Raw genomic sequence first — 57,671 nt, 5'->3', positions numbered from 1 at the left:
TTTAATGTTTTCTTAGGTGAAATGATCAGTTTATCGCCAGATTTAAGTCCTTTCTCAACATATATTTCACCATTTTGTCGTTTAATATTGATATGTCGTTTATGAACTTTATGATTTTTATCGACAACAAATACATGATTACCTTTTGTTAATACAGACTTAGGTAATTTAATCGTATCTAAAGGAATTTCTCCTTCAGTTGAGAAACCACTACGAACAGAAATGTCTAATTTACCAATCGTTACTTGATATTTAGAGTTGCCTTTACCAACACTTGGATTATTAGAAACAGGATTAGATGTCTGCGTTGTCTCACTTTCTGGATCTGCAGTATTCATCGATTCACTTTGGTTACTATCATCGTAACTTGTAGGTAATTCAGAAATCTTTGTTATTTTCCCTTTACCTTCTTCGCCAGTACTATTCACTGTTACATTAACTGCATCGCCAACCTTAATTTTAGTAATATCAAATTCAGATACAGAAGTTTTGATTTGAGGTTCACTCGCGACTAATTTTAATATTGCTTCACCACTATTAGCGTCATTATCATTCTCCATTTCGACTTTACCATCAAATGTAGCATACATACTTTCGTTTACTTGACGGTCGTACTGAGATAACTGCTTGTTAGCATCATTTAATGTATTTAAATCTTTAGATAAAGTGTTTTGTAAATCATTATTGTTCGGTTGCTGATTAATATTTTGGTAGTCTTGATCAACTTTGTTTTGTGCAGCATTTACTTTATCTTGTAAATCTTGGCGCTTTTGATCATTCACATTATAGTTAATCAATTGATCACCTTGTTTAACAGATTGACCATCTTCAACAACTGTACTCACAAATTCACCTAACTGATCATTATTGTTATAAGTTTTAATTTTAGTAGGTGCAGCCTTACCAGAAATACTTAAAGGAGATTCCTTTTTAACTTTATATGTATCATAACCGTCTTTTTTATCGTCTGTATCATTTGTAGTTTGTTTTACAATAAGCGCAACAACAACTAACAAAACGATAACGATAATCCCGATTATCCAAAATAATTTACGCTTCAACTTATTCCACTCCTATATATTTTTATTCTCACATGGGAAATGTTACCACAGTTAGGAACAATAAAAAATAATACTTATGAGATTTAAGAATATTAAATTTGTAATTAATTATTCATGGTTTTTTATGTAATTCACAAACAATAGCGGAATCATACATGAGTGATAGAGCGTAATATTAAAAATATCCATAAAAAAGTACAAAAAAATAACCATCTCTAACTTTGGAGGTTTAGATGGTTATTTTTAACATAATCAAAAATCCACCGTCTTTTTAACGGGCTCATGGGCAACATGTGACAGCACGTTGCCTTTTTCATTTACATAATAGCATAATTTGGTATATTTTGTCTATTTCTGTTGAGTGATCATATGAATATTTAATTTACATAGTTCTTTAAGAAGTACATGCATATCATATTCTATGCAAAAATTAAATAACGATTATAAAATTTAAGAATATTAATTATATAATTAAGTATTTTATTAATGCTTTATGAATGTTAACCTTAAATTATACAAAAAGCAAAGGAGTATAGTGATGAAACATTCAAATTTATTATTTGCACCAACTTTAAACAACTATAGAGAACGACCTAAGTGGTTGATGAATTTGATTTTGGTCATTATTTTATCAGTTGCTTCAATATGGATTACATCAATAACAACTGATCTTACTGCTGATTTAAAAGAAGCTGGATTAAGTGAAACTGAAATTAATCAAATGTCTACATTTACTACAGTATTTGCATACATAGGTGGTATTTTAGCACCAATTATAGGCATTGCTTTTTCGTTTCTAATCTTTCTAATTATCTCAAAAATTATGAAATCTGATGTAAAAGCTTCAAGTTTATTCGCAGCTGCTACGCTTGTGAAATTAATTACAACAATCTTTAATCTCATCGTTATAGTTATTATGGCAATTGTAGGTTTAGATCCAGTTAAATACTCTATTACAAGCTTAGCAGTATTTAGTCAAAGTAATGATTATCTTGGTGTATTTGATTTATCAACATTATTAGCAGCATATTTATTTGGAGTTGTATTATATGCAACAAGTAGATTTAAAGGAAAGACAGTAGTAATATGGACTGTGATTTATCTTGTTGTCGTAGTTGGAATAGGTTTAATTCAAGCAAGTATATAATGAATTGATCAATAAAGCCCGTTTTCAAGGAAACGGGCTTTAAATATTATTTATAATTTTTTAAGTAATACGCGCCACCTAAAAGTCCGACAGGAATCCCAAATAAAGGTGTGATGAGGACACTTAAGACAACAACCGCAACTAGTACAACTGCGATATTATAACCCGTTAATTCTAACTCAAGTAAATCGTTGAAACTTTTCTGAAGTAATTCTTTTACTTTCATGCTTAACCCTCCATTGATATTCTTTCTTATAATTTATGTGAGATTATTCATTTCATATTATACCATCTCATATAATTACTGGTAAAACAGATATCATTTTCATCTCTTTAATATATATGATTACCATAATTGTGTATAAAATGTTACATTTATATTATAAAGAAATATATTATGAATATCATAAGTTTTTGAGTCTTTAAAATAATATTAACAACGAAAGAGGTATATCACATGGGTTTTTATATAATGTTACTTTCATTTATATTAGGTTTAGTTATAGTAGTAGTTGGTATAAAACGTAGAAAAGAGCATAATATTTATAAAGGATCTATAGTTGTTGGTGCAGTTCTTATTATCTTTGCTATTTATTTAGGATGGCCAAAATAAAGAATAATGTACTAAAGGGTGAATCTTTATGAAACAAATTATTTTATTAATATTAATAGCAGGTATACTTCCAATTATCGCAACAAATTTAGAAGGAAGTTTAACTAACTTATCTGCTGTATTATGGGGAGTTTCAATATTTCTCTTTATAATAGCTGCATATAAAGTAGTAAAAAAGGTCATGAATTAGGGTGGCTCTTTTAATAAAAACAGACGATACACTCTATGTCTTTATCTCTTATTTAAGTGAAATGTGACGGAGTGTATCGTTATTTTATATTTATACATTTTGATTTTGAGATTTTAACTTTTTAGAAGTGATGATATTGACGATTAACCAAACGAGTTGTGTTAAGAATGGAATGATAAAAAGTGTTGCCATGATACCGATAGAGAACCATTTTAATTCTGTTGTTTGCACAGCTCCAGTGGCATCGACTTCTCTAAACCATAAAAAGATTGAGAACGTTAAAAATGCACCAACTTCAATGATTGTTAAAATCCACCACAATACCCAAGATACTTTCATGAGAATGCCTCTTTTCAGTATATAATATATTAATTTAATATTATCATTTAAATATTAAATGAGCAATAAAGGGAAGAATGCTTGAATATATAATATGGTTTGAATAACATGTAAATAATAATATGAGTTTAAGGAGGGTTATAGTGGTTAAGAATTTAATGGAATGGGTTGCGTCTATCGTTGTTGCTATTGTAGTGGCGTGGCTTATTACGACTTTTTTATTTAGTAGATATGAGGTGCATGGACAGTCTATGTATCCTACGTTTAATGATAAAGACAATTTGATTGTTAGTAAAATTTCGAAAACGCTTGGTACGATTGATAGAGGTGATGTGATTATTTTTCATGCGAATGAAGAAAAGGATTATATTAAGAGATTAATAGGTGTACCTGGTGACACTGTCAGATATAAGAATGATCAATTATATATCAATCATGAAAAAGTTGCAGAACCTTATTTAGATTTTAATAAGAAGCATAAATTCACGGAATATTTAACGGAAAACTTTGATGTATCAGATACAAAAAATTCTGAAGGTGAAAAAGTAATTCCAGAAGGTAAATATTTAGTCCTCGGTGATAATCGTTTGAATAGTAATGATAGTCGCCAAGATGTTGGGCTCATTACCGACGAACAAATTGTAGGAAAAGCTAAAATAAGAATTTTACCAACGAATAATATGAAATATGACTTTTACGCTGATTCGTTTGATCATGTAAATGAGAATTGATTGGAACAATATGCTAAACTTTAATTAACTGCATGTAGACTTTATAGAATAGGATGAGGCTAATGTCATTTGAGATTGAGACTTTAGATAAAGAGAAGAATATAGATTTGATTACAATCTATGATGAGCGTTCAAAGGTTCAATTCACGAATTTTGGTATACGGATTGTCGATTGGAAAATTGATGGTAGATCCTTTATCCTTGGTCCGACTGAAAGCGATGATTTAATAGAATATTATGAGCAAAATCCTTATTTCTTTGGTGCGACTGTTGCAAGATATGGTGGCAGAATTGAAAATGGTCAGTTTGTATTAAATGGTGAATCCTATCAGATTGAACAAAATGATGGTGTGCATAATTTACATGGTGGTTCTAATGGGTTGCATACTCAAGTGTTTGATTATGACATTGTTAATGAAGATGATATTGTCCGTATTGTATATCATGTAGAATTGAAACATTCAGTTGATCATTTCCCAGGTGATATTAATATGACTGTAACACATCAATATGATTTAACGAATTTGAAATGGACAATTATATATGAAGCAACGAGTACTGAAGATACTTTATTGAATCCGATGAATCATGTGTATTTTAATTTGAATGAAACAAATGCATCTATTGAAAACCATCAACTTCATCATAACGTTCGATTATATCCGCTAAAGGATAATCAAATTGTGGAATCTCTCGATACAGAGAATATTAATGTAGAAATTGGGAAAGATAGTATAACTTTTAAAGATATATTCGAAAGTGGATTACAACAAATCAAGCAATTTAATGGTATTGATCATCCAGTGAAATTAGAAGATGGCACTTTCAAAGTGTCGAATGATAAATTGGAACTTGAAATGACGACTAATCAGAATGAAGTTGTCATATTTACATTGAACGATGTAAATTGGAATGATCTCAAAGACTCTATTCATGTACATAGTGGCTTTACATTAGAAACGCAATCACTACCTAATGATATTAATTTATTAAATGAATCAGCACCATCAATTTTAAGAAATGGCGACACATTTAATAGTGTCACAAGTTATCAAATCAATTATAAGAAATAGTTTATATAATAGAAGACAATCATACTTTCATAACCAACCTTGTATAGAAGCGTTGGTTATGAAAGTATTTTTTATGTCATAGTTATCAATGGCTATCATATATAATGTCTTTTAGTTTTAAAATAGCAGGTTCGATATCATCTCGATTTATTTTCGCAAATCCAATAATAAGTGTCTTAAATGGTGTGTTTTCAGGTTCATCAGCCATGAAACGTCTAATCGTATATAATTCTATACCGTGGTCATGCGCTTTTTGTTCAATCTCTTGGTAACTTAAGTCTGTCTTAATATTAATTAGAAAATGAAGACCTGCCTCCATGTCGTATATCGAGACGTCTTCTTTAAATGATCTTTTTAATACTTTTAGAAAAAGCTCTCTCTTTTCAGTATAAGTATGATGCATTTTACGAATATATTTCTCATAGTTTCCGGATTTAATAAATAAATGTAGGGCGTAAGCATTTATTAAGCTTAAATCTGTAATGGATGTATCTGTTATCGCATCAAATTTATATAAAAGTGGATAGGGTAAGACCATATAGCTTATTCTTAAACTTGGCATTAATGTTTTCGCGAATGTACCTAAATATATGACACGTTCATTCTTATCTAAACTATATAATGAAGGAATATTATCTGTACCATATTTATATTCACTATCATAATCGTCTTCTATAATATATTTATTATGTTCAGTTACCCAGTTGAGTAATTCAATTCTTCTTGAAATTGGCATAATGGTTCCTGTTGGAAATTGATGTGAAGGTGTTGTCACGACAAAATCAGGCTTTGCCTGTTTCACATGTTCAACAGATAACCCTTTGTTGTCTAGTGGGATATTAACGACATCCTGTCCCATGCCGATAAATAGCTTTCTCATTCGAGAATATCCAGGATTTTCAATAGCGATTTTTTGATTGTTTGAAAATGCTTTGAATAAGCTGCTTAATAAGTTCGCTGTACCTGAGCCGACAACGATTTGTTCAGGGTAACAAACGACACCTCTTTTGTATGAAATCAATTGAGCGATTGATTTTCTTAGCTCAAGCGGCCCTTTATATACAGGGATTTCTGACATTTCATGTTTGAAAAGATGAAAAGCTTCTTTCACGTATTTAGACCATAAGTCTATTGGAAACTGTGAGATGTCTGTTGTCATATGCGATAAAGAATAACGATATGAAGATTTAATTTGAGTTGGGTTATTGTTTAAAGGTTGCGTAATATGTTGATCTTGAATGATTAACTTATTTAATGCCTCAACAAAGTAACCTTGTCTTTCCTTTGTGTAAATATAACCCTCAGCAAAAAGTTGTTCATAAGCATTCTTGACAGTGTTAATACTGACATTTTGATCAATTGAAAGTTGTCTTTTGGATGGTAATTTTTCGTGACTATTATATTTTTGAGAGAGTATATCTTGTTTTAATTTGAGATAAATTTCTCTATATTTGTAAGTTTGAGTCATATCGTTCACCCCTCTGGTACTATTAAAAATTAAAAACTGGTACTTTTCATTATACCAATCTTTTTTTAATATGTACTAAATAAACAATAGGAGGGATTTTGATGGGTAAGACTCAAGAACAATTAGAATCTTTACGTAACGAATATGTAGCAAGAGGTGTCAGTAATGGTAATACACATATTGCTGATTTTGCAAAAGGGGCAACAGTTACAGATAAAGACGGTACAGAGTGGATTGACTTTGCAGGAGCAATTGGTACGTTAAACGTTGGTCATTCACATCCTAAAATAACTGAACATTTAAAAAACGAGCTTGAAAGATTTATTTTACCTGGTTTCAATGTGATTATGTATGAAAGTTATATTAAATTAGCAGAGAAATTAGCAGAAATTACACCAGGTGACCATAAAAAGAAAACAGTATTACTAAATTCTGGCGCAGAAGCAGTAGAAAACGCTGTAAAAATCGCTAGAAAATATACAGGTAGACAACAAGTTGTATCATTTGTTAGAGGCTTTCACGGAAGAACAAATTTAACGATGTCTATGACAAGTAAAGTAAGACCTTATAAATTTGGCTTTGGCCCATTTGCACCAGAAGTATATCAAGCGCCATATCCTTATTTAGCAGATAAACCTGAAGGATTAAGTGATGAGGCATACATAGATTCAGTCATTAAAGATTTGAAGAATTTCTTTATCGCAACAGTGGATCCTTCAGAAGTGGCATGTGTTGTGATTGAGCCAGTACAAGGTGAAGGTGGATTTATCATTCCAGATAAGAAATTTATTCATGCATTAAAAGACATATGTGAAGAACATGGTATCGTATTTATTGCAGATGAAATTCAAACAGGCTTTGCACGTACTGGTAAGACATTTGCAATTGAGCATTTTGATGTTATTCCAGATTTAATGACTATATCAAAATCTCTAGCAGCAGGATTCCCATTAAGTGGCGTTGTAGGGCGTAGTGAAATTATTGATAGCCCAAATCCAGGCGAAATTGGTGGTACATATGCAGGAAATCCACTTGCATGTGAAGCAGCATTAAAAGTAATTGAAATTATTGAAGAAGAAAACTTAAATGCTAAAGCTGAACAACTTGGTGCAACGATTCAATCAAGATTAGAAGCATTTAAATTAGAACATTCATTTATAGGAGATATTCGTAGATTAGGCGCAATGGTCGCAATGGAAATTGTTGATCCAGAAACGCAATCACCTGATAAAGTTAAAACATCACAAATTGTTAAAGCAGCAAATGAAAATGGTTTATTATTATTATCAGCTGGTATTAACGGAAATGTGATTCGATTTTTAGCACCGTTAGTCATTACAGATCAAGAATTAAACAAAGGATTATCAATCTTAGAATCTAGTCTTTAAGAAATTTGACTAATAAAAATGGGGTATAATTATGAATTCTCAATTTAATAAATCAATGAACATAGCAGACGTACTATTTCTCGCGATTGGCGCCATGCTTGGATGGGGCTGGGTTGTTCTTTCGGGAGAATGGATTTCACAAGCAGGATTTCTAGGTAGTATTATCGCATTTGTAATTGGTGGATTATTAGTAATTTTTATTGGATTAACATACGCAGAGCTTGCCTCTGCAATTCCTGAAACAGGTGGCGGATTTGTATTCGTTAAGAAAGCATTTAGTCCTGGCGTAGCATTTATATCTGGTTGGTCAGTATTATTTGGTTATGTATCTGTTATTACTTTTGAAGCAGTCGCATTGCCAACTGTTATTGACTATGTCATACCATTTGAACATTCTGGTTTATTATGGAATTTAGCTGGCTGGGATGTTTACTTAACTTGGGTACTCATCGGTTCTATAGGTAGTGTTATATTAACATCATTAAACTACTTTGGCGTTAAACCTGCTGCAGTTATGCAAACTGTGTTTACAATATTTATTGTTGGCGTAGGTTTATTATTATTCTTTGGTGCTGGTTTCAATGGTGACTTTACACATCTTAAACCATTGTTTAATGGTGGTGTAGGTGGAACAATGTCTGTTCTAATCATGATTCCATTCCTATTTGTAGGTTTCGATGTTATTCCACAAATAGCTGAAGAAGTAAAAGCACCTTCTAAAAAAATAGGTGGTATTTTAGTTATCTCTATTATAGCATCAGTTATCTTCTATTTATTAATTGTGTTTGGTGTTGCAACTGGTTTAACACCAAGTCAATTAAGTACAAGTGAATTAGCAACAGCAGATGCAATGGTGAATTTATTTGGATCAAGTGGATTTGGTATATTACTCGTATTAGGTGGGATTGCTGGTATTATCACAAGTTGGAATGCATTTATTATCGGTGGTAGTCGTATTTTATATGCGATGGCGAAAAATAATATGATTCCTAAGTGGTTTGCATACATTCACCCTAAATACAAAACACCAACACACGGTATTATATTCCTTGGTGTTTTAGCATTTGTTGCACCTTTATTAGGTCGTCCTGCATTAGTATGGATTGTTGATGCTGGTGGCATCGGTGTTGTATTAGGTTACTTATTAGTTGCATGTGCATTTTTGAAATTAAGAAAAAGTGAACCTAATTTAGAAAGACCATATCGTATTAAAAGTGGTAAAGTAGTTGGTTGGATTGCTGTAATTTTAAGTATTGCGTTTATCGCAATCTATTTACCAGGAATGCCGTCATCACTTATTTGGCCACATGAATGGATTATTGTATTCGTATGGTATGGCATAGCAGCAGTCTTATATTTAACAAAATCAAAAGGGGATGAAGTATTTGAAACAGCTAAAAGTATACAATCCAGCAACGAATGAAGTCGTTAAGACGATTCCTTATACTTCTGAAGAAGAAGCAATTCAACAAATTGATAAAGCACAAGTTGCATATGAATCATGGCGTGAAAAAGACGCTCATGAACGTTCATCACTTTTATTAAAATGGTATCAATTAATTGATAAATATAAAGAAGAATTAGCAGAATTAATTACTCTAGAGAACGGTAAACCTTATAAAGAAGCATTAGGCGAAGTTGCTTACGCAAATAGTTACATTCAATGGTATCAAGAAGAAGCAAAACGTATTTATGGTAAGACTATACCTGCTAATCAAAAAGGTAAAAAAGTTATCACTGATCCGTTCCCAGTAGGTGTTGTTGGTGCAATTACTCCTTGGAATTTCCCAGCAGCAATGATTGCGAGAAAAATGGCGCCAGCATTAGCAGCAGGTTGTACAATTGTTTGTAAACCGGCTTTAGAAACACCACTAACGACGATAAGAATGGTTGAATTGGCACATGAAGCGGGTATCCCTGAAGATGCCATTCAATATGTTGTATTAAGTGGTAAAGACGCAGGTAGAATATTTACTGAAAGTCCAATTATACAGAAGATAACATTCACAGGGTCTACACCAGTAGGTAAACATTTAATAAAAGATTCTGCAAATACAGTTAAAAATGTCACGATGGAATTAGGTGGATTAGCACCAGTTATTGTTCATAAAGATGCAGATATTGAACTAGCAGTTGATCAAACAATCGCGACTAAATTTAGAAATTCAGGACAAACTTGTATAAGTGCAAATAGAATTTATGTACATCAAGATATAGAACAAGCTTATACAGAACGTTTAACTGAAAAAGTAAATGCATTAAATGTAGGAAATGGCTTAGAAGAGGGTGTTGAAATGGGTCCACTCATTAATCAACAAGCTGTAGATAAAGTCATCGACCAAATTGAAGATGCCGTACATCATGGTGGAGAATTGTCATTACCATTTGAACAATTAAAATTAGGTGGAAATTTCTTAAAGCCAGTCGTTATCAGACAAGCAAATCTTGATATGAAAGTGATGCATGAAGAAACATTCGGACCAATCGCTGCAGTCATGGCATACGAAGACTTAGATGACATTATTAAAGTTGCCAATGATACAGAATATGGTTTAGCCGCTTATTTCTTCACGAATGACTATCGTACAGGCTTTGATATTTATAAGAAGCTTGATTTCGGTGTGATAGGTTGGAATGATGGTGCGCCATCAGCAGCGCATGCGCCATTTGGAGGATTTAAAGAAAGTGGATATGGCCGTGAAGGTGGTATCGAAGGTATTGAACCTTATTTAGAAACTAAATATTTATCAATCGGTAATATGTAATAAATGAACCCCCTAAAAGTGACCACTTTTAGGGGGTTCTCATATGTATCTATTTCTAGAATACACTTTAAATGCTATGATATTATCTAATGTCTTTGACAATTTTGCCATCTATTGAAACGACTTTAATTTTATTTGGGTCTCTTAATACTTTGATGTCTTCTAAAGGATTTTGATCTAGTATAATGAAGTCTGCTTTCTTGCCGACTTCAATTGTACCTAAGTCGTCGTCATAACCTAAACATTCAGCAGCTGTCTTAGTAGACGAAACAATAGCTTCCATTTCTGTCATGCCGTGTTCAACCATAAGCTCTAATTCTCTTAAATTAGTTCCATGTTTGAATACACCTGCATCTGTACCCATTGCTATTTTTACACCAGCTTGATGTGCTTTCTTAAAGCTATCAATATGGTCTTGCATGACTTGTTTAGATTTCTTAATAGAATTTTCACTCATACCTAATTCTTCAGCGAACTCTATAACGGAAAGTGGTGCGAGTAATGTAGGTACGAGGTACATTTCTTTTTCTTTCATTAATTGAACAGCTTCATCATCTAAATATATACCATGCTCAATTGAGTGAATGCCTGCTTCTATACATTGTTTAACACCTTGCAACCCTTGAGCATGTGCCATAACTTTTCGATTATTTCTAAATTGCGCTTCTTCTACAATGACTTTTAATTCTTCTAATGAGAATTGCGTATAATCTGGATGGTCAGTTGCACTTGTTACACCACCTGTTGCATGTACTTTTAATACATCAGCACCAGCTCTTAACATTTCGCGTGCTTTTTTACGGACTTCATTCACACCATCACACATACCACTCGGTAAACCAGGATAGCCATCTTGCAAAATAGGGAGTTGTAGACCGGATTTAGTATAACTGTCCCCATGACCACCTGTAATGGTTAATGCGTTGACACTTATTTGTAAACGCGGTCCGAGTATTAAACCATCATTCACAGCTTCTTTTAAACCTAAATCTGCTCCTAAAGCATCTCGAACGGTTGTAACACCTGCATCAACTGTTCGTTTTAAATGATTAATTGCTTTGTAGAAGTTATATGAAAAAGGTGTAGATAATCTTCTTTCTAAAGGTTCCATTTCCAACATAACATGTACATGACTATCGATTATACCTGGTAATAGATATTGACCATTTCCTTCTATTATATTGTCGCCATTTAAATTACTACCAATTTCAGAAATGACATGATTTTCAACTTTTATATCAATACCTCGTTGAATGTCTTTTCCAGTACCGTCTATTAAATTGATGTTTTTTATAATCATATCTATGTCCTCCTCAATTACTTAATAAAGTTCATTAATATAGATGTTAAAATAACAGATGCAACTGTAACTGTTGTAAACCCACCAATAATCATCGGGCTTAATAACTCATTAAATACATCTTCTCTGTCTTCCTCATTATCAGTAACAGATCGACTGACTTCTTCACATAAAATAAAATCACCCGGGAAACCATATAATGCGGTTAAAGCAACTGGCAATGCTTTAGTTGGTTTCCAACCAATTAATTTAGCACCGATAAATCCGCCAATTAAAATACCAATTGTACCTATAACAAGAATAGATAAAATAGCAGGTAAGAATTCCCATAAATCATGTGGTTTAATGCCGCCCATAGAACCGATAACGATTAAAATGATAATAACCATCATAATTGTGAATGATTGATTACGTTCCAGTTCTTTTTGTTCAAACAATCCAATTTTCAATCCGATAACACCAAATAATAAACTGACTAGTGTGAAATGAATGCCTGTTACTTCACCAATCATGAAGGCAATACTTGCTAAGAAGAACATAATAAAGAGTCTGATAACATTGTTTTGAAGTAACGGATTCTTATTAAATATCGTTTCTTTCTTAGGTTCATTTTTGTTAGAAATATTAGCGACATTTTTGTCTGTATGTCTATTTGCTAAGTAATATTTTGAATAGCGCTTCATAAGGATAGAACTTAATGGCATACCAATAACGCCTTGAAGTGCTTGCACGATAGCGGGTAAAACAATGAGATTGGCTAATCCTAAATCTTGAAGCTTTTCGACTGTGATGAGCAGCGCGACGATACCTCCAGCAATAGGTCCAACACCTGAAGCAGCAGTACGAAAATCAAATAGGAGTGTAACGAAGACTAATATTAAGGTTGTAGAACCCAATATACCTAATATTGATATAACAACTGCTTTCCATTGTGATTTAAGTATATGAAGCGGCATCATTGTACCCATATGCATGATAACAGGTGCAATAATAAGCGCGCCTAGCGAAGGTAAAATGGCATTATCTAATATCTTTTCAGGTAAGACGCCTGCCCAAGATAAAAGCAAGTAACTGACCATTGCTGTTAATAACATTGGTACACGAGCCTTTGTAAGATAAGAAATAATTTCCCCGAGAACGATTAATGCGAATAGTATTGTTGCTGAAATAAGTGGTTCACTAACCATTAGCATTCCCTCCTTTTTAAAGTTAATAGTCAAACTTTAGCATATCTAAATCAAGAAGTTAATAGTATTTTCTAAAAATTTAGAATATATAGATAAATATTACACTATTAATTGCATTCAATATATAACAAGAATTTAAATATTATTCTATGGTATATTACATTTATTCAATAAAAAACAGTAAACATGTCATATGACGATGTTTACTGTTTTTAAAATTTATTCATTTGAAGTAGAATGCTTGCGACGATTTATATAATAAACAACAAGCAATAGTACAATCCATAAAGGTGAGTACATTAATGCTGTACGTGTATCATTTGCAAAGAACAAAATAACTAATACAAATACAAAGAATATTAATGCAAGATATGATCCAATCACACCGAATGGATTTTTGAATTTAGATTTTTCGTGTAAAGATTTGTCTTCTTTTCTAAATTTGATATAACAAATTAAAATGATAGACCAAATAAAAATAAAGAATATCGTAGCTAATGTCGTAACGAGTGTAAATACGTCATCTGGTATAAAATAATTTAATATCGCAGCGAAGAATAATACAACACCTGAGAATATCAATGCTGGATAAGGTACACCACGTTTATTTGTCTTGCTTAACCCTTCAGGCGCATGACCCGTTTGACCTAAACCATAAACCATACGACTATTACTGAATAATCCACTGTTTGCAGCACTTGCAGCTGAAGTTAACACGACAAAGTTAACAATACCTGCAGCAGCTGGAATACCAGCTAATACAAATAAATTAACAAAAGGACTTTCAGCAGGATCAATTTTATTCCATGGTGTAATACTCATAATGATTAATAAACTTAATACATAGAAAATTAAAATACGAATACCGATAGAATTAACCGCTTTAGGTAAATTCTTTTCAGGGTCTTTCGTCTCACGAGCTGTAACACCTACAAGTTCAATTCCTACAAAGCTAAATACCGCCATTTGGAATGCCAGTAAGAAGCCCATAGTACCATTTGGGAAGAAACCATTATGGCTATATAAATTATGAAATCCAGATTGAATACCAGTGCTAGATTTAAAGCCATTAAATATCATCCATAAACCAATAACAATTAATAATATAATGGCGATAATTTTAATGAGTGCAAACCAAAATTCGACCTCACCAAATAATTTAACAGTCATAAGATTTAAACCTAATAGAATAACAACTGTTGCAATTGCAGAAACATATGCAGGAACATCAGGATACCAAAACTGAATATACTTAGCCACAGCCGTAATATCCGCTATTCCCGTTGCAACCCAACAAAACCAATACGTCCATCCAGTTAAAAATCCGAATAAAGGACCTAAATAATGTTCAGCAATATCAATGAAAGAATTGTAGTTACTATTTGAAAGTAATAATTCCCCTAAAGCTCTCATCATAATAAATAAGAAAAAACCAATAATAATATAAACTAATAAAATAGATGGACCCGCTAGTGAAATACTCTTACCAGCCCCAAGAAAAAGACCGGTACCAATCGCGCCACCAATAGCAATTAACTGAATATGCCGATTTGACATACTTCTTTGTAACTCATGATTTTCCATTTTTAATTCGCTCTCCTTAAACACAATAAAACATATGTAAACAATAAGATTTATAAAACAATATAAAAAGCATTATACTACGATTATTTGTATTTTGCATATTAATATAAATAAATGTTTCTGTTCCACTAGTAGAGGAAAATGATTATATCGATATGTAAGCGCAACCAAAATATAATGAAAATATATTCGAAAGGGGAAATCAAGATGAAAAATATTTTATTAGCATGTTCAGCGGGAATGTCTACAAGTTTATTAGTAAATAAGATGGAAGAAGCAGCAGATGCGGATGGGATTAAAGTGAATATCAAAGCAATGTCTAGTGATAACGCATTTCATTCTTTAGAAGAGTATGATGTGTTATTAATTGGACCACAAATGAGATTTATGAAGAAAAAATTTATGAAAGCAGCTGAAGAAAAAGGTCTAGAATTACCAATTGAAACAATTGATTCTGTAAGTTATGGCAGAATTGACGGAGAAGGCGTTCTTAAGCAGGCATTAAAATTATTAGGGGAATAGGTGATAAAAATGCAAAGCACTTTTATGGATAAGTTAGAAGATGTTTTACTGCCCATTGCAGATAAGTTAAATAATAATAAGTATTTAGCCTCTTTACGTGATGGCTTTATGATTGCACTACCTTTAATTATATTTGGTTCTATATTTGTTGTAATTGCTAATTTTCCATTTTTAGATAAATTACTTTCTGAAAGTCAATATACAGCTTGGCAAAATGCGGTGGGTCCAGCATCAGCAGCGACATTATCAATAATGGGTCTTTTTGTAATATTGGGAATAGGATATAAGTTAACTGAGCGAAATGGGTTAGAAGGAATATATGGTGCTGTAACTGCATTAAGTGCAGTACTTATTTTAACACCTCAAGTTGTAGGTAAAACTGAAGGCGTTATTCCTACAGAAATATTAGGTGCTAAAGGTATGTTTTTAGGAATTATTGTTTCTATAATTACTTCAGAGTTGTATAGCTATTTTACAAAGAAGGAAATAACAATAAAAATGCCTAAAGGTGTACCTGACCAAGTATCTAAATCATTTAGTGCACTGTTACCAGTAGCATTTACTTTAACTATATTTTTGGTAATAAGAATCTTAATTGCCTTAACACCTTTTAATACATTACAAGATTTAATCTATACAATTGTTCAAGAACCTTTAACTGCCTTAGGTAAAGGACTTCCTGCAACAATTATTGCGGTTTTATTTATTCAGATATTTTGGTTCTTCGGATTGCACGGCCAGATTATTGTGAACACTGTATTTGATCCAATATGGTATTCATTAAATAATGAAAATTTTGAGGCATTCCAAAAAGGAATTGAGTTACCTAATATCATTACAAAGCAATTTATAGATACATTCTTAGTTGGTATGGGAGGAACAGGTGGAACGATAGCGGTCGTAATTGCAATTTACTTAATTTGTAGAAGTAAACAAAATAAAGAAATTGCTAAATTAGGAACACCAGCATCCATTTTTAATGTGAATGAACCGATTCTATTTGGTTTACCTATCATAATGAACCCTTTAGTTATAATTCCTTGGATTATATCACCAGTGATTGTAACTATTGTGAGTTATTCAGCTATGTATACAGGTATAGTTCCGAAACCTTCTGGCGTTATCGTACCTTGGACTACTCCAATATTTATAAGTGGATATTTAGCAACTGGTAATGCATGGCAAGGTGCAGCATTACAACTTGTAAATCTAATTATTACATTTATTATTTGGTGGCCATTTTTAAAATTATTAGATAAAAACTATTTAAAGCAAGAAATAGAAAAATAGTATAAGGACGGAGGAATATACAATGGCAACCTCAATTAATGAGATAGCTTTTCAAATTATTTTATATGGAGGAAATGGGCGTTCATGTGCAATGGAGGCTATACAATGTGCAAAAGAAAGAAATTTTGAAGAAGCAACAAGTCTTATTAAAGAAGCGGAACAAGAAATTAATAAGGCTCATAAATTTCAAACTGAATTGTTACAAAATGAAGCGCAAGGAACAGAAAGTGAATTGAATTTGTTATTAATACATTCTCAAGATCATTTAATGAATGCAATTACTGTAAAGGATTTAGCGAATGAAATGATAGATCTATATAAGGAGATGAAATCATGACTCAATATAAATTTCCAAAAGACTTTTGGTGGGGAAGTGCAGCTAGTGCAACACAAACGGAAGGTACAAAAACAATAAATGATCAAACTATTTGGGATAAATGGTTTGAAGAAGAACCAAATCGATTTTTTGAAAATGTTGGTCCTAATAAAACGTCAGATTTTTATAATAAATTTGATGAAGATATTAAGTTAATGAAGGAAACAGGACATAATTCATTTAGATTATCTATATCTTGGACCCGTTTAATAAATCAAAGTAGTAATAAAATTAATGAAGATGCAGTTCAATTTTATAATAAAGTTATAGATAGCTTAATTGAAAATAATATTGAACCTTTTGTGAATTTATATCACTTTGATATGCCATATGAAAAGCAAAAACAAGGTGGTTTTGAATCACTTGAAGTTGTAGAAGGATATGTAGATTACTCGAGAAAGTGCTTTGAGTTATTTGCCGATCGAGTTAAGTATTGGTTTACATTTAATGAACCAATAGTACCAGTTGAAGGAGGATATTTATATAATTTCCATTATCCAAATATTGTAGATGCTAAAAGAGGATTTCAGGTTGCGTATAATACTATCCTTGCTAATGCTAAAGTAATTAAAGAATATAAGGAATCAGGATATGATGGGAAAATTGGGATTATCCTAAATTTAACACCATCTTACCCAAGAAGTAAAAACGAAGCAGATGTAAAAGCCGCAGAAATTGCAGATTTATTTTTTAATAGAAGTTTTTTAGATCCTGTAACAAAAGGCTACTATCCAGAGCAATTAGTAGATATTATAAAACATCATGATCTATTACCAACTTTTACACAAGATGACCTTGAAATTATAAAAAATTATACAGTAGATTTATTAGGCGTAAATTATTATCAACCTAGACGTGTAAAAGCTAGAGAAACTTTACCAAATCCTAATTCTCCATTCTTCCCGGAATATTACTTTGAAAATTATGAAATGCCAGGTAGAAAGATGAATCCATATCGTGGTTGGGAAATTTACCCTAAAGGGATTTATGATATTATGATTAATTTGAAGGATAATTACAGTAATATTGAAAGTTTTATTTCAGAAAATGGTATGGGTGTTGAAAATGAATCGAGATTTATCGAAAATGGTAAAATAAATGATACCTATAGAATAGATTTTGTGAAATCACATTTAATATGGTTGAATAAAGCTATAGTAGAAGGTGCAAATTGTAGAGGATATCATATGTGGACTTTTATGGATAATTGGTCTTGGATGAATGCATATAAAAATAGATATGGTTTTGTTTCTATTGACCTTGAAACAATGGAAAGAACAATTAAAGAAAGTGGAAGATGGTTTAAAGAAGTTTCTTCAAGTAATGGTTTTACAGATTAATCTGAAATATATACAGAACTACTAGGAGAGAGCGTGATGGAAACCAGACACCTCAATATAGTAAAGATATTGTATCAACATCAGCACGAATATATGAATAGTATATCCATAGCCAAACTTTTAGGGTGTTCGTCTAAAACTATTCGAGAAAACATAAAGGTTATCAATGAAACGAGTAAAGAAAATGGGTTCGTAATCTTTATAAAAAAATCGAAAGGCTATCAATTAAATATTACTGATGAGGGTAAGTTTAATTATTTTTTAAATGAGCGTTTTTTGAAAGATGAAAACTTAAATTTCAATAATCAAGATAGCAGAATTAGATTTATCATGAAAAAATTACTTCTTGATAATCATTATACAAAATTAGAATCTCTGAGTGAAAGCTTGTTTGTCAGTGTGGGAACTTTAAAGAATGATATGATTGAAATGAAGAGAATTTTAGCTCGTTATGAAATAGAAGTAGTCAGTAGACCAAATTATGGAATGAAGTTAATTGGTAAAGAATTTCAGATAAGATATGCAATAGCAGAGTTTCTATTGAATAATCAGCACTTAAACATTGGATTTACTGAAGATGATATTTCCAGTGTAAAGTCATATCTTGTGAAGTTACTTAGAAAATACCAAATTGAGATACCTGAAGTTAAACTTGATAATCTTGTAACACACATTAACATTGCGATAGTTCGAATCAAAAATCAACTGATGGTTGAACAGCAATTCCAAATTGATGATCTTCCATTAACAAATGAATTGAGTCAATTTTTTGATGAACTTATACTGTTTGTTGAAAAAAGATTTGATTTGACATTGCCTATAAAAGAAAAAGATTATTTATATATCCATTTTGTTACTACTGGAATTATGAATGAAGGTAATATGATACAAAAAAATAATGTTATTGATAGTATGATTACACATATGTTAGATCATATAAAACTTATTTTTTATTTAGACCTAATTACGGATAATACACTTAAGAAAAATTTATATTTACATTTGAGTACATCAATAAATAGATATAAATACAAGATGAATATTAGAAATCCAATGTTAAATGAAATCAAAAAAAATTACCCCTTCGCATTTGATATTGCTTTAGTGGCTAGTAAAATGATTGAAAAAGACTTGAAAGTGCAAATTTCAGAAAGTGAAGTTGGTTATTTAGCATTGCACTTTGAAATGGCTCTCAATAGAATTGAAAATGAAAAAGAAAAGTTAAAGGTTATACTAGTTTGTAACTCTGGATTAACGAGTTCTCAATTAATTAAATATAAGTTAATCCAAAATTTTGGTAATCAAATTCAAATTACTGAAATTATAGAATTATACAATATTCATAGAGCTCAACTTGAGCATTCAGATTTAATAATTTCAACAGTACCAATAAATGATGATGTCAGTTTACCAATACTTTATGTTAACCCTATTATGTCACAGCTAGACTCAGACAAAATTCAACGTTATATAGATTTAAAAGATTCTCGACACTCAGAAGAACTAATAGAAATTATTGAATTAAATAAAAAAATAAACAGTAAAGATGAGTTGTTGGAATACTTAGGTAAACAACTTAAAAATAAGAATTTAATTCACAATAATTTTATCGATAGTGTAAAAGAAAGAGAATATCATGCTTCTACAGCTTATGGTAACCTAGTAGCTATTCCACATCCACTAATGCCTTTAGCTAAACAAACTTTTATTTATATAATAACGATGGATAAACCAATTGCTTGGGAAGATAAAGAAGTACAAATTATTTTTTGTTTAGGATTGAAAAAGAATACTACGATTAATTTAGAAAAAGTGTATCAAAATCTTGCTGAAATAATAAATGATTATTCTAAAGTATTAAAACTATTAGAGGCAGATTCTAAAGAATCTTTTAAAAAAATATTTTCACCTTAAATATAAGAGTAAAGTTATATTACATACCTTGTAATGTAACTTTACTCATTTTTTGGACTTATAATTATTTGATATAGAATAAGAATAACTTAAACAAAGGAGGAGATTTCTTATGTTAACAAGTATTTTACAACCAATCGTAGATTTGATTACAGCTTTAGGTCTTTAATTTGAATTTGATTTATTTTTATATGCAAACAAAGGGGTCAGTACATAGTGCTGTAAGTACTAAATAAGCCACCAATTCGTATTTTGCGAATTGGTGGCTTTTCTATTTAGTAACAATAATTGACCAATATGGTCGATAGCGTTATGATGTAGTCGACCGAACTGGTCTAATATGTTTTGGAAGGTGTATATGATGAATGATGCATTCTATAATTTAGATGAAGAAAAGCGTCAAAAAATAATCAATTCAGGGCTGATGGAGTTCTCTAATTATGGCTATCAACAAAGTTCTACGAATCGTATTGTTGAAAATGCTGGTATTGGTAAAGGGATGCTTTTTTATTACTTTATAAATAAAAAAGGATTATTTAAATTTCTTGTGGATTATTCATTAGATTTCATTGGGGAATATTATTTTAAACAGATTGATACTTCTGAGAAGGATGTTTTTAATAGATTAGTTAAACAAGCGAAGATTAAATCTAATTTAATGACGATTCATCCTCATATGTCGAAGTTTTTAACGAAAATTGTTCTGGAGGAATCTGAACATCATTATATATCTGAAGAACAAGACCAACATATTAAACAATTACAAAGTAAAGTTCAAAATGCACTATTTGAAGATTTAGATAAGGATCTTTTTAAAAATAATTTAAATGTTGAAATGTCTATCAATATTATAAAGTACTCGATTGACGGTTTAGCAGAATCTATGAAGACACGAATAACACATCAAATAATCGAGCAGAATGATTATCAAAGATTTTATGATGAATTCGATTTATATATAAAGGAAATGCGTAAAATCTTCTATAAGGAGCGTGATTAATATGACATTGTTAAAAGTAAATAATGTTACGAAGACGTTTGGTAAATTTAAAGCTTTAAACGGTGTGAATTTCACTGTTGAAGAAGGAGAAATATTTGGGTTTATCGGTCCAAATGGTTCTGGGAAATCTACGACCATTAAAGCAATTTTAGGCATGCTTAAACCAGATTCAGGTACTATTGAGGCATTTGATAAAGATGCTTGGAAAGATGCAGTTCGAATTCATAAACAAATTGCCTATGTTCCAGGTGATGTTAATTTGTGGCCAAACTTAACAGGTGGAGAAGTGATAGATTTATTCTTGAAATTAAGTGGGACTCGAAATGATGAAAAAAGAGATGAACTAATTAAAAAATTTGATTTAGATCCGACTAAAAAATGTGGGTCATATTCTAAAGGTAATAGACAGAAAGTTGCACTTATCGCTGCATTTACAACAAATGCACAACTTCTTATATTAGATGAACCGACATCTGGATTGGATCCTTTAATGGAACAAGTATTCCAAGCATGTGTATTAGAAAAGAAAAAAGAGGGCAAAAGTGTTCTATTATCGAGTCATATATTAAGTGAAGTAGAAAAATTATGTGACAGAGTCGGCATTATTAGAAAAGGTGAAATCGTAGAAATGGGAACGTTGGATGATTTGAGACATTTAACAAGAATGCATTTCGTCGTTCAGTCTAAAGAAGCTCTAACAGATTTAGACGAACAAGATGGTGTACATGATATTTCTAAAGAAGGAGAGATATATCATTTTCAAGTGGATTCAGAGAAGGTTTCTAATATTATTAAATATTTAAGTCAATTTGAGTTACTGAAATTAGAAAGTATGCCACCTACTTTAGAAGATTTATTTATGAGACATTATGGTGTGAATATTGAAAGAGGTGAGTAATATGAATAATCTCTTTAACGGTGTTGGACAATTAACGTTATTTTACCTTAAGACACATAAATGGAAAATGCTGTTTTGGATTTTAGGTATCGTCGTTTTAACAGTTATCATACCACCAACATTTAAAAGTATGTATCCACACCAATCAGATATGCAACCAATTGTTGAAACTTCTAAAAATCCTGCAATGGAAGCAATGTTAGGACCAGGACAATTTGAACATGTATCAGTTGGCGTTTTATTTACGCACGAGATGTTGCTATTTACAAGTATTCTCGTTGCAATAATGAGTATTTTACTTGTTTCAAAGAGTACTAGAGGAGATGAATCTGCAGGTCGTATTGAAATGATTCGAGCATTGCCAGTTGGAAAAGTATCGCCACTCATAAGTGCACTTATTGAGATGATAATTGTGAATATCATGATAACCATTTTGATTATGAATATATTACCTTTAATGAATATTAATAGTGTGGATTGGCAAGGTTCAATTGTTTATGCAGTTTCATTAGGATCAATTGGGATTCTATTTGGTATGATGACAGCTATATTTTCACAGTTAACTGAAACAAGTAGTAGTGTTACTGGCTATAGCATTACAGTATTGCTCTTAAGCTATTTAGTGAGAGCTGTTGGTGACGTCATAAATGAAGATATTTCTATGGTTTCACCTCTAGGATGGATTACAAGAACGTTTGCTTATTCTGAAAATAATTGGTGGCCAATCGTCATAACTTTAATAACGGCTATTATTTTCTTAATGATAGCGATGATACTTTATTTTAGAAGGGATATAGAGTCTGGCTTACTGCCTTCTAAACCAGGTAAAAGAACAGCACATAAAATATGGTTATCTCCACTAGGTTTACAACTTAAATTGTATAAAGTAGGGCTTATTTCCTGGGCAATAGGGATGTTTGTATTTGGCGCTTCATATGGATCAATATTTGGTGAGTTAGATGATTTTATTAAAGATAACGAAATGTTGCAGCAAATGGTATCTGGCAAAAGTGATCATTATATAGAAGCATTCTTACCGACTTTAATGATTATAATGGCTATAGTATCAACAATACCTGCGCTGATAAGCTTATACAAAATAAAAAACGAAATAGATACTCATCGTATAGAACTTATAATGTCTCGACCTATTTCAAGAATTAAGTTGTTGAGTAGCTATTTAGTTGTTTCATTATTTAATGCTATCTTTATGATTTTTATAGCTGCATTCGGTTTGTATGTTGCCCAAACATCTGTGTTACATGATCCATTTAGTTTTTGGACAATTATAAAGTCAGGAATTGTACATATACCTGCCATTATATCTTTCGTAGCACTCGGTGTTGTACTTTTAGGATGGTTTAATAAAGGACACTTTATCGTTTATTTATATTTAACTTATACATTTTTCGTCGTTTACTTAGGACAATTGTTAAATATTAAAGACTGGTTAAAAGATATAACGCCATTTCATCATATTCCTGAAATACCTGTTGAAGATATGAATTATTCGGGTATAAGTATATTAATCATCTTATCTGTCGTGCTTATCATAATTGGATTTATAGGGTTTAAACGAAAAGACATTTCATAAAGGGAGCTGTGTTCGGATGACAAATTTGCCGAAAATAGGGAAACCAGCAACAATTGCTTTGAACAAGATCAATATTACGACGTTAGAACAGGTTGCTCAATTAGATGAACATAATTTGGCGAAACTTCATGGTATGGGACCAAAAGCTATAAGTATTTTGAAAGAAGCATTTTCAGAACAAGGGTTAGCATTTAGTCAATTAGATGATGATTTAAAGAATGTGAAATTCACAGTACTAGGAGATTTAAAATGTGATAATGCACCAAAAAGAAGAATTATCAGAGATATTGTGATTGCTTCACTCGTTGGTGATGAAAAGTATCTCAATGAATGGCTAACAGATGATTTAGTATGGAAAGTACCAGGTTCTTTTGAATTAAAGGGTAGAAAAGCATTTTTAGATGAAATTAACGAGCACTTGCAAAAAGTATCCAGCCTCGAAATTAAATCAATGCTTACGCACGGTAAAGAAGCTTCTACGCACGGCACAATCATATTGAATTCTGGTGAGGAAATTCATTTTGCTGAAATGTATGAATTTGAAAATCATAAAAAGGATGCTAAAGTGAAAGAGATTACGTCATATATTATCATGAAACCTTAAATTTATGAAAAATCCAATACCAGTATTTATGAAAATGTGATAAATTATAGAGGTTATGATAAACTTTCGGAGGTTGAAAGATGGAAGCAACATTACCAAATTGCCCTAAATGTGATTCAGAATATACTTACGAGGATGGACAATTTTATATTTGTCCAATGTGTAATCATGAATGGTCTATAAACGACGAAGATGCATCAAAGGAAGAAAACACAGTTATTAAAGATGTAAATGGTGTTGAATTAAATGATGGAGATACTGTAACGGTCATTAAAGATTTAAAAGTAAAAGGATCATCTAATTCTATTAAACAAGGCACTAAAGTTAAAGGTATCAAATTAGTGGACCCAGAAGACGGACATGACATTGATTGTAAAATACCTGGCTTTGGACAAATCGGATTGAAGTCATCAGTTGTAAAAAAAGTGAATAAGTAAGCTTTTAAGAGTCTGAACATGAAAATTGTTGCAGGCTCTTAATTTTTAATAGGTTGAAAAATATATAGAATGGATGTGTATTATTTTTAATTTAAAATAATTAATTGATTATTTTAAGTTTTTGAAATATTAATTCGTTATATACATCAAATGTTTTTTGTGGTAAATATGTAATAGAGATTACGTTTTCAACAATTATATAAGGGGAGAAAAATATGAAGGCTTATATGCAAAAATTTGCTCAGTCTCTAATGCTACCTATTTCGATTTTACCGGTAGCTGGGTTACTTTTAGGTATCGCATCTTTTATTGATTCAGGTGCAATTAACGGGGAAGGAAATAGCATTGCAAACTTTTTAGCAAATGGTGGTTTAGCAGTTATTAATAATTTACCAATACTATTTGCAGTAGGTTTAGCATTCGGTATGTCTAAAGATAAAAATGGTGCAGCAGCACTTAGTGGGCTTGTATCATTTTTAGTGGTTACACAAGTACTAAAGCCAGAAGCAATGGCGAAAGTATTGCATATTGCTGAGGATAAAGTTGATATCGCATTTACAGGTATTAGTAATGTGTTTATCGGGATTATTTGTGGTTTAGTTACAGCAGCAATTTACAATAGATTTAAAGATACGAAATTACCAACAGCGTTTGCTTTCTTTAGTGGTAAACGTCTTGTGCCGATATTATCAGCAGCGGCAATGTTAGTCATTTCTATCGCACTTATGTTTATTTGGCCGCCAGTATATAACGGCTTAGTGTCATTTGGTGAAATGATTTCTAAACTTGGACCTCTTGGTGCCGGGTTATATGGATTCTTTAACCGTTTATTATTACCATTTGGATTGCATCACGCATTAAACCAAGTATTCTGGTTTGATATTGCGGGTATTAATGATATTGCAAACTTCTGGTCTAGTAAAGGTGAAGCGGGTATAACAGGTCGTTACCAAGCAGGATTATTCCCAATTATGATGTTTGGTTTGCCAGCTGCAGCATTAGCGATTTGGAAAAATGCTGAGAAGCGTAATAGAAAAGTAGTAGGTTCTTTAATGGTTACAGCAGCGATTGCTTCATTCGTAACTGGGATTACAGAACCATTAGAATTCTCATTCTTAGTAGCAGCACCAATGTTATTTGGTATTCACGCGTTATTAACGGGTATTTCATTATTTATAGCAGCAACATTCCATTGGACTGCAGGATTTACATTTAGTGCAGGATTAATAGATTATTTATTAAGTTTAAGTATTCCAATTGCTAATAAACCATTAATGTTACTCGTACTTGGTTTAATTATGGGTGTCGTATACTTTGTCGTATTTGATTTTGCGATTCGTACATTTAACCTTAAGACACCAGGTAGAGATGGCTTAATGGAAGAAGCGGCGAAGCAAGATCCTAGTCTTGAAGAAGATGAAGCAGGTACTTCAACAAACAATAGTGGTGTGAAAGTATCTAATAAGACAAAGCTTATATATGAAGCAATTGGTGGTAATGATAATATAGAAGTTATCGATCACTGTGCAACAAGACTACGTCTAACATTAAAAGATACAAGTGTTGTTGATCAAGATAAAATCAAACAATCTGGCGCATTAGGAAACAAAGTGATTAGTGATAAAAATATCCAAATTATTATTGGAACTGATGTACAATTTACAGCAGATGAACTCATGCAAATGCAACAAAATCAAGGTCAGTAATTGAATATATCAATAGTTAAACAGTAGACATTCATTTTATAATTTGAATGCCTACTGTTTTTTTATCTTTAATTTTATTAATAATAACAATTTTGAACAAATATGAACAAAAAATAATGGTAAATGTGTGATTTTTTACTTTTATAGTAGTAATATGAAACTATTGAATGATAAAGGGGGACGATTCAATGGGTATAAAAAAAGCGATTTTGTTAGGTGCAGGTGATCGAGGGGGAAGAGTTTATGCGAATTTGATAAAGTCTTTGCCTCATAAAATTAAATTAATTGGGGTAGCGGAACCTGTTAAAGAAAGAAGAGAGGGCATAAGTAGTCATCATAGTTTAGATGAACAATATGTACAAGCGTCTTGGAAAGCATTATTGGACTTAAAGCCAGAAGCTGATATAGCAATCATATGTACACAAGATAAAGCGCATTTTGAACCGACTATGAAAGCATTAGATTTAGGATATCACGTGTTGCTTGAAAAACCGATGTCTCCTAGTCCTGAAGAGTGTATTAGAATGGTAGAAAAGGCGAAAGAAATGGATAGAACATTAACGATTTGTCACGTATTAAGATATACACCATTCTGGAGTAGGATAAAATCTATCGTTCAAAATGGAGATATTGGTCAGATTGCATCTATTCAACTTAATGAAAATGTAGAATATATGCATATGTCACATAGTTTTGTAAGAGGTAATTGGAAAAGTAAAGAACAATCAAGTCCGATGATATTAGCTAAATCTTGCCATGACATGGATATTATCAGTTATATCATGGATCAAGATTGTAAAAGAATCAATTCCTTTGGTTCATTGATGTATTTTAATGAAGCAAACAAACCAGAAGGCGCACCATTAAGATGTCTAGACGGATGCCCAGTAGAAAATGAATGTCCATTTCATGCTGGAAGGTATTATTTAGGTATCGGTAGAGGATGGGCGATGAAATTTACAGAAGAAAATTCTAACGAAGCGATCATAGAAAGATTGAATCATACGGATTATGGGAAATGTGTCTTCCAATCAGATAATGACGTAGTAGATCATCAAGTTGTGAATATGGAATTTGAAAATGGCGCAACAGCCACATTTAGTATGAGCGCATTTACAAGAGAACAAACAAGAATTGTTCAAATAATGGGAACTAAAGGTGAAATAAGAGGAAATATGGAAACAAATGAAATAAGCATATTTGACTTTTTAACAAGAGAAGAAAAAATCGTCAAATTCCCAGAAGTGAGCAGTGGACATGGTGGAGGAGACGAAGGTATTATAAATGACTTTATAGATGCAATTAATAGCTCTGATCAAAATGTATCTAAATCCATAGCAAGTAAATCCTTAATCAGTCACTTAATGGCATTTGCAGCAGAAGAATCAAGACTTAACCACGGCCAATCCATAAATATAGACGAATTCTATAATGAAATAGCCTTAACATCATAATATAAGATAAATAAAGACTTGATACCATTAGAAAATAGCAGTATCACGTCTTTTTTTCATGCGTAAAAAGTAGTGCTAACGATCAAGAGTCGAAAACAAGATCGTTAGAAATTCTAACGTCCAAGAAACCGAAACAAGATCGTTAGCGCACGAATCAACACATGTTAAATTTATTAACTAAAATAATACCTTAATATCATTTTCATCGCAGAATTGTTGTATTTCTTCTGGGAGTATTTTATTTGTAATTATTTTGTCTACGTCACTTAGATTGCAGTATGTTAGTAATGTTGAATGTCCTATCTTACTATTATCAGCTAACACATATGTTTGCCGTGCTTTTTTTGTTATAAGTTGTTTGATTAAGTTTTCTTCCATCTCTGAGTTAGTTAGACCATTTGGAATATTGACACCAGTAGCTGCCATAAAGCATTTATTGATATTAAATTTATTCAATAAAATATTAGAATCTATACCTATAAATGATCGAGTACGTGGTTTGTATTTCTCGCCAATTATAAATAAAGTTACATTTTCAAATTGTGAAGCTTTATTCATGATATCAAGACTGTTTGTAATAATTGTAAATGATAATTTTTTGTCGACATAATCTAATACATGTATTGTTGTTGTTCCTGTATCAATATAAATAATATCGTTAGTTTCGATATGTGCAGCTGCTAATTTACCAATGTGTTTTTTTGATTGATAATTCTCCACATTCCTTTTTTGATAATCAACTGCTTTATATTCATCTTCGATAACTTCAATCCCACCATAAACTTTTTTAACTACATTCATATCTACTAAAAGATTGATATCACGCCTTATTGTATTTACAGATACATTAAATATATCCTTCAATTCATCAATTGAAGCCGTTTTGTTTTTTTTTATGAAAGATTCTATTTCATAAATTCGTTTAGATTTCATATACGATTCCCCCATTTCTTACAATATACCCAAAATTTACTTATATAACAACTATAAAAAATATAAGTTACTCAAAAGTTGACATATTATACTCATTATTATAATATTATCTCAATAAGTAACCAATAGTTAATCAATATATACTCATTTTTTTAAAAGATTATGAAAGCGGTTACTTTAATATTTATAACTGGAGGATATGTAAATGGTAGAAATCTTAAAGAATTACGTTAACGGACAATGGCAAGCGTCAAAAAGTAAGGAAACAATAGATGTATACAATCCAGCTACTAAAGAAGTGATTGCTAAAGTACCTGTTTCAACAAGAGAAGAATTAGATGAAGCGGCAAAAATTGCACATGAAGCGTTTCAAGAATGGAAAGAAGTTGCTGTGCCTAAACGTGCTCGACTTTTATTCAAACTTCAACAATTATTAACAGACAATAGAGAAGTATTAGCTGAAATTATTACGAAAGAAAATGGTAAGAATACGACAGAAGCTTTAGGAGAAGTACAAAGAGGTATTGAGAATGTTGAATTTGCTGCAGGGACACCATCTTTAATGATGGGTGACTCACTTTCAAGTATCGCAACAAATATAGAAGGAACAAGTTATAGATATCCAGTTGGTGTTGTAGGCGGTATTACACCATTTAACTTCCCAATGATGGTGCCTTGCTGGATGTTCCCAATGGCAATCTCATTAGGTAATACATTTGTGATTAAACCTTCTGAAAAGACACCATTACTTGTTAATAAACTTGCAGAGTTAATTGAAGAAGCAGGTTTCCCTAAAGGTGTATTCAATGTTGTACATGGTGCACATGATGTTGTGAATGGTATTTGTGAAAATGAACATATTAAAGCTGTATCGTTCGTTGGTTCTAAACCAGTAGGTGAATATGTTTATAAAAAAGCGACTGAAAACTTAAAACGTGCGCAATGTTTAACAGGTGCTAAAAACCATACAATCATTTTAAATGATGCAAATATTGATGGCGCCGTTAAAGATGTAATTGGTGCAGCATTTGGATCAGCAGGTGAACGTTGTATGGCAGCAGCAGTAGTAGCTGTTCAAGAAGGCGTTTATGACGAATTTAAAGAAAAGCTTGTACAAGCTTCTAAGGATATCGTTATCGGAAATGGCTTAGAAGATAATGTTTTCTTAGGTCCAGTCATTAGAGAAGAAAATGTTGAACGTACATTAAATTACGTTGATCAAGGTGTCGAAGAAGGTGCCAAACTTGTATTAGATGGTAGAGAAGACAACAACAAAGATGGTTTCTTCGTAAAACCGACTATTTTCGAAGATGTTACAACTGATATGAAACTATGGCAAGATGAAATATTCGCACCGGTGTTATCACTTGTTAAAGTAAAAGATTTAAAAGAAGGCATTCAATTAGCGAATCAATCTGAATTTGCGAACGGTGCATGTTTATTTACAGACAGCGCATCATCCATTAGATACTTCAGAGAGTATATTGATGCAGGTATGTTAGGTATTAATTTAGGTGTACCAGCACCAATGGCAATCTTCCCATTCTCTGGATGGAAATCATCATTCTATGGTTCATTACATGCGAACGGTAAAGATAGTATTGATTTCTATACACACCGTAAGGTAGTAACTGCTAGACATGGTAATCCACAATTTTAAGGAGTGAAAAATAGAGATGGCTCGATTATTAAATAAACCTGTACATCATCCATTAAGTGATGATGTACAAGTGATACATGATTTGAAACCTGAAGATATTGATTTAGCTTATATCGGATTTAAAGTGTTAGACATAAAATCACAAGGTACTTACACAGAATCAACGGATGATTTTGAATTATGTATTGTCGCTTTAACTGGCAACATCGATGTGTCAGATGGAGAAAATTCTTATGAAGATTTAGGAACAAGAGAATCTGTATTTGAAAAAATACCAACAGACAGTATCTATATTTCTAAAAATCATGAAGTGACAATTAAAGCGAATAAAGATTCAAGAGTTGTGCTTTGTTATTCGCCAGCAGATGAAGAAAGAGCAACACAATTAATCCCAGCATCTGAGAACTCAGTAGAAGATAGAGGTAAATATTCAAATAAACGACATGTTCATAATATTTTACCTGATACACATACAGCGAGTGAAAAATTACTTGTCGTTGAAGTGTATACAGATCAAGGTAATTGGTCGAGCTATCCACCACATAAACATGACGTTGATAACTTACCAAATGAATCATTACTTGAAGAAACTTACTATCATGAAATGAATCCGAGTAAAGGTTTCGTCTTTCAACGTGTGTTTACAGACGACCTTTCAATAGATGAAACGATGACAGTAGAGAATAGTGATGTTGTTGTAGTGCCTAAAGGCTATCATCCAGTAGCTGTACCTGATGGTTACGATGGTTATTATTTAAATGTTATGGCAGGACCTAAAAAAGTTTGGAAATTTTATAACCAACCAGATCATGAATGGATTATTGATAGAGAATAAGGGGTGTACGTGAATGTCTAATAAAAAACAAATTATAGCAATAGGTCGTGCGGCAATAGATTTGAACTCAATAGAAATTAATAGACCAATGGAAGAAACAGAATCATTTCGCAAATATGTCGGTGGTTCACCAGCTAATATCATGATTGGTACGGCTAAGTTAGGTTTAGATGTGGGTATGATTGCCAATGTATCAGATGATCAACATGGTAGATTCATTACGAATTACTTTGAAGAAGTAGGCGTTGATACTTCTCAAATACATGTAGATGAAGATGGACATAAAATCGGCTTAACGTTTACAGAAATTAAAAGTCCGAGCGAGTCTAGCATATTAATGTATAGAGAAGAAGTAGCAGATCTATATTTAGCACCTGAACATGTAGATGAATCATACGTTAAAAATTCAGAATATTTGCTTATTTCAGGAACTGCATTAGCTAAATCTCCATCAAGAGAGGCAGTATTAAAAGCACTATTACTAGCAAAAAAACATAATGTACAAGTAATCTTTGAGCTCGATTATAGACCTTATAGTTGGAAAGACGAAGAAGAAACTTCTATTTATTATGAGTTAGTCGCAGAACAAGCTGATGTCGTCATTGGAACACGTGATGAATTTGATATGGTCGAAAGATATAAAGCATTATCAGACAAAGAAATTAGTGAACTATTATTTAAAGCTAATCCACATTTAGTTGTCATTAAACACGGTGTGCAAGGTTCAAATGCATTTGATAAAGAAGGCAATACTTATGAAGGTAAAGCATTTAAAGCGAATGTCGTTAAAACATTTGGTGCAGGAGATTCATATGCAGCCGCATTTATTTATGCATTAGTTAAAGGTAAATCAGTTGAAGAAGCATTAAAATATGGTGCAGCTTCAGCAGCGATTGTTGTAAGTAGTCATAGTTCATCTGAAGCGATGCCTACAGTTGATAAAATAGAAAATTTAATTAAAGAACAATCTTAAGGTGGTATTAAACATGGTTAATACAGTGAAGTTAACAACTGGAGAAGCAATTGTTAGATTTTTGACTAAACAATATATTTCTATTGATGGAAAAGAGACAAGATTTGTTGAAGGTGTCATGAATATTTTTGGTCATGGTAATGTGCTTGGTTTAGGAGAAGGTCTATCAAATTATCAGAATGAATTAAAAATAATACAAGGTAAAAATGAACAAGGTATGGCGCATACAGCGATTGGCTTTAGTAAACAAAGTTTACGAAAAAAAGTATTTGCAGTGACAACATCTGTCGGTCCAGGTGCTGCTAACCTTGTAACGGCTGCAGGTACAGCGGCAGCAAATCATATACCAGTATTATTACTACCAGGAGATACATTTGCGACTCGTCAACCAGATCCAGTATTACAACAGATTGAAAATCCTCAAAGTATTGGTATTACTACAAATGATGCGTTAAAACCAATTTCGAGATATTTTGATCGCATAACAAGACCCGAGCAAATCATGTCAGCCTTAATTCGTGCATTTGAGGTCATGACAAATCCTCAAACAGCGGGTCCTGTGACATTAGCATTGAGTCAAGATGTTCAAGGAGAGTCATATGATTTCCCAGAATCATTTTTTGAAAAGCGTGTACATTATGTTGATAGACAACAACCTTCGAACAGATCAATAGATGTAGCAGTCGAACTATTGAAGACAGCTAAAAAACCACTATTAATTGTTGGTGGTGGTGCTAAGTATTCGGAAGCTCAAGATTCTATAAAATCATTTATAGAAAAAAAGAATATTCCTATTGCAGAAACTCAAGCAGGTAAATCGACAATAGAAGCCTCTCATCCACTGAATCTTGGTGGTCTTGGCGTTACAGGAAATTTAGCAGCCAATTTATATGCAAAAGAAGCTGATGTCATTATTGGTATTGGAACAAGGTATTCAGACTTTACAACAAGCTCAAAGACAGTAGCTAACTTTGATAATGTGAAATTTATAAACATTAATGTTAATAGAGTTGATGCTTATAAATTAGATGCGATACAAGTAGTTGGAGACGCAAAAATATCAATTAGTTTATTGGATAAAGCATTAAGTGAATGTCAATTTAATACATTAGATGAAGTGAAAAATTTAAAGAATCGATGGTCTGAAGAAAGAGAAAGATTATCTCATGTAGATATTAATAAAAATGATTTTGAAGCTGAAATATCAGGTCATTTTAGTAAAGAAAAACTTAATCAATATATTGAAGCATTAGAAACGGAATTACCTCAGACAAATGCAGTGATTAAAGTTAATGAAACAATTGATGATGATGCGATTATTGTAGCTGCAGCGGGTTCATTGCCAGGAGACTTAGAAAGATTGTGGGAGACCGACATATTTAATACTTACAATATGGAATATGGTTATTCTACGATGGGTTACGAAATTGCAGCTGCACTTGGTGCGAAAATAGCAAACCCCGAAAAAGAAGTATATGCATTAGTTGGTGATGGAAGTTTCTTAATGTTGCACACTGAATTGCTAACAGCATTGCAATATAACTATAAAATCAACATTGTATTATTTGATAACAGTGGATTTGGTTGTATCAATAATTTACAGATGGGTAATGGTAGTGAAAGTTTCTGTACTGAATTTAATGATTATAACGGTGAAGTCATGAATGTAGATTATAAGAAAATTGCAGAAGGATATGGTGCAGTTTCTTACAAAGTTAATAGTCTTCAAGCGTTAGAAGATGCAATTAAAGATGCTAAAAAAGAAACAAAATCAACATTAATAGAAATAAAGACTTTACCTAAAACGATGACTGATGGATATGAATCATTCTGGAATGTTGGTGTATCCGAACATAGTGAAAAACCAGATATAAATACATTCTATCAAGAAAAGGTTCAAGCTTTGAAGAAAGCAAAACAATATTAAAGAGGAGATTCATAACATGGCAAAAATAAAAATTGGTCAAGTTGGTTTAGGTAGATTAGGAAAAGTGCATGCAGAAAACATTGTTAACCATGTAAAGGGTGCAGAATTATTCGCTGTTGCAAGTGTTGTTGAGCAAGAATTAGCATATGCTAAAGAAGAATTAGGAGTAAAAAATTGTTATACATCCTATTCAGAGATGATAGAAAACGACGAGCTTGATGCAGTTGTAATTGTTTCACCGAGTGGATTTCATGCAGTTCAAATTTCACAAGCATTAGAAAAAGGTTTACATGTCTTTTCAGAAAAACCTATTGGACTTGAGTTAGACAATATTAAACAAGTTGTTGAAAAAATAAATAGTCACTCAGATAAAGTATTTCAGTTAGGTTTTATGCGTAGATTTGATGATTCTTATCAATTTGCTAAAGACGTTGTTCAGAATGGTGAACTAGGCAAAATTACAGCAATGAGATGTTATGGAATTGATCCTAGTGCAGGGTTAGACAGCTTTATACAATTTGCGAAGAACAGTGCAAGTGGTGGCATATTTTTAGATATGTCGATTCATGATATTGATCTTGTACGTTGGTTTACAGGTTCAGAATTTAAAACTGTTTATTCACTAGGTAATAACATAGCAGCACCTGAATTAACCGAATGTGAAGAATTGGAAACAGGTGCATGTCTGGCAGAATTAGAAGATGGCACAATCGCATACTTATTAGCTGGAAGAAATGCTCAACATGGATATCATGTTGAAACAGAAATTATAGGAACTGAAGGTATGATAAGAATCGGAAATGCACCTGAGAAAAACTTAGTTACAGTTTATGACAAAAACGGTGTCGTTAGACCAACTTCAGGTCATTTTCCTGAACGCTTTAAATTAGCATTTATTAATGAAATTAATGCATTTATAGAATCTATCAATAATAATGTTCCTTCATCAATAACAGGTATTGATGGATTAAAAAGTACAGAAGTTGCAATTGCAATGCAAGAATCGTATGAGAAGAAAACAATCATTACGTTATGAGGTGAAGTAAATGACTAAAAATATTCGATACGCATGTGCACCGATAGCTTGGACAAATGATGATTTGCCAGAACTAGGGCGTGAAAATTCATTTGAACAATGTATTAGTGAAATGGCACTCTCTGGGTATGAAGGTACAGAAATAGGTAACAAGTACCCGAAAGATCCTGAAGTCTTGAAATCATATTTGGAACCAAGAGGATTATCTGTCGCAAGTGCATGGTTGAGTTTATATTTAACTTCGGAACCATATGAAGTAACAGAAGAAGCGTTTATAAAACATAGAGATTTTTTATATGAATTAGGCGCAAAAGTTATTGTTGTTTCAGAACAAGGCAATAGTATTCAAGGGGATTTAACGAAAGCATTATTTAAAGAAAAACCTATATTTACAGAACAAGAATGGCAATTATTAGTAGATGGTTTAGAGAAATTAGGGCAATTAGCACACGAAAAAGATATGGAAATCGTATACCACCATCACATGGGTACAGGTGTACAAACGACAAAAGAAATAGACGAGTTAATGGAAAGAACAAACAAAGATAATGTTTCTCTCTTATTTGATACAGGACACCTTGTCCTTTCAGGCGAAGACCCGATTGACATATTTAAAAGATATGAAGATAGGATAAAACATATTCACTTTAAAGATGTTAGACAAGATGTAAAAGAAGCAGTAGATAAAGAATGTAGTTGCTTCTTGGATGGTGTGAAAAAAGGTATGTTCACAGTACCTGGAGACGGTGTAATAGATTTTAAACCTATCTTAGATTTAATTTATAAATCTGATTACAGTGGATGGATTGTAGTTGAAGCTGAACAAGATCCAGCGATTGCAAATCCATTTATATATGCTAAAAAAGCAAAAGAGTATATTGCACAATATCAATAAAATTTAAAACAAAATGGTATAGGAGTTAAGGGCTCCTAAAGGGAGAGAATTATCATGAGTATGTTTGCAGCAATTTCATTTATTTTAGTTGTTATATGTGTAGGTGTATATGCTTACTTACGGAGTAGAAAAATCGATACTCAAAATTCCGATGGTTTCTTTATGGGTGGTAGAAGTTTAACTGGTTTTACAATTGCTTCTACAATTATCATGACCAATTTATCTACTGAACAAATAGTTGGTCAAAATGGTCAAAGTTTCGTTGCAGGTATGGAAGTTATGGCATGGGAAGTAACTTCATCAGTAGCTATTGTTATATTAGCACTTGTCTTTTTACCTAGATATTTTAGGTATGGTGTTGATACAATATCAGATTTTATTGAAATGAGATTTGACACATTCACGAAACGACTCGTATCTTTATTATTCATATTTACTTATGTAGTTTCATTCTTACCAGTTGTATTATATTCTGGTGCACTTGTATTTAATAAAATTTTCAACGTAAGTGAAATGTTAAATATAAGTGATATGACTGCAGTTATTTTAATATCAACAGTCATAGGTCTTGTAGGAATTATATATTTGTTCATAGGCGGGTTATCTTTAAGTGCACATAGTGATTCTATCTATGGTGTCGGTTTAATTGTAGGTGGACTTGCTATACCCACATTAGGTCTCATTATTTTCGGAGATGGAAGCTTCTTACATGGATTTGATAAAGTCGTTCAGAACACGCCAGAAAAGCTTAATTCACTAGGTGCAATTGATTCTAAAATAGTACCATGGCCAACGTTATTCTTTGGTATGTTCTTCAATAATTTATTCTTCTGGTGTACTAACCAAATGATTGTTCAAAAAGCACTTGCTGGTAAAAATTTAAAAGAAGCACAAAAAGGTGCTATGTATGTTGGTACATTTAAAATTTTTGGTGCTTTATTCTTAGTATTTCCAGGTGTGTTGGCATTCAATATGTTAGGAGATAAAGTTACAAATCCTGATAATGCTTATCCAATGCTTGTTAATGAAGTATTACCAGAATGGGCATATGGTTTATTTGGAGCAGTTATTTTTGGTGCTATTCTAAGTTCATTTGTTGGATCGTTAAATAGTACAGCAACATTGTTCTCACTGGACTTTTATAAATCAATTATCAATAAAGAAGCAAGCAATAAACAAGTATCAAGAATTGGAAGGTTGGTTACAGTACTAGTAGGTGTAATTGTTGTAATAATTGCACCAATGATTTCATTGTTCCCACAAGGTTTATATGCAGTTGTACAAGAGTTTAATGGTATTTATAATATGCCACTTTTAGTACTTGTACTTGTAGGATTTTTTGTAAAACGTACATCACAGCTTGGTGCTAAAGTGATGTTTATTTTACACATTCTATTGTATGCGCTTTCAAAAGTATTAATTACAGAAATACATTTCTTATATGTATTAAGTGTACTTTTCTTTGTAGATTTACTTATAGTGATGTTATTCAATAAATGGAAACCATCTGATGAGTTTGATTTCAGTGTAAATTACGCAAAAGTAGATATCACACCTTGGAAACATAGATATTTAGTAGGTGGTATTATCGTACTTGTAGTTATAGGCACTTACGTATTATTCTCACCACTTGGATTAGCATAGGAGGAAGAAAGATATGACACTAACATTTGGCGTAATTGGAGCAGGTAGAATTGGCCAATTACATATAAACTATTTAAGAACACATAAAGATGTAAAGATTAAGTGGATTTCAGACTTATATTGCGACAAGATGGAAGATTGGATTAAAAAAGCAGGAATAGAAAATAAAACTAAGGACCATATGGATATTATTAATGATCCTGAGGTAGATGTAGTAGTAATATGTTCACCTACCGATACGCATGTAGATATCATTAAAGAAGCTTGTGCAAAAGGAAAGCATATCTTCTGCGAGAAACCGATTAGTTTATCTATTGATGAAGCGAAAATTGCATTAGAAGCGGTAAAAGAAGCAAATGTGAAACTGCAAATGGGCTTTAATAGACGCTTTGATAAAAACTTCAAAGAATTGAGGAATATTTTAAATAAAGGTGAACTCGGTAATATTCAAACTTTAAGGATTACTTCAAGAGACCCAGAGCCACCACCAGTAGAATATATTAAACGTTCAGGTGGACTTTTCATGGATATGATGATTCATGACTTTGATATGGCAAGATATTTAATGCAATCTGAAATAACAGAAGTGTATGCAACTGGTGGAGCGCTGGTAAATCCAGACATTGCTCAATATGATGATATCGATACAGCACTTGTAACCCTTAAATTTGAAAATGGCTCAATGGCCATGATTGAAAACTGTAGAAGAAGTGTATATGGATATGATCAACGAGTTGAAGTATTGGGTGATAAAGGTGCAATTGATGTAGGTAATGAACAAACGACAACATTAAATTATTATCGAGCTGAAGGAATATCTAAAGACAATCCGCCATATTTCTTCTTAGAACGTTATAGTGACGCTTATAAAGTAGAAATGGATGGCTTTATTGAAGCTATCTTAAATGACACTGATGTAATTTGCTCAATAGATGACGGCTATAAAGCTCAAGAAATTGCTGTGAAATGTAAAGAGTCGCTACTTTCGAATGAACCTAAGTCATTAGTAAATAAACAATCAAAGACACTTTAAAAAAGGAAGGTGGAACGTTAGAGAATGAATACATTTATACACAAAGCAAAGAAAGAACATTATGCTATCCCACAAATTAATGTTAACGGATTAATATGGATTGAATGTATTTTAAAAGTTGCTGAGAAAACACGTTCCCCCATTATTTTAGGAACGACAGATAAAATTATAGACTTTTTAGGTGGGTATGATTTTATCTGTAAAACAATCAGAAATAAAATAGAGTCAATGAATATAACAGTACCAGTAATTATACATCTAGATCACGGTTTAACTGTTGAAGGATGTAAGAAAGCAGTAGATGCTGGTTATGATTCAGTTATGTTTGATGGGTCTAAATTACCAATTGAAGAAAATATAGAACTTACCAAAAAAGTAGTAGATTATGCACATAAAAATAATGTGATTGTAGAAGGTGAAGTTGGAGCAATTGGTGGAAACGAAGACGGTGTCATAGGAAATGTACAATATGCGAAGTTAGATGATTGTATAAACTTAGCACAAAAATCACATATAGACACATTGGCACCAGCACTCGGGTCAGTACACGGTAAATATAAAGGTGAACCTAATTTAGGATTTGAAGAAATGAAAGAAATTCAAGAAACGATTGATATACCTTTAGTATTACATGGTGCATCAGGTATATCAGACGAAGATTTAGTAAAAGCCATAAAATTAGGTCACGCAAAAATTAATTTTAATACCGAAATTAATATTGCGTGGAGTAATGAACTTAGAGAAGTATTAACTAATGATACGAGTTTATTTAATCCACAGCAAATCTTGAACCCAAGTAAAAAAGCAATCGAACAAACTGTCGAATCAATTATTTATAAATGCCAATCCAACGGCAAAGCATAGTTAATAAAATACAATATAAGTAAGAAGCTAGGACGTGAATAATCAATCGTCCTAGCTTTTTGTAATTTAAAATATTGAGATGAGAGATGTGCACTTGCTTCTAACGGTCAAGAGTCGAAAACAAGATCGTTAGCGCCCCAAAATCCAACTTAAATCCCAACCAAAACATTTTTACCTCATTCTACATATTGATTATATTTTTAATAATGAGTGCTGCGACGAATAAGATGATGATACTTGATACTCTATTCAATATAATGATAAATTTACCTGATTTATCAAATATACCGACTTGCTTACCGGCTATAGCGAGACCGAAGAACCAGAACCAAGAGATAAAGATTGTTGCAACTGTAAATCCGACTTTTTCATACCCTGAATATAGTGATGCACTTGTACCGATAACACCGATTGTATCCATAATGGCATGTGGATTCAGTAATGAAACAGATAGTGCAAAGCTGATTTGTTTTTTAGCTGATATTGCTAAGTCTGAACCATTGCTTGATGATTTCTCGTTCCATAACGTCCAAGCCATATACAATAGAAAAATTAATCCGACGATATATATGATTAATTGCAATGATGGATAGTGATTTAAGATGAGTGATACGCCAAACACTGCAAGTAATATGAGTAATGTGTCACATAGACCAGCTGTAATAACAACGGGTAAAGCTTTATTTAAGCTTTTATGATTTGCACCTTGATTAAAAACAAATATATTTTGAGCACCTAATGGTAAAATTAAACCGAGTGCTAATAAAAGACCGTGGATGACTGCTTGAAACATTTGATTGAACCTCCTTTTTGTATAGTATAAAAGAAATAAGCTACAATGAAATCATCCAGTATTAAATTTATGCCCAACCAGATTGGAGTTACATAGATGGAAAAACCTATCTACCAAAAAATTATAGATGATATGTTAAGAGATATTAATAATGGTCAATTAGAAGTTGGTATGAAAATACCTTCGCAAAGAGCCTTAACACAAAAGTATGGTGTAAATAGATCAACAATTGTACATGTTATTGATATTTTGAAAAGTTATGGCGTGCTTGAAAGTAAGGAAAGAAAAGGGATATATGTTTCGAAAATTAAATGGAATGAGTATGTGAGTAATAATTTAAATTGGCAAGATTATATAGGTAATAGTGTTAACCAGAACAACCAATATTATATTAGAGAAATTAATAGATGCGAATTTATACCTGACATGGTGAGATTAGGGACGGGTGAACTTTCGCCAAAATTAATACCTAATGATGCATTTCATGAAATTATTTCTAAAGATTTAAGTCGTCAATTGACTTCAAATTATGAAGCACCTAAAGGGAATATTCAGTTGAGACAACAAGTTAAAGAACTTGTTAAAAAAAGAGGTATTGAGTGTAGTGTAGAAGAAATTTGTATCACTTCTGGTGCATTACAAGGTTTGAAGTTGATAGCTGATGGATTATTAATCCCCAAATCTAAAATTATCGTTGAAACACCTTCTTATATTAATTCAATTAGAACTTGGCACAAAATCCATTCCAAAATGATACCTTTATCAATTGATTATATAAGGAATAATATTCATGCGATTTTTAAAGAAGATGAAGATTACAGTAATAGCATATTTTATTGTAATCCTACTTTGCATAATCCTACATCACACACATATACATTGAAAGAGAAGGAGCAAATTCTTGAACAATGTAAAGCGAAGGGTATTCCTGTTGTGGAAGATGATATTTATAGTGAGCTGTGGTTTGAAGGTCCGATTCCTAAATCTATGAAAGAGCTTGATACAAGTCATAATGTGCTGTATTTAGGAAGTCTATCTAAAACAGTTAGTCCGGGTCTCAGAATAGGCTGGTTAATTGGTAACGAACGAGTCATTAATCATTTAGCAGACTTAAAAATGCAAAATGACTATGGTGCAAGTTCGATTTCTCAATTTATAGCTACTAAATGGTTGGCACATTACCATGAAACGCATATTGGAGAAATTAAACGCAATTTAAAAAGGCGCAAAGATATGATGGAAGATGCTTTAACAGAATCTTTCTCAGATATTGGTAGATGGTCTAAAGTAGAAGGATCTTTCTATATTTGGTTCAGATTTAATGAAAGTATTGATTTAAAAAGGTTATTCAAACTTGCTTTAGAGGAAGGGTTGCTCATTCATCCAGGGGAGATATATTCAGAAAAAGAAAAGCATAGTTTAAGATTTTCTTATTCATATATTGATGAACATGATATTAAAGAAAGTATTTATAAATTAAGAACGATCATCGATAAAGAAAACTTGTTAAATAAAAGAAAATCCTCGAACTCTTAAAATGAGTGCGAGGATTTATTTTATTATTTATTCACAATATAGTCTGGTGTATCACCTTGTAGTCTCTTAATCGTATTATTTGCGACGATTCTTGCCATTTCATCACGTGCTTCAAATGTAGCATTTCCGATGTGCGGTGTTATCACGACATTGTCCATTGTTTTAAGTGCATCTGTAATTTCTGGTTCGAATTCAAATACATCTAATGCAGCACCTTCGATTGTTTTAGATTGTAAAGCTTCAACCAAAGCTTGTTCATCTACAATAGGTCCGCGAGATGCGTTAATAATATATGCAGTATCTTTCATTTTTTCAAAAATTTCTTTATTGAATAAATGATGTAAATCATCAGAATAGGCAGCATTAATTGTAATGAAATCTGCTTGCTCTAACATCTCATCAAGACTGACATAAGTAGCCCCTAATGAAGCTTCTTGTTCTGGCTTTCTATGTGGTCCGGTATATAGGATGTTCATGTCGAAACCTTTGGCACGTCTAGCAACAGCAGAACCTATTTCACCAAGTCCAACTATGCCGATAGTCTTACCGGAGACTTCCCTACCTCTAAAGAATAATGGTGCCCAACCGTTGAATCCTGTTGTTCTACAAAGCTGGTCGCCTTCAGCAATTCTTCTAGATACGGCAAGTAATATACCAATCGTTAAATCTGCTGTAGCATTTGTTGAAGCTTTCGGTGTATTTGTAACATCAATCCCTTTTTCTCTAGCATATTTAACGTCAATGTTATTGAAACCAGCACCATAATTTGCAATGATTTTTAAGTTTGGTGCTTGATCAATAATTTCTTTATCGATATTTGTAGACAGTGGACTAATAATCGCATCTACATCTGTTACTTTTTGAAGTAAAGTATGTTTCGTAATTAATTGATCCCCTTCAAAGACTTCTACTTCAAAATGTTCTTGTAACATTTCTAATCCTTCTGTTGGAATTTCTCCAGTTATGAATACTTTATTCATGATGTAACCTCCTATAAAACTTTTAATCGTTTATATGATAATTATACCCTAATGAGCAAGTTTCCATTCACTGAATTTACGTACGATGACTTCAAAAGCAATGTGATACGGTAAGAAGCTAGAATAAGAAGTTTGGTTAAATAGTTCTATCGGTGAACTATTAACGTATATATTGTAGCTTGCATTCTGAGCTAAATAGTTATCTTTCAATGTTGTAATAGAAATATAACTAATATTTCGTGTATGCATAATCTCGACGTTCTCTCTTAAGTGTGATGTTTCGCCTGATAATGAAATGATGAAAATTAAATCGTCTTTATTCATTTGATTCATAGCGATTTTAAGTTCATTCTCGTCGTTAATAACCATTACTCTTTTATTGATAGAAAGAAAGTGTCGTTGAGCATCACGGGCGACGTTTAGTTGTGCGACACCTGTACCATATATGTAGATGTAAGGCGCTTGATTGATTTGTTCACTTATATAGTCATAGTCGATCATTTTTAAATGTTTCATAGTTTGTTGTAAATCTTGCTCTAAACTTTCAATGATATCTGTCGATGGATTAGATGTTTGTCTATTTAATTTAATGTATGCTTTAAAATCACTATAACCATCAAAGCCAAGTTTACGAGCGAGTCGGTGAATAGAAGAAATTGAAGTGTGTGATATATCGGCTATTTCTTGTATTTTTAATCGATGAATCAAGTGAATATTTTGATTAATCATTTGTATGATATGTATATCATTGTCATTAAGTTGTTGATAATGTTCATTAATCAGTTTATCCAAAATCATTATAATCCTCCATTCGAAGTGAAAAAATTTTCATGTTATGAAAATATAATCTAAGTTTACTATGTGATTTCTATTTACGTCAAACCTATTGGCAAATGTAAGCGCTTCCTATATTGTGGAGATAAATTGATGAGGAAAAGGGGTTAAAATATGAATGCAATTAAACGATTTGGTAGTGCTATGATTGTTCCGGTATTACTATTTGCATTTTTCGGTATTGTTGTAGGATTTGCAACATTATTTAAAAATCCAAATATTATGGGTTCAATAGCTGAAGATGGCACAATGTGGTTTAAAATTTGGAGTTTAATTGAAGCGGGTGGTTGGACAATATTCAACCATATGGAACTAGCGTTTGTGATTGGACTTCCAATCTCACTTGCTAAAAAAGCTCAAGGTAGAGCAACACTAGCAGCTTTAATGATTTATTTAGTATTTAACAATTTTATTAATGCAATTTTAACCCTTTGGCCAAAGACGTTCGGAGTAGATTTATCAAAGGGTGTTGAAAATTTAACGGGCGTAAAAGAAATAGCTGGTATTCCAACATTAGACACAAGTATCATTGGTGCAATCTTCATATCAGCAATCGTTATTTGGATACATAATCGTTTCTATGATAAGAAATTACCTGAAATGGTCGGAATTTTCCAAGGTCTACCATACGTTGTTATCATTGGATTCTTTGTTATGATCCCAATCGCTTTTGTCGTATGTGCGGTATGGCCAACAGTACAAGCAGGTATCGGTTCATTACAAGGTGTCATGTTGAAATCAGGATTTGTAGGAGTTTGGCTATTCCACTTCTTAGAAAGAATATTGATTCCTACAGGATTACATCATTTCATATACACACCATTTGAATATGGACCTGCAGCGGTCAATGGTGGACTGAAACCTTATTGGATTCAACACTTAACAGAATTCTCTAATTCTGCTAAATCTCTTAAAGAACTTTATCCATATGGATTCTTGTTACAAGGTAACATTAAAATATTTGGTTGTTTAGGTATTGCGTTAGCGATGTACGCTTCAACACCAAAAGAGAACAAGAAAAAGGTATTAGCATTAGTATTACCAGCAGGATTAACAGCAATTTTCGCAGGTATTACAGAACCATTAGAATTTACATTCTTATTTATCGCACCTTACTTATTCTTAATTCATGCATTATTAGGTGCAACAATGGTTACAATTATGTACCTATTTGGAGTAGTAGGTATTCAAGGTGGTGGTGCGATAGAAATTGCGGCAATAAACTGGATTCCATTATTCTCTAATCACGGTATGACTTACGTTGCACAATTTATCATTGGTATCATCTTTGTTGTGATTTACTTCTTTGTATTTAAGTTTATTATTGAGAAGTTTAATGTACCATTACCTGGACGTGTACCTGATGATGGCGATGCTAAGCTTTATACGAAACAAGATTATAAGTCTAAGAAAGCAAGTGCTGATACACAGATGGATGACAATGCATCAGAATATGATACGAAAGCTATTTATTTCTTAGAAGGATTAGGTGGTAAAGACAATATTAAAGACGTTACAAATTGTGCGACACGATTAAGAGTAACGGTTAAAGATCCAAGTTTAGTGAAAGATAACGACTATTTCACACATAATCAAATGGCACATGGTGTAGCGAAAAGTGGTACAAATGTTCAAGTAATTGTAGGACTTAGTGTACCTCAAGTAAGAGATTCATTTGAAACGATGATATAAAAATATGGAGGTCATAAATAATGAAGAAATTTAACATAACAATAGCAGGCGGCGGAAGTACATTTACACCAGGCATTATATTAATGTTACTGGATCATTTAGAAGATTTTCCGATTGATACGATTAAACTATACGACAATGATGGTGATAGACAACAAACCATTGCGGAAGCTTGTGAAATATTACTTCTTGAAAGAGCGCCTGGTGTTAAGTTACAGGCGAGTACGGACCCTAAAACAGCTTTTGAAAATGTAGATTTCGTTATGGCACACATACGTGTTGGTAAATATGCGATGAGAGAACAAGACGAGAAGATCCCGTTGAAACACGGTGTCGTTGGGCAAGAAACATGTGGACCTGGTGGTATATCTTATGGTATGCGTTCTATTACAGGCGTACTAGAAATTGTAGATTACATGGAACAATATTCACCAGATGCTTGGATGTTAAATTATTCAAATCCTGCTGCAATTGTAGCTGAAGCAACTCGAAAATTAAGACCTCATTCTAAAATTTTAAATATTTGCGATATGCCTATTGGTATTGAAGAACTAATGGCAACAAATATTGGGCTGAAATCTAGAAAAGAAATGGTCGTTAAATATTATGGTTTGAATCACTTCGGTTGGTGGACAGATATAAGAGATAAGTCTGGTAATGATTTAATGCCAAGTATCATTAAACACGTTGAACAATTTGGGTATTCGACTGACACGGGTAGCGATATTGAACAGGAAGCAAGTTGGAATGATACGTTCAAGAAAGCGCGTGATGTACAAGCACTTGATAAAGATACGTTACCTAACACATATTTAAAATATTACTTCTTCCCTGATTACGTTGTGGAACATTCAAATAAGGACTATACAAGAGCGAATGAAGTGATGGCAGGACGAGAAAAATTTGTGTTCAGTGAATGTCAAAAAATCATTGATCAAGGTACTGCTGAAGGAACGGAATTAACAATAGATGAACATGCATCTTATATCGTAGACTTAGCAAGAGCCATAGCGTTTAATACGAAAGAAAGAATGTTAATGATTGTTGAGAATAAAGGTGCCATTTCAAACTTTGAACCAACAGCGATGGTTGAAATTCCATGTTTAGTTGGTAGCGAAGGACCAGAACCTTTATCAGTTGGTGAAATACCAAGATTCCAAAAAAGTTTAATGGAACAACAGGTGGGTGTTGAGAAATTAACAGTTGAAGCTTATGAAGAACAATCTTATCAAAAACTATGGCAAGCACTAACGTTATCTCGCACAGTTCCGAGTGCATCAGTAGCTAAAAATATATTAGATGACCTCATTGAAGCAAATAAAGAATACTGGCCAGAATTGAAATAGTATTGATAATTGAATTTCTATTTATAACGTGCAAGGCTTACGAGTCTCGCACGTTTTTCTTTGTCTTATATCTGTTTAAGAACAATATATCGTATATCGACTTTCTTTAATCGCAAACTTTTAAATGATATAATTAGCTGAAATGATATATATTTTTTATTTAAAAATATAAGGGAGCATATCTATGTATATAGAAAGAAAACCAACAATCAATTTAGCAGAATTAAAGAAGGAATTTACGAGTAATTTAGGTGAAATTGAATATGCGCAGTCTTCTGAACAAGCGCTAGAAGAGTTGTTTAATTTTGTAGAACTACAACATCAATATGCTGCAGCATTAGAAGAAATCGGGACAAAGTTGAAAATATTGGACGATGAATTCCAAGTTGCTTATAAACATAATCCAATTCATCATATGGAAAAGCGTGTTAAAGAATTTCCAAGTCTCATTAAGAAATTAAGACGAAAAGGATTTCCTTTAAATGCGAACTCAGCAAAAGAGAATATTCAAGATATCGCGGGAATAAGAGTTATTTGTAATTATCTAGAAGATGTCTATACAATTGAAAAATTATTACTTAGACAAGCTGACGTAAAATTATTAAAAAGAAAAGACTATATAGAAAATCCTAAAATGAATGGATATAAAAGTTTACATTTAGTTGTATCTATTCCTGTATTTTTAGCAGAAAGTGTTCAAGTAATACCTGTTGAAATTCAAATTCGAACAATTGGAATGGATATGTGGGCGAGTTTAGAACATAAATTAAGATATAAGAATTCCCATGTATCTACAGAACAATATGAAGAAAAGTTAAAAGAATGTTCAATAGAAATAACAAATGTAGAACGTAAAATGCAAGAAATGAATGATGAAATTTATCATGATACGAATAAAAGTATGATAAAAGTAGACGAAAATTAAGACATTAGGCACAAAGTAGAGCAGAAATTCCTTAGATTTAAGGATATCTGCTCTTTTTTAATCATTTAGTATATAATAAATTAAAATCATTCAGGTAATAATATTGAGGAGTGAAAAAATGGAGAAAAACCTTAAAGTTGAAGCTTTTATGCAACGTGAAAAAAAGTGGAAAGATGAATTTGAACTATTAAGAGAAATTATACATGAATGTGATTTAGAAGAAGATTATAAATGGATGCACCCATGTTATACATTGAAAGGTAAAAATGTTGTATTGATACATGGATTTAAAGAATATTGTGCACTTTTATTTCATAAAGGTTCATTACTTAAAGATCCTGAAAAATTACTCATTCAACAAACGAAAAATGTTCAAGCAGCAAGACAATTGAGATTCACCAATGTAGATCAAATAAAAGAACAACGAGATATTATTAAAGCATATGTTGAAGAAGCAATCGAGCTTGAAAAGTCAGGTGCTAAAGTAGAATTAAAGAAAACAGAAGAATATGAAATGCCAGTTGAACTACAAGAACAACTAGATCAAAATAGTAACTTAAAAGAAGCTTTTTATAATTTGACGCCAGGAAGACAACGCCAATATATTTACTATATTAGTCAAGCAAAGCGTCCGGCAACACGCGTTAGTCGAGTAGAAAAATATATTGATCATATATTGGACGGCAAAGGGTTAAATGATGAATAAAGGTAATGAAAATATGAATGCTGTGATTGAAGAAATCGTGGAATTTATTAAGCGTTCTAACCATCAAATCATGATTAGAATTGGTGGACATGGTGGTTCAGGAAAAAGTACATTTTGTCAGGAATTAATAAAATGTCTAGATCCAAAAGACTACAACATGATTAGCACAGATACTTATATAGTAAATACGAATTTAAGAAAACATACAAAGGCGAAATATATGTATAACGGAATAGAGCATGAAGCGAAAGTAACTGCTTGTATGCCTGAAGCGCATAATGTTGATATTCTAGAACGCGATATACGTGCTTTACATAATGGTATAGATATCATGACTATTGAAACACCATGGCAACAATCTGAACGTTTAGATGCGACAAAGAAAGTAACAATCTTAGAAGGTATGACTACTACATTTATAGATTCCCAATGGGTTGATTTATCTATCTACATTTATACGGATAATGAAACTGAGCTGAAAAGAAGATTTGACCGTGATGTTCATGTAAGAGGAATAGATATAGAATATTTAAAGGCATCTCAAGATGAAAGACGTATTCAATATGAATTATTCATGCATCCTCTTCTTGAAAATTTTGATATTGTCATTGATCATTCAAATGATTTGTTTAAAATACTGAAAAATCAATTAAATTAAACCTTTGTTTGATACATTTTGGAAATAGAATGATATAGTAAAAGTGTTAATTAATTTTAAGGGGGATTTTTTGTGGCAGATTCAGTAAAATTATTAAAAACACTTACAGATATTAATGGTATTTCGGGATTTGAGTATAATGTTAAATCTAAAATGAAAGAATACTTAGAACCTGTAAGTGATGAAATTATTGAAGATAATCTAGGTGGTATTTTCGGGAAAAAGAACGCTAAAAATGGTTCTAAAACAATTTTAATAGCGGGTCACTTAGATGAAATAGGATTTATGGTTACGCGTATCGATGATGATGGTTACATTAAATTCACAACAATCGGTGGATGGTGGAACCAAGTTATGCTTTCACAAAAAGTAACGATTACAACAGATGAAGGTAAAGAAATCAGAGGTATTATTGGTTCTAAACCTCCACACGTGTTAAGTCCAGAAGAACGTAAAAAACCTGTCGACGTTAAAGAGATGTTTATTGATATAGGTGTTGATAATAAAGAAGCGGTTGAAGGTCTAGGCATTGAAATCGGCAATATGGTGACGCCTTATTCTGAGTTTGAAACTTTAGGTGACGGTAACTACTTAACAGCAAAAGCATTCGACAACAGATTCGGTTGTGCGTTAAGTGTTGATGTATTAAACGAACTTAAAAACGATGAGCTTGGTATTAACTTAGTTTCAGGTGCGACTGTACAAGAAGAAGTAGGTTTACGTGGTGCGAAAGTTGCTGCAAACAAAATTAAGCCAGATTTATCTATCGCAGTGGATGTCGGTATTGCTTATGATACACCAGGTATGAAAGGGCAAGATCACGAAACGAAATTAGGTAACGGACCACTTGTATTGTTAATGGACGGTACGAATATCGGTCACGTTGGATTTAGAAAATTCATCAAAAACGTAGCAAAAGATAAAGGTATTGATGTTCAATGGGATAATATAACAGGTGGCGGAACAGATGCAGGTAGTATTCATGTAGCAAACGAAGGTACACCAACAATCTCAATCGGCGTTCCATTACGTTATATGCATTCAAACGTATCAATCCTTCATAAAGAAGACTACTTAAACGCAGTAAAATTAGTAGCTGAAATTGTAAAAGCATTAAACGATGAAACAGTTAAAAATATTATGTGGTAAGAAATTGTAAAAAATAAATAAAAAGATATATCTTAAACAAGAGACAAATCAAATTGAATAACAATTTGGTTTGTCTTTTGTTTACGGAGAGAATGAGGTGAAATTTTGAATAGAACAATTTATTTTGTGAGGCATTCTATCAGGGATACTCGTATAAAAGAGGATGAATCAGCACCTCTTACTGAATTAGGTAAACAGTATGCAATGCAGATGTCGGAATTCTTTCAATATAAAAATATTCAACATATATTATCAAGTCCTTATAAACGGACGATTGATACAATTAAACCTACTGCTGAGCTATTGAATCTTAAAATTAAAGAAATCGAGCCATTTAAAGAACGAATAATAGGTGAATGGGTAGAAAATTTTGATGAATTTTCTTTGAGACAATGGAGTCAAACAGATTATAGGTTACCAAACGGAGAAAGTCTTGAAGATGTTAGAAACCGTATAGTACCTTCTTATCAAAAAGTGTTGAGTCAATATGAAGGTAATTTGATCATAACAGGTCATGGTACAGCTTTAGCAGTATTATTTAATGAATTAACTGGATCATTTACATATGAAGATTGGAAAAACATGAAAATGCCTGACATTTATCAACTGGATTATGACCATCAAAATAATATTTCTTTCAAAAAAGTAGAAATGAATTTTTTGTAAAAGTCATTATTATCAACTGTTATGACCAAGTTATAATTTGTTATTATGATAAAATAAATTTTAGTAGTATAGTAATTGTTTTATTGGGTTTATTTTTTGTTTGTAAAGCTTGTAAATATGCTATATCATGATTAATAGAGATGGAAGTACTTGATTCATTCAAGTGCTTCTTTTTTTATATTTATTGAATAAAAAGGAAGTGTAAATCATCGAAAAAGAAAAGAAAAAGTTACTTCGAAAAATGGTTAAACCATTTGAAAATAACAATTTAAAGAAAAGTACAATTCAAATTATAAACACAATCATCCCATTAATTGCGCTTATTGTTGGTGGCTTGGTAAGTTATCAATTACATTGGTCATTATCGATCCTATGTGGTGTATTGGCATCCGGTTTCATTATTAGAACATTTATTATTTTTCACGATTGTTGCCACGGATCATTTTTGAGTAAGAAAAAGAACAATGATTTATTAGGAAATATAACTGGGCTATTAACATTCTTTCCATATGAAAAATGGAGAAGAGAGCATATTATTCATCATACAAGTAGCGGAAATTTAGAAAAACGTGGTATTGGTGATATTTGGGTCATGACTATTGAAGAATATCATGAAGCTTCAAAATTCACTCAATTTAAATATAGAATGTATAGACACCCGTTTGTGATGTTTATATTAGGACCAATATTCCTTATGTTTATTTCAAACAGAATGAATGCTAAAGATGCAAAAGCTAAAGAAAAACGTAACACTTGGTTGCATAATATAATATTGCTAGTTCTTTATGTAGGTATTTTCTTTATTGTAGGTGCAGTTCCATTTGTACTTGTATTTCTACCAATGTTATTTATTGCAGGTATGTTAGGTATTTGGTTATTTTATATTCAACATACATTTGAAGATTCATATTTCGAAGAATCATCAGAGTGGGATTATGTGAAAGCCGCTATAGAAGGCAGTTCATATTATAAATTACCAAAAGTATTTCAATGGATGACAGGGAACATCGGGTATCATCATGTTCATCATTTAAGTCCAAGAATTCCAAACTATCAATTAGAACAAGCACATGAAAAGACACCACCATTACATCACGCAACAACCATAACAATTAAAGAAAGTTTAGAATCTCTGAAATATAAATTATATGACGAGAAAAATAAATGCTTCATTACTTTTAAAGAATATACTTTAAGATTTAAGAGAACACATGCGTAAAAATAATGAGTTGAAACGGGACATTGAGTATGTCCCGTTTTTTTATGAGCAAGTTTGGCTAGAAGTGCAAATACTGATACCGTTATTAGCAGTTTGGGCTGAAGGTGCAAATAACGAGTGTGTTAGTAACACTTCGACCGAGTTTTGTAACTAAGGCGGTCCATAGTAACACTTCGGCTGACTTTTGTACCTAACACCCCCGTTATGAACAAGTTTGGATGAAAGTGTTCACTACGAAGGCCCTACAACTCCCACTGCCATAAACCTCCGACTCACAAAAAAATATAAGAACTGAATTAAAACAACTATATAAATTATTTCATTATTTTTAATTCTTGCTATAATGATAATTAATTGAAAAGTCAGTACATTTATTGGAAGGGTGAATGTCGTGAAGATTACGAAAATCTTAAATAACAATGTTGTAATTTCTAAGATTAATGGGGAAGAGCGCATTGTTATGGGTGCTGGTATTGCTTTTGGGAAGAAGAATGGCCAGGCTATTGAGAAAGATAAAATTGATAAGATTTTTAGAATGACGAGTGATGAACAAGAAAGAATGCTTACTTTAATTAAAGAATTAGATGATGATGTATTACTAATTTCTCAGGAAATTATTGTTGAAGCGAATAAACTTTATAAGGAACCATTGTCTGAATCCATTTATATAGCGTTAACGGATCATATTAATTATGCAATTAAACGTCATAAAGAAGGTACGGTGATTAATAATCCTTTGCTTTATGAAATTAAGCGATTATATCCAGATGAATATAAAATTGGTTTGTTCGGTATTGATAAAGTAGCTAAACATTTTAATCTTGATATGCCTAAAGACGAAGCTGGCTTTATCGCGATGCATATTGTCAATGCGAATATGAACGAGTCTATCTCAAACGTTTATGAAATTACAAAAATCACCCAGAGTATTGTAAATTTGGTTAGATATCATTTTAATTTAGATATCTCTGAAGAAGAATTAAGCTACGCGCGTTTTATTACACATTTAAAATTCTTCAGTCAGAGATTAATTAATTCTGAAAGTTTAGAAGAAGTGATGGATATATCATTATTGTCATCGTTACAGAAAAAATACAGTGAATCCAATCGTTGTGTCGATAAAATTGGTGATTTTTTAAAAAGAAATTATAATCACGATTTATCTAATGACGAAAGGGTTTATCTTATTTTACATATCGCTCGTTTATTAAAATCTTCATGAAAGCGTTGACAAATAAAATGTAAGCGTTATAATAAGTTTAAATTAATAAACAATTACTTTAAACGGCAAGTGAATTTGCTGTTTGGGATTGTAACTTTAAGTAGGCAAAACCCAGAGTAATGCATAACGAACATTGGGATTCGTATGTATTATTCTGGGTTTTTTTCTATGAAAATGGAGGGATTTAAATGAAGTATGAAGCGTTAGCAAAAGATATCGTAGAGAAAGTCGGTGGCAAAGAAAATATCAATTCTTTAACACATTGTATTACAAGATTAAGATTTCAGCTGAAAGATACGGGAAAAGCTGATACAGAATATTTAAAGAATAAGGAAGGTATTGTGACGGTTATGGAATCAGGTGGCCAATATCAAGTTGTAATTGGTAATCACGTTCCAGATGTGTACGATGCAGTTCGTAAAGAAGCGAATATTAGTGATGGTGCTTCTAGTAGTAGTTCATCAAGTAACGGATCATTATTTAATCGCTTTATTGATTTGATTTCAGGTATATTCCAACCAATTTTAGGCGTGTTAGCTGCAGCGGGGATGATCAAAGGTTTTGCAGCATTATTTTTAGCAGTTGGTTGGCTTACAGAGAAGTCGGGAACATATCAAATTATGCATGCAATTGGTGATGCATTATTCTACTTCTTCCCAATATTCTTAGGTTTAACAGCAGCGAAAAAATTTGGCTCTAATCAGTTTATTGGTATGGCATTAGGTGCAGCACTTGTTTATCCAACGCTTGTAAGTGCAATGGCGTTAGGTAATGAAAATGCAACAATGCTCTTTAGCGGGACATTCTTTGAATCAGAAAGTGCTTTAACATTTTTAGGCATTCCAGTCATATCAATGACTTATACACAAAGTGTTATTCCAATTGTGTTCTCAGTATTCTTCGCATCTAAATTAGAGAAATTCTTGAAGAAAGTTATACCAGATGTCGTGAAGACGTTCTTAGTACCATTCTTCACATTAATCATTATTGTGCCATTAACATTCTTAATTATTGGACCTATCTCTACATGGGCAGCCAATTTAATTGGTGCAGGCGCATTAGGTTTATATAACTTTAGTCCATTATTTGCGGGACTATTGGTTGGCGCATTCTGGCAAGTCCTTGTTATCTTCGGTTTACATTGGGGACTAGTAGCCATAGCCATTAATAATGTTTCAACATCAGGCTTCGATATTATTATACCTTTAACATTTGCTGCTTCATTTGCACAAACAGGTATTGTGTTAGGTATATTCTTTAGAACAAAGAATAAGCAACTTAAATCTTTAACTATTCCAGCATTTGTGTCAGGAATTTTTGGCGTAACAGAGCCAGCTATTTATGGTATTACTTTACCTAGAAAGAAACCATTTATTTATAGCTGTATTTTAGCGGGTATAACTGGTGCTATGATCGGCTGGGCAGGTACGAAAATGTTCTTTATGGGTGGACTTGGTATCTTCGGATATACAATGTTTATCGGTGACACAGGATTAGATATGGCATTCTGGATGTCATTAATCGCAACAGGTATCGCATTAGTACTTGGTTTAATTGTCGGTTATTTAACGCATAGTGATAAGAAAGAAGCAACAATTGATAAAGGTGCTAACGCTGGAGAAACAGCACAAGAATCAGTCGTAAATGATGTATTAGTAGAATCGCCAGTATCAGGCAATGTTGTAGATTTAACAACGATTCAAGATCCAGTCTTTTCATCTTTAGCAATGGGTAAAGGTATTGCGATTGAACCGGATAGCAATGTTGTTGTGGCACCATTTAATGGTGTTGTCGAAAGTTTATTCCCGACTGGTCATGCAATTGGATTAAAATCAGACAACGGTGCTGAAGTATTGATTCATATTGGTATTGATACAGTTAAATTAGAAGGCAAGTATTTTAAACCGCTTGTATCACAAGGAGAAACAGTTGAAGTCGGACAACCTTTAATTGAATTCGATAGAGAAGCAATTAAGCAAGAAGGATACGATACAGTTATTCCGGTTGTTGTTACAAATTCTAATTTAGCAAAAGATGTCGTTCTTGAAGATCACAAAACGATTGAAACAGGTAAACATATATTAACGGTTATTTTATAGAGGAGGATTTGAAATGAGTTTAAGTAAAGATTTCTTATGGGGTGGCGCAGTAGCAGCCAATCAATGTGAAGGTGCCTATGATGTAGATGGTAAAGGATTAAGTTTAGTGGATGTACTACCAGCAGGAGAAGAAAGACAAATTCCATTATTCAATCCAGCAAAAGGTTTAAAAGAAACATTCGATTACTATCCAAGTCATGAATCGATTGATTTTTATCATCGTTATGAAGAAGATATTAAACTATTTGCAGAAATGGGCTATAAAGTGTTGAGAATGTCAATTTCATGGCCAAGAATTTTCCCGAAAGGTGACGAAGCTGAACCGAATGAACAAGGCTTAGCTTTTTATGATAAAGTGTTCGACACTTTAAAAGCTTATGACATTGAACCTTTAGTAACATTAAATCATTTTGATACACCACTTTATTTAGCTCAAGAATACGGTGGATGGTATAACAGAAAAACGATTGATTTCTTCGTAAACTACAGTCGAGTTGTATTTGAACGTTACAAAGATAAAGTGAAATATTGGTTAACACATAACGAGATCAACATGATTTTACACATACCTTATATTGGTGGTGGGCTCATTATTGAAGATGAAGCTAATGCTGAACAAATTAAATATCAAGCTGCACATCATTTATTAGTTGGTTCAAGTCTTGCTACTAAAGTCGGTAAAGAAATTAATCCAGATTTCCAAATTGGTTGTATGTTAGCCGCTGGAGAAGTTTATCCGAATACTTGTCATCCACAAGATATGTTAGCAGCACTTCAGAAAAATAGGGAACAATATATCTTTATTGATGTGCAATCAAGAGGTGAATATCCAAGTTATAGTAAACGCATGTTTGAAGAATTAGGTGTAGAGATTCAACAAGAACAAGGCGATGCAGAAATATTAAAAGCACATACTGTTGATTTTATTTCATTCTCGTACTATTCAAGTAGATTAGAAAGTGGAGATGAAGAAGTTAATAAACAAAAAGGTGCCGGCAACGCATTTGCATCATTAAAGAACCCTTACTTAGAAGCATCAGATTGGGGTTGGCAAATTGACCCAGTAGGATTACGCGTTACAATGAATCAAATTTATGATCGCTACCAAAAACCATTATTTATTGTAGAAAATGGACTTGGTGCGAAAGATGAAGTAACTGAAGACGGTAAGATTCATGATGAATATCGAATTAAATATTTAAGTGAACATTTAGATCAAATGATTGAAGCCGTTAAAGACGGTGTTGAATTATTAGGCTATACATCTTGGGGTTGTATTGACCTTGTTTCAGCAGGTAGCGGAGAAATGAAGAAACGTTATGGCTTTATCTATGTTGATCGTGATAATCGAGGTAACGGTACTTTAGACCGTACACCTAAAGATTCATTCTATTGGTATCAAAAAGTGATTCAAACAAATGGTGAAGACTTAAGTTATTAAATATTAACTATCAAAGGAGTAATGAATATGGAGACGAACACTGGATTTAAAGATGGCTTTTTATGGGGTGGCGCAACTGCAGCCAATCAAATAGAAGGTGCATTTGATGAAGATGGTAAAGGTTTATCAAGCGCGGACTTTGTAGAGTATATTCCGAAAGATCAAAGAACGAAAGATAATCATATGGAAGTGACAACTGAACATATTCAGAAAGTGTTGAGTGGTGAACATACCGGTCGATTCCCTAAAAGAGAAGGTATTGATTTTTATCACCGTTATGAAGAAGATATTCAATTATTAGCTGAAATGGGATTTAAAGCATTTAGATTATCTATTCATTGGTCTAGAATTTTCCCTAAAGGATATGAAGCAGAACCAAATGAAGCGGGATTAGCATTTTATGAGAAAGTGTTCAAAACATTAAAATCATATAATATCGAACCTGTTGTCACTTTGAGTCACTATGAAACGCCATATGGTTTAACAGAGCGATATAATGGATGGATAGATCGCGCAGTTGTTGGACACTTCGAGCATTATGCTAAGACTGTGTTTAACCGATATAAAGGTTTAGTTAAATATTGGATGACATTTAACGAAATCAATATTATTAATATTTCACCA

The 57,671-nt window shown here is 32.2% G+C and carries 53 protein-coding genes (2 of these 53 only partly in view); 42 read left to right on the top strand and 11 right to left on the bottom strand.

Annotation, left to right across the window (positions count from 1 at the left end; genetic code table 11):
• A protein-coding gene (locus MHH94_RS12820) for an efflux RND transporter periplasmic adaptor subunit (protein ID WP_325888891.1) crosses the window boundary here: on the bottom strand, positions 1–1,061 show its 5' portion. Its footprint begins 31 nt before the window's first position; only the first 1,061 of its 1,092 coding nucleotides appear in the window; its start codon is at positions 1,059–1,061; the stop codon falls past the left edge of the window.
• Between the two features lie 538 nt (positions 1,062–1,599).
• Here MHH94_RS12820 and MHH94_RS12815 point away from each other — a divergent pair.
• The gene (locus MHH94_RS12815) at positions 1,600–2,208 is read left to right on the top strand and encodes a YIP1 family protein (protein ID WP_084755338.1); all 609 of its coding nucleotides are present in this window, start codon (positions 1,600–1,602) and stop codon (positions 2,206–2,208) included.
• A gap of 46 nt (positions 2,209–2,254) precedes the next feature.
• Here MHH94_RS12815 and MHH94_RS12810 read toward each other — a convergent pair whose 3' ends face one another.
• On the bottom strand, positions 2,255–2,434 hold the full coding sequence (locus MHH94_RS12810) for a VraH family peptide resistance protein (RefSeq protein ID WP_048541552.1): 180 nt from the start codon (positions 2,432–2,434) through the stop codon (positions 2,255–2,257).
• A 231-nt stretch (positions 2,435–2,665) separates the two neighbouring features.
• On the opposite strand from MHH94_RS12810, the gene MHH94_RS12805 reads away from it, so the two are divergent.
• Positions 2,666–2,821, top strand: a complete 156-nt coding sequence (locus MHH94_RS12805) for a hypothetical protein (protein WP_037590088.1) — start codon at positions 2,666–2,668, stop codon at positions 2,819–2,821.
• A 28-nt stretch (positions 2,822–2,849) separates the two neighbouring features.
• Positions 2,850–3,011: a hypothetical protein gene (locus MHH94_RS12800; protein WP_158259706.1), complete on the top strand. Its 162-nt coding sequence runs from the start codon at positions 2,850–2,852 to the stop codon at positions 3,009–3,011.
• Between the two features lie 90 nt (positions 3,012–3,101).
• Here MHH94_RS12800 and MHH94_RS12795 read toward each other — a convergent pair whose 3' ends face one another.
• Positions 3,102–3,350 (bottom strand): DUF3923 family protein, encoded by a 249-nt coding sequence (locus MHH94_RS12795; protein WP_058590813.1) that lies wholly within the window; start codon positions 3,348–3,350, stop codon positions 3,102–3,104.
• Positions 3,351–3,493: 143 nt separating this feature from the next.
• Here MHH94_RS12795 and lepB point away from each other — a divergent pair, with 143 nt between their 5' ends.
• Together lepB and MHH94_RS12785 are read left to right on the top strand one after the other, a co-directional pair.
• Positions 3,494–4,081, top strand: coding sequence for a signal peptidase I (lepB, locus tag MHH94_RS12790; protein ID WP_058590812.1), 588 nt, complete (start codon positions 3,494–3,496; stop codon positions 4,079–4,081).
• Positions 4,082–4,143: 62 nt separating this feature from the next.
• Complete coding sequence (locus MHH94_RS12785) at positions 4,144–5,154, top strand: aldose epimerase family protein (protein ID WP_325888888.1); 1,011 nt, start codon at positions 4,144–4,146, stop codon at positions 5,152–5,154.
• An 85-nt stretch (positions 5,155–5,239) separates the two neighbouring features.
• Here MHH94_RS12785 and gabR read toward each other — a convergent pair whose 3' ends face one another.
• Complete coding sequence (gabR, locus tag MHH94_RS12780) at positions 5,240–6,622, bottom strand: MocR-like transcriptional regulator GabR (RefSeq protein WP_058590810.1); 1,383 nt, start codon at positions 6,620–6,622, stop codon at positions 5,240–5,242.
• Between the two features lie 101 nt (positions 6,623–6,723).
• Between gabR and gabT the strand changes: the two genes are divergently transcribed.
• Genes gabT through MHH94_RS12765 form a run of 3 tightly spaced genes read left to right on the top strand, consistent with a single transcriptional unit; the run spans position 6,724 to position 10,775 of the window.
• On the top strand, positions 6,724–8,010 hold the full coding sequence (gene gabT / locus MHH94_RS12775) for a 4-aminobutyrate--2-oxoglutarate transaminase (RefSeq protein ID WP_058590809.1): 1,287 nt from the start codon (positions 6,724–6,726) through the stop codon (positions 8,008–8,010).
• A gap of 31 nt (positions 8,011–8,041) precedes the next feature.
• Positions 8,042–9,433, top strand: a complete 1,392-nt coding sequence (locus tag MHH94_RS12770) for an APC family permease (protein WP_025904436.1) — start codon at positions 8,042–8,044, stop codon at positions 9,431–9,433.
• Positions 9,396–10,775 carry an NAD-dependent succinate-semialdehyde dehydrogenase gene (locus MHH94_RS12765; protein ID WP_106417705.1) on the top strand — a complete coding sequence of 460 codons (1,380 nt, stop codon included), beginning with the start codon at positions 9,396–9,398 and terminating at the stop codon, positions 10,773–10,775. The genes MHH94_RS12770 and MHH94_RS12765 overlap by 38 nt, the downstream gene beginning before the upstream one ends.
• Before the next feature lie 82 nt (positions 10,776–10,857).
• Here the strand turns inward: MHH94_RS12765 and MHH94_RS12760 are convergent, their stop codons facing one another.
• The 3 genes from MHH94_RS12760 to MHH94_RS12750 form a co-directional block, all read right to left on the bottom strand.
• On the bottom strand, positions 10,858–12,075 hold the full coding sequence (locus MHH94_RS12760; protein ID WP_325888887.1) for a metal-dependent hydrolase family protein: 1,218 nt from the start codon (positions 12,073–12,075) through the stop codon (positions 10,858–10,860).
• 17 nt (positions 12,076–12,092) lie between these two features.
• Positions 12,093–13,262: a hypothetical protein gene (locus tag MHH94_RS12755; protein WP_078355054.1), complete on the bottom strand. Its 1,170-nt coding sequence runs from the start codon at positions 13,260–13,262 to the stop codon at positions 12,093–12,095.
• 219 nt (positions 13,263–13,481) lie between these two features.
• Complete coding sequence (locus MHH94_RS12750; protein ID WP_058590805.1) at positions 13,482–14,846, bottom strand: amino acid permease; 1,365 nt, start codon at positions 14,844–14,846, stop codon at positions 13,482–13,484.
• Positions 14,847–15,053: 207 nt separating this feature from the next.
• Here MHH94_RS12750 and MHH94_RS12745 point away from each other — a divergent pair, with 207 nt between their 5' ends.
• The 12 genes from MHH94_RS12745 (at position 15,054) to MHH94_RS12690 (ending at position 27,981) form a co-directional block, all read left to right on the top strand.
• Positions 15,054–15,368, top strand: coding sequence for a PTS sugar transporter subunit IIB (locus MHH94_RS12745; RefSeq protein ID WP_048541575.1), 315 nt, complete (start codon positions 15,054–15,056; stop codon positions 15,366–15,368).
• A gap of 9 nt (positions 15,369–15,377) precedes the next feature.
• Positions 15,378–16,658 (top strand): PTS cellobiose transporter subunit IIC, encoded by a 1,281-nt coding sequence (celB, locus tag MHH94_RS12740; RefSeq protein ID WP_048541576.1) that lies wholly within the window; start codon positions 15,378–15,380, stop codon positions 16,656–16,658.
• A 22-nt stretch (positions 16,659–16,680) separates the two neighbouring features.
• Positions 16,681–16,995, top strand: a complete 315-nt coding sequence (locus tag MHH94_RS12735; protein WP_058590804.1) for a PTS lactose/cellobiose transporter subunit IIA — start codon at positions 16,681–16,683, stop codon at positions 16,993–16,995.
• Positions 16,992–18,374 carry a glycoside hydrolase family 1 protein gene (locus MHH94_RS12730; RefSeq protein ID WP_232181460.1) on the top strand — a complete coding sequence of 461 codons (1,383 nt, stop codon included), beginning with the start codon at positions 16,992–16,994 and terminating at the stop codon, positions 18,372–18,374. Before MHH94_RS12735 ends, MHH94_RS12730 begins: the two co-directional genes overlap by 4 nt.
• A 36-nt stretch (positions 18,375–18,410) precedes the next feature.
• On the top strand, positions 18,411–20,288 hold the full coding sequence (locus MHH94_RS12725) for a BglG family transcription antiterminator (protein WP_058590802.1): 1,878 nt from the start codon (positions 18,411–18,413) through the stop codon (positions 20,286–20,288).
• Positions 20,289–20,646: 358 nt separating this feature from the next.
• On the top strand, positions 20,647–21,288 hold the full coding sequence (locus MHH94_RS12720; protein WP_181294757.1) for a TetR/AcrR family transcriptional regulator: 642 nt from the start codon (positions 20,647–20,649) through the stop codon (positions 21,286–21,288).
• A 1-nt stretch (position 21,289) separates the two neighbouring features.
• Positions 21,290–22,186 carry an ABC transporter ATP-binding protein gene (locus MHH94_RS12715; RefSeq protein ID WP_058590800.1) on the top strand — a complete coding sequence of 299 codons (897 nt, stop codon included), beginning with the start codon at positions 21,290–21,292 and terminating at the stop codon, positions 22,184–22,186.
• Position 22,187: 1 nt separating this feature from the next.
• Positions 22,188–23,780, top strand: a complete 1,593-nt coding sequence (locus tag MHH94_RS12710; RefSeq protein WP_088592535.1) for an ABC transporter permease — start codon at positions 22,188–22,190, stop codon at positions 23,778–23,780.
• A gap of 16 nt (positions 23,781–23,796) precedes the next feature.
• Positions 23,797–24,384 carry a DNA-binding protein gene (locus tag MHH94_RS12705; RefSeq protein ID WP_208182702.1) on the top strand — a complete coding sequence of 196 codons (588 nt, stop codon included), beginning with the start codon at positions 23,797–23,799 and terminating at the stop codon, positions 24,382–24,384.
• Positions 24,385–24,464: 80 nt separating this feature from the next.
• Positions 24,465–24,821 (top strand): zinc ribbon domain-containing protein YjdM, encoded by a 357-nt coding sequence (locus tag MHH94_RS12700; RefSeq protein WP_048541593.1) that lies wholly within the window; start codon positions 24,465–24,467, stop codon positions 24,819–24,821.
• Between the two features lie 215 nt (positions 24,822–25,036).
• Positions 25,037–26,527 carry an N-acetylglucosamine-specific PTS transporter subunit IIBC gene (gene nagE, locus MHH94_RS12695; protein WP_106417671.1) on the top strand — a complete coding sequence of 497 codons (1,491 nt, stop codon included), beginning with the start codon at positions 25,037–25,039 and terminating at the stop codon, positions 26,525–26,527.
• A gap of 188 nt (positions 26,528–26,715) precedes the next feature.
• Positions 26,716–27,981 (top strand): Gfo/Idh/MocA family protein, encoded by a 1,266-nt coding sequence (locus MHH94_RS12690; RefSeq protein ID WP_153653633.1) that lies wholly within the window; start codon positions 26,716–26,718, stop codon positions 27,979–27,981.
• Between the two features lie 177 nt (positions 27,982–28,158).
• Here MHH94_RS12690 and MHH94_RS12685 read toward each other — a convergent pair whose 3' ends face one another.
• Positions 28,159–28,914: a DeoR/GlpR family DNA-binding transcription regulator gene (locus tag MHH94_RS12685; protein WP_158259724.1), complete on the bottom strand. Its 756-nt coding sequence runs from the start codon at positions 28,912–28,914 to the stop codon at positions 28,159–28,161.
• Between the two features lie 205 nt (positions 28,915–29,119).
• Here MHH94_RS12685 and MHH94_RS12680 point away from each other — a divergent pair, with 205 nt between their 5' ends.
• From MHH94_RS12680 to fba, 9 genes are read left to right on the top strand one after another with little or no spacing between them, the layout of a single operon-like run.
• On the top strand, positions 29,120–30,574 hold the full coding sequence (locus tag MHH94_RS12680) for a CoA-acylating methylmalonate-semialdehyde dehydrogenase (protein ID WP_048541601.1): 1,455 nt from the start codon (positions 29,120–29,122) through the stop codon (positions 30,572–30,574).
• Positions 30,575–30,590: 16 nt separating this feature from the next.
• Positions 30,591–31,409 carry a 5-deoxy-glucuronate isomerase gene (gene iolB / locus MHH94_RS12675; protein WP_106417258.1) on the top strand — a complete coding sequence of 273 codons (819 nt, stop codon included), beginning with the start codon at positions 30,591–30,593 and terminating at the stop codon, positions 31,407–31,409.
• Positions 31,410–31,422: 13 nt separating this feature from the next.
• On the top strand, positions 31,423–32,382 hold the full coding sequence (iolC, locus tag MHH94_RS12670) for a 5-dehydro-2-deoxygluconokinase (protein ID WP_084755318.1): 960 nt from the start codon (positions 31,423–31,425) through the stop codon (positions 32,380–32,382).
• Positions 32,383–32,395: 13 nt separating this feature from the next.
• The gene (gene iolD / locus MHH94_RS12665; protein WP_325888883.1) at positions 32,396–34,309 is read left to right on the top strand and encodes a 3D-(3,5/4)-trihydroxycyclohexane-1,2-dione acylhydrolase (decyclizing); all 1,914 of its coding nucleotides are present in this window, start codon (positions 32,396–32,398) and stop codon (positions 34,307–34,309) included.
• A 16-nt stretch (positions 34,310–34,325) separates the two neighbouring features.
• Positions 34,326–35,345, top strand: a complete 1,020-nt coding sequence (locus tag MHH94_RS12660) for a Gfo/Idh/MocA family oxidoreductase (RefSeq protein ID WP_058591773.1) — start codon at positions 34,326–34,328, stop codon at positions 35,343–35,345.
• Positions 35,346–35,355: 10 nt separating this feature from the next.
• The gene (iolE, locus tag MHH94_RS12655) at positions 35,356–36,240 is read left to right on the top strand and encodes a myo-inosose-2 dehydratase (RefSeq protein WP_106417256.1); all 885 of its coding nucleotides are present in this window, start codon (positions 35,356–35,358) and stop codon (positions 36,238–36,240) included.
• Positions 36,241–36,294: 54 nt separating this feature from the next.
• Positions 36,295–37,884, top strand: a complete 1,590-nt coding sequence (locus tag MHH94_RS12650; RefSeq protein WP_048541613.1) for a solute:sodium symporter family transporter — start codon at positions 36,295–36,297, stop codon at positions 37,882–37,884.
• A gap of 13 nt (positions 37,885–37,897) precedes the next feature.
• Positions 37,898–38,917 (top strand): inositol 2-dehydrogenase, encoded by a 1,020-nt coding sequence (iolG, locus tag MHH94_RS12645; RefSeq protein ID WP_107609035.1) that lies wholly within the window; start codon positions 37,898–37,900, stop codon positions 38,915–38,917.
• A gap of 24 nt (positions 38,918–38,941) precedes the next feature.
• Positions 38,942–39,781 carry a class II fructose-1,6-bisphosphate aldolase gene (fba, locus tag MHH94_RS12640; protein WP_107609034.1) on the top strand — a complete coding sequence of 280 codons (840 nt, stop codon included), beginning with the start codon at positions 38,942–38,944 and terminating at the stop codon, positions 39,779–39,781.
• Between the two features lie 181 nt (positions 39,782–39,962).
• Here the strand turns inward: fba and MHH94_RS12635 are convergent, their stop codons facing one another.
• The gene (locus MHH94_RS12635) at positions 39,963–40,574 is read right to left on the bottom strand and encodes a LysE/ArgO family amino acid transporter (protein ID WP_078355063.1); all 612 of its coding nucleotides are present in this window, start codon (positions 40,572–40,574) and stop codon (positions 39,963–39,965) included.
• A 96-nt stretch (positions 40,575–40,670) separates the two neighbouring features.
• Between MHH94_RS12635 and MHH94_RS12630 the strand changes: the two genes are divergently transcribed.
• Entirely contained in the window at positions 40,671–42,110 is a 1,440-nt protein-coding gene (locus MHH94_RS12630; protein ID WP_340841338.1) for an aminotransferase-like domain-containing protein, read from the top strand.
• Positions 42,111–42,133: 23 nt separating this feature from the next.
• Here the strand turns inward: MHH94_RS12630 and MHH94_RS12625 are convergent, their stop codons facing one another.
• Together MHH94_RS12625 and MHH94_RS12620 are read right to left on the bottom strand one after the other, a co-directional pair.
• A complete protein-coding gene (locus MHH94_RS12625; protein WP_058591779.1) occupies positions 42,134–43,090 on the bottom strand; it encodes a 2-hydroxyacid dehydrogenase family protein in 957 nt (318 codons plus the stop codon).
• A 48-nt stretch (positions 43,091–43,138) separates the two neighbouring features.
• Positions 43,139–43,888, bottom strand: a complete 750-nt coding sequence (locus MHH94_RS12620; RefSeq protein ID WP_048541622.1) for a MurR/RpiR family transcriptional regulator — start codon at positions 43,886–43,888, stop codon at positions 43,139–43,141.
• 150 nt (positions 43,889–44,038) lie between these two features.
• On the opposite strand from MHH94_RS12620, the gene MHH94_RS12615 reads away from it, so the two are divergent.
• From MHH94_RS12615 to MHH94_RS12560, 12 genes are all read left to right on the top strand, one after another.
• On the top strand, positions 44,039–45,616 hold the full coding sequence (locus tag MHH94_RS12615) for an alpha-glucoside-specific PTS transporter subunit IIBC (RefSeq protein ID WP_107616917.1): 1,578 nt from the start codon (positions 44,039–44,041) through the stop codon (positions 45,614–45,616).
• 20 nt (positions 45,617–45,636) lie between these two features.
• Entirely contained in the window at positions 45,637–46,962 is a 1,326-nt protein-coding gene (locus MHH94_RS12610) for a 6-phospho-alpha-glucosidase (RefSeq protein WP_325888880.1), read from the top strand.
• Between the two features lie 184 nt (positions 46,963–47,146).
• On the top strand, positions 47,147–47,887 hold the full coding sequence (locus tag MHH94_RS12605) for a GTP pyrophosphokinase (RefSeq protein ID WP_058591781.1): 741 nt from the start codon (positions 47,147–47,149) through the stop codon (positions 47,885–47,887).
• A gap of 118 nt (positions 47,888–48,005) precedes the next feature.
• Positions 48,006–48,593: a YdeI/OmpD-associated family protein gene (locus MHH94_RS12600; RefSeq protein ID WP_048541632.1), complete on the top strand. Its 588-nt coding sequence runs from the start codon at positions 48,006–48,008 to the stop codon at positions 48,591–48,593.
• The gene (locus MHH94_RS12595) at positions 48,586–49,251 is read left to right on the top strand and encodes a uridine kinase family protein (protein WP_232182417.1); all 666 of its coding nucleotides are present in this window, start codon (positions 48,586–48,588) and stop codon (positions 49,249–49,251) included. The genes MHH94_RS12600 and MHH94_RS12595 overlap by 8 nt, the downstream gene beginning before the upstream one ends.
• 72 nt (positions 49,252–49,323) lie before the next feature.
• On the top strand, positions 49,324–50,400 hold the full coding sequence (locus tag MHH94_RS12590) for a M42 family metallopeptidase (protein WP_058591783.1): 1,077 nt from the start codon (positions 49,324–49,326) through the stop codon (positions 50,398–50,400).
• 105 nt (positions 50,401–50,505) lie between these two features.
• Complete coding sequence (locus tag MHH94_RS12585) at positions 50,506–51,066, top strand: histidine phosphatase family protein (RefSeq protein WP_325888878.1); 561 nt, start codon at positions 50,506–50,508, stop codon at positions 51,064–51,066.
• 241 nt (positions 51,067–51,307) lie between these two features.
• Positions 51,308–52,285, top strand: coding sequence for a fatty acid desaturase (locus MHH94_RS12580; protein ID WP_153653649.1), 978 nt, complete (start codon positions 51,308–51,310; stop codon positions 52,283–52,285).
• Positions 52,286–52,676: 391 nt separating this feature from the next.
• Entirely contained in the window at positions 52,677–53,507 is an 831-nt protein-coding gene (gene licT / locus MHH94_RS12575; protein ID WP_142391169.1) for a BglG family transcription antiterminator LicT, read from the top strand.
• Positions 53,508–53,695: 188 nt separating this feature from the next.
• On the top strand, positions 53,696–55,606 hold the full coding sequence (locus MHH94_RS12570) for a beta-glucoside-specific PTS transporter subunit IIABC (protein ID WP_058591785.1): 1,911 nt from the start codon (positions 53,696–53,698) through the stop codon (positions 55,604–55,606).
• 13 nt (positions 55,607–55,619) lie between these two features.
• Positions 55,620–57,047, top strand: coding sequence for a 6-phospho-beta-glucosidase (locus MHH94_RS12565; protein WP_126476526.1), 1,428 nt, complete (start codon positions 55,620–55,622; stop codon positions 57,045–57,047).
• Positions 57,048–57,074: 27 nt separating this feature from the next.
• A protein-coding gene (locus tag MHH94_RS12560; protein WP_119469651.1) for a glycoside hydrolase family 1 protein crosses the window boundary here: on the top strand, positions 57,075–57,671 show its beginning. It continues 858 nt past the right edge of the window; the window shows 597 of its 1,455 coding nt (coding positions 1–597); the start codon lies at positions 57,075–57,077; its stop codon lies off the right edge, out of view.

The sequence above is a fragment of the Mammaliicoccus sp. FSL K6-3158 genome (genome assembly GCF_038005105.1).
Classification (GTDB): Bacteria; Bacillota; Bacilli; order Staphylococcales; family Staphylococcaceae; genus Mammaliicoccus; species Mammaliicoccus sciuri.
Note: the sequence above shows the minus strand (reverse complement) of the source record. Positions and strands in the feature narration are given on the sequence as shown.

Excerpts from the sequence above, each read along its gene's own strand:
- MHH94_RS12815 (WP_084755338.1), top strand. The coding sequence starts at position 1,600 with ATGAAACATTCAAATTTATTATTTGCACCAACTTTAAACAACTATAGA.
- MHH94_RS12810 (WP_048541552.1), bottom strand. The coding sequence starts at position 2,434 with ATGAAAGTAAAAGAATTACTTCAGAAAAGTTTCAACGATTTACTTGAG.
- MHH94_RS12805 (WP_037590088.1), top strand. The coding sequence starts at position 2,666 with ATGGGTTTTTATATAATGTTACTTTCATTTATATTAGGTTTAGTTATA.
- MHH94_RS12800 (WP_158259706.1), top strand. The coding sequence starts at position 2,850 with ATGAAACAAATTATTTTATTAATATTAATAGCAGGTATACTTCCAATT.
- MHH94_RS12795 (WP_058590813.1), bottom strand. The coding sequence starts at position 3,350 with ATGAAAGTATCTTGGGTATTGTGGTGGATTTTAACAATCATTGAAGTT.
- MHH94_RS12785 (WP_325888888.1), top strand. The coding sequence starts at position 4,144 with ATGTCATTTGAGATTGAGACTTTAGATAAAGAGAAGAATATAGATTTG.
- gabR (WP_058590810.1), bottom strand. The coding sequence starts at position 6,622 with ATGACTCAAACTTACAAATATAGAGAAATTTATCTCAAATTAAAACAA.
- gabT (WP_058590809.1), top strand. The coding sequence starts at position 6,724 with ATGGGTAAGACTCAAGAACAATTAGAATCTTTACGTAACGAATATGTA.
- MHH94_RS12770 (WP_025904436.1), top strand. The coding sequence starts at position 8,042 with ATGAATTCTCAATTTAATAAATCAATGAACATAGCAGACGTACTATTT.
- MHH94_RS12760 (WP_325888887.1), bottom strand. The coding sequence starts at position 12,075 with ATGATTATAAAAAACATCAATTTAATAGACGGTACTGGAAAAGACATT.
- MHH94_RS12755 (WP_078355054.1), bottom strand. The coding sequence starts at position 13,262 with ATGGTTAGTGAACCACTTATTTCAGCAACAATACTATTCGCATTAATC.
- MHH94_RS12750 (WP_058590805.1), bottom strand. The coding sequence starts at position 14,846 with ATGGAAAATCATGAGTTACAAAGAAGTATGTCAAATCGGCATATTCAG.
- MHH94_RS12745 (WP_048541575.1), top strand. The coding sequence starts at position 15,054 with ATGAAAAATATTTTATTAGCATGTTCAGCGGGAATGTCTACAAGTTTA.
- celB (WP_048541576.1), top strand. The coding sequence starts at position 15,378 with ATGCAAAGCACTTTTATGGATAAGTTAGAAGATGTTTTACTGCCCATT.
- MHH94_RS12735 (WP_058590804.1), top strand. The coding sequence starts at position 16,681 with ATGGCAACCTCAATTAATGAGATAGCTTTTCAAATTATTTTATATGGA.
- MHH94_RS12730 (WP_232181460.1), top strand. The coding sequence starts at position 16,992 with ATGACTCAATATAAATTTCCAAAAGACTTTTGGTGGGGAAGTGCAGCT.
- MHH94_RS12725 (WP_058590802.1), top strand. The coding sequence starts at position 18,411 with ATGGAAACCAGACACCTCAATATAGTAAAGATATTGTATCAACATCAG.
- MHH94_RS12720 (WP_181294757.1), top strand. The coding sequence starts at position 20,647 with ATGATGAATGATGCATTCTATAATTTAGATGAAGAAAAGCGTCAAAAA.
- MHH94_RS12715 (WP_058590800.1), top strand. The coding sequence starts at position 21,290 with ATGACATTGTTAAAAGTAAATAATGTTACGAAGACGTTTGGTAAATTT.
- MHH94_RS12710 (WP_088592535.1), top strand. The coding sequence starts at position 22,188 with ATGAATAATCTCTTTAACGGTGTTGGACAATTAACGTTATTTTACCTT.
- MHH94_RS12705 (WP_208182702.1), top strand. The coding sequence starts at position 23,797 with ATGACAAATTTGCCGAAAATAGGGAAACCAGCAACAATTGCTTTGAAC.
- MHH94_RS12700 (WP_048541593.1), top strand. The coding sequence starts at position 24,465 with ATGGAAGCAACATTACCAAATTGCCCTAAATGTGATTCAGAATATACT.
- nagE (WP_106417671.1), top strand. The coding sequence starts at position 25,037 with ATGAAGGCTTATATGCAAAAATTTGCTCAGTCTCTAATGCTACCTATT.
- MHH94_RS12690 (WP_153653633.1), top strand. The coding sequence starts at position 26,716 with ATGGGTATAAAAAAAGCGATTTTGTTAGGTGCAGGTGATCGAGGGGGA.
- MHH94_RS12685 (WP_158259724.1), bottom strand. The coding sequence starts at position 28,914 with ATGAAATCTAAACGAATTTATGAAATAGAATCTTTCATAAAAAAAAAC.
- MHH94_RS12680 (WP_048541601.1), top strand. The coding sequence starts at position 29,120 with ATGGTAGAAATCTTAAAGAATTACGTTAACGGACAATGGCAAGCGTCA.
- iolB (WP_106417258.1), top strand. The coding sequence starts at position 30,591 with ATGGCTCGATTATTAAATAAACCTGTACATCATCCATTAAGTGATGAT.
- iolC (WP_084755318.1), top strand. The coding sequence starts at position 31,423 with ATGTCTAATAAAAAACAAATTATAGCAATAGGTCGTGCGGCAATAGAT.
- iolD (WP_325888883.1), top strand. The coding sequence starts at position 32,396 with ATGGTTAATACAGTGAAGTTAACAACTGGAGAAGCAATTGTTAGATTT.
- MHH94_RS12660 (WP_058591773.1), top strand. The coding sequence starts at position 34,326 with ATGGCAAAAATAAAAATTGGTCAAGTTGGTTTAGGTAGATTAGGAAAA.
- iolE (WP_106417256.1), top strand. The coding sequence starts at position 35,356 with ATGACTAAAAATATTCGATACGCATGTGCACCGATAGCTTGGACAAAT.
- MHH94_RS12650 (WP_048541613.1), top strand. The coding sequence starts at position 36,295 with ATGAGTATGTTTGCAGCAATTTCATTTATTTTAGTTGTTATATGTGTA.
- iolG (WP_107609035.1), top strand. The coding sequence starts at position 37,898 with ATGACACTAACATTTGGCGTAATTGGAGCAGGTAGAATTGGCCAATTA.
- fba (WP_107609034.1), top strand. The coding sequence starts at position 38,942 with ATGAATACATTTATACACAAAGCAAAGAAAGAACATTATGCTATCCCA.
- MHH94_RS12635 (WP_078355063.1), bottom strand. The coding sequence starts at position 40,574 with ATGTTTCAAGCAGTCATCCACGGTCTTTTATTAGCACTCGGTTTAATT.
- MHH94_RS12630 (WP_340841338.1), top strand. The coding sequence starts at position 40,671 with ATGGAAAAACCTATCTACCAAAAAATTATAGATGATATGTTAAGAGAT.
- MHH94_RS12625 (WP_058591779.1), bottom strand. The coding sequence starts at position 43,090 with ATGAATAAAGTATTCATAACTGGAGAAATTCCAACAGAAGGATTAGAA.
- MHH94_RS12620 (WP_048541622.1), bottom strand. The coding sequence starts at position 43,888 with ATGATTTTGGATAAACTGATTAATGAACATTATCAACAACTTAATGAC.
- MHH94_RS12615 (WP_107616917.1), top strand. The coding sequence starts at position 44,039 with ATGAATGCAATTAAACGATTTGGTAGTGCTATGATTGTTCCGGTATTA.
- MHH94_RS12610 (WP_325888880.1), top strand. The coding sequence starts at position 45,637 with ATGAAGAAATTTAACATAACAATAGCAGGCGGCGGAAGTACATTTACA.
- MHH94_RS12605 (WP_058591781.1), top strand. The coding sequence starts at position 47,147 with ATGTATATAGAAAGAAAACCAACAATCAATTTAGCAGAATTAAAGAAG.
- MHH94_RS12600 (WP_048541632.1), top strand. The coding sequence starts at position 48,006 with ATGGAGAAAAACCTTAAAGTTGAAGCTTTTATGCAACGTGAAAAAAAG.
- MHH94_RS12595 (WP_232182417.1), top strand. The coding sequence starts at position 48,586 with ATGAATAAAGGTAATGAAAATATGAATGCTGTGATTGAAGAAATCGTG.
- MHH94_RS12580 (WP_153653649.1), top strand. The coding sequence starts at position 51,308 with ATGGTTAAACCATTTGAAAATAACAATTTAAAGAAAAGTACAATTCAA.
- MHH94_RS12570 (WP_058591785.1), top strand. The coding sequence starts at position 53,696 with ATGAAGTATGAAGCGTTAGCAAAAGATATCGTAGAGAAAGTCGGTGGC.
- MHH94_RS12565 (WP_126476526.1), top strand. The coding sequence starts at position 55,620 with ATGAGTTTAAGTAAAGATTTCTTATGGGGTGGCGCAGTAGCAGCCAAT.